The 56901-nt window shown below is 63.4% G+C and carries 52 protein-coding genes and 5 tRNA genes (2 of these 57 running past the window's edge); 49 read left to right on the top strand and 8 right to left on the bottom strand.

Annotated elements, in window-relative coordinates; translation table 11 throughout:
* The 8 genes from B9A31_RS08705 to murB form a co-directional block, all read left to right on the top strand.
* A protein-coding gene (locus tag B9A31_RS08705) for a DNA internalization-related competence protein ComEC/Rec2 (protein ID WP_084296882.1) crosses the window boundary here: on the top strand, positions 1-1987 show its 3' portion. 227 nt of this gene lie to the left of the window's left edge; the window shows 1987 of its 2214 coding nt (coding positions 228-2214); its start codon lies beyond the left edge, outside the window; the stop codon is at positions 1985-1987.
* Positions 1988-2116: 129 nt separating this feature from the next.
* Entirely contained in the window at positions 2117-2752 is a 636-nt protein-coding gene (locus B9A31_RS08700) for a MotA/TolQ/ExbB proton channel family protein (protein WP_016391244.1), read from the top strand.
* Positions 2749-3183, top strand: coding sequence for an ExbD/TolR family protein (locus B9A31_RS08695; RefSeq protein WP_012271149.1), 435 nt, complete (start codon positions 2749-2751; stop codon positions 3181-3183). Before B9A31_RS08700 ends, B9A31_RS08695 begins: the two co-directional genes overlap by 4 nt.
* Positions 3183-4184 (top strand): tetraacyldisaccharide 4'-kinase, encoded by a 1002-nt coding sequence (lpxK, locus tag B9A31_RS08690; RefSeq protein WP_084296881.1) that lies wholly within the window; start codon positions 3183-3185, stop codon positions 4182-4184. Before B9A31_RS08695 ends, lpxK begins: the two co-directional genes overlap by 1 nt.
* A gap of 44 nt (positions 4185-4228) precedes the next feature.
* Entirely contained in the window at positions 4229-4414 is a 186-nt protein-coding gene (locus B9A31_RS08685; protein ID WP_003247142.1) for a Trm112 family protein, read from the top strand.
* Positions 4411-5175, top strand: coding sequence for a 3-deoxy-manno-octulosonate cytidylyltransferase (kdsB, locus tag B9A31_RS08680; RefSeq protein ID WP_019098599.1), 765 nt, complete (start codon positions 4411-4413; stop codon positions 5173-5175). The genes B9A31_RS08685 and kdsB overlap by 4 nt, the downstream gene beginning before the upstream one ends.
* Complete coding sequence (locus tag B9A31_RS08675; RefSeq protein ID WP_016715130.1) at positions 5175-5639, top strand: low molecular weight protein-tyrosine-phosphatase; 465 nt, start codon at positions 5175-5177, stop codon at positions 5637-5639. The genes kdsB and B9A31_RS08675 overlap by 1 nt, the downstream gene beginning before the upstream one ends.
* A complete protein-coding gene (gene murB, locus B9A31_RS08670; protein WP_025754830.1) occupies positions 5636-6655 on the top strand; it encodes a UDP-N-acetylmuramate dehydrogenase in 1020 nt (339 codons plus the stop codon). The genes B9A31_RS08675 and murB overlap by 4 nt, the downstream gene beginning before the upstream one ends.
* A gap of 186 nt (positions 6656-6841) precedes the next feature.
* Here the strand turns inward: murB and rne are convergent, their stop codons facing one another.
* Positions 6842-10096: a ribonuclease E gene (gene rne, locus B9A31_RS08665; protein ID WP_084296880.1), complete on the bottom strand. Its 3255-nt coding sequence runs from the start codon at positions 10094-10096 to the stop codon at positions 6842-6844.
* A gap of 796 nt (positions 10097-10892) precedes the next feature.
* Here rne and rluC point away from each other — a divergent pair.
* Genes rluC through B9A31_RS08645 form a run of 3 tightly spaced genes read left to right on the top strand, consistent with a single transcriptional unit; the run spans position 10893 to position 13523 of the window.
* The gene (gene rluC, locus B9A31_RS08655) at positions 10893-11849 is read left to right on the top strand and encodes a 23S rRNA pseudouridine(955/2504/2580) synthase RluC (RefSeq protein ID WP_025754829.1); all 957 of its coding nucleotides are present in this window, start codon (positions 10893-10895) and stop codon (positions 11847-11849) included.
* 3 nt (positions 11850-11852) lie between these two features.
* Complete coding sequence (locus tag B9A31_RS08650) at positions 11853-12527, top strand: HAD family hydrolase (RefSeq protein ID WP_016715134.1); 675 nt, start codon at positions 11853-11855, stop codon at positions 12525-12527.
* 6 nt (positions 12528-12533) lie between these two features.
* Complete coding sequence (locus B9A31_RS08645) at positions 12534-13523, top strand: S49 family peptidase (protein WP_016715135.1); 990 nt, start codon at positions 12534-12536, stop codon at positions 13521-13523.
* Positions 13524-13612: 89 nt separating this feature from the next.
* On the opposite strand, the gene B9A31_RS08640 is transcribed toward B9A31_RS08645, so the two are convergent.
* Positions 13613-14191 (bottom strand): Maf family protein, encoded by a 579-nt coding sequence (locus B9A31_RS08640; RefSeq protein ID WP_025754827.1) that lies wholly within the window; start codon positions 14189-14191, stop codon positions 13613-13615.
* A 96-nt stretch (positions 14192-14287) separates the two neighbouring features.
* Here B9A31_RS08640 and B9A31_RS08635 point away from each other — a divergent pair, with 96 nt between their 5' ends.
* The 16 genes from B9A31_RS08635 (at position 14288) to B9A31_RS08560 (ending at position 27483) form a co-directional block, all read left to right on the top strand.
* Positions 14288-14815, top strand: coding sequence for a YceD family protein (locus tag B9A31_RS08635; RefSeq protein WP_012313431.1), 528 nt, complete (start codon positions 14288-14290; stop codon positions 14813-14815).
* A 13-nt stretch (positions 14816-14828) separates the two neighbouring features.
* Entirely contained in the window at positions 14829-15011 is a 183-nt protein-coding gene (gene rpmF, locus B9A31_RS08630; protein WP_003247154.1) for a 50S ribosomal protein L32, read from the top strand.
* Between the two features lie 3 nt (positions 15012-15014).
* Entirely contained in the window at positions 15015-16025 is a 1011-nt protein-coding gene (gene plsX / locus B9A31_RS08625; RefSeq protein WP_016715138.1) for a phosphate acyltransferase PlsX, read from the top strand.
* A gap of 127 nt (positions 16026-16152) precedes the next feature.
* Positions 16153-17091, top strand: coding sequence for an ACP S-malonyltransferase (gene fabD / locus B9A31_RS08620; protein ID WP_027609509.1), 939 nt, complete (start codon positions 16153-16155; stop codon positions 17089-17091).
* A gap of 15 nt (positions 17092-17106) precedes the next feature.
* Positions 17107-17847, top strand: coding sequence for a 3-oxoacyl-ACP reductase FabG (fabG, locus tag B9A31_RS08615; protein WP_016715140.1), 741 nt, complete (start codon positions 17107-17109; stop codon positions 17845-17847).
* Between the two features lie 202 nt (positions 17848-18049).
* Positions 18050-18286: an acyl carrier protein gene (gene acpP, locus B9A31_RS08610; RefSeq protein ID WP_025754824.1), complete on the top strand. Its 237-nt coding sequence runs from the start codon at positions 18050-18052 to the stop codon at positions 18284-18286.
* Between the two features lie 189 nt (positions 18287-18475).
* Positions 18476-19720 (top strand): beta-ketoacyl-ACP synthase II, encoded by a 1245-nt coding sequence (fabF, locus tag B9A31_RS08605; protein ID WP_016715142.1) that lies wholly within the window; start codon positions 18476-18478, stop codon positions 19718-19720.
* Entirely contained in the window at positions 19720-20535 is an 816-nt protein-coding gene (gene pabC / locus B9A31_RS08600; RefSeq protein WP_019098592.1) for an aminodeoxychorismate lyase, read from the top strand. The genes fabF and pabC overlap by 1 nt, the downstream gene beginning before the upstream one ends.
* A gap of 4 nt (positions 20536-20539) precedes the next feature.
* Complete coding sequence (gene mltG, locus B9A31_RS08595) at positions 20540-21730, top strand: endolytic transglycosylase MltG (protein ID WP_019098591.1); 1191 nt, start codon at positions 20540-20542, stop codon at positions 21728-21730.
* Between the two features lie 9 nt (positions 21731-21739).
* Entirely contained in the window at positions 21740-22372 is a 633-nt protein-coding gene (gene tmk / locus B9A31_RS08590; protein WP_016715145.1) for a dTMP kinase, read from the top strand.
* Entirely contained in the window at positions 22365-23351 is a 987-nt protein-coding gene (locus B9A31_RS08585) for a DNA polymerase III subunit delta' (protein WP_084296879.1), read from the top strand. The genes tmk and B9A31_RS08585 overlap by 8 nt, the downstream gene beginning before the upstream one ends.
* A 30-nt stretch (positions 23352-23381) precedes the next feature.
* On the top strand, positions 23382-24164 hold the full coding sequence (locus tag B9A31_RS08580) for a TatD family hydrolase (RefSeq protein ID WP_016715147.1): 783 nt from the start codon (positions 23382-23384) through the stop codon (positions 24162-24164).
* A 364-nt stretch (positions 24165-24528) separates the two neighbouring features.
* Complete coding sequence (locus B9A31_RS08575) at positions 24529-25164, top strand: TetR/AcrR family transcriptional regulator (RefSeq protein ID WP_003260720.1); 636 nt, start codon at positions 24529-24531, stop codon at positions 25162-25164.
* A 107-nt stretch (positions 25165-25271) separates the two neighbouring features.
* Positions 25272-26240 (top strand): GTP 3',8-cyclase MoaA, encoded by a 969-nt coding sequence (locus B9A31_RS08570; RefSeq protein WP_027609510.1) that lies wholly within the window; start codon positions 25272-25274, stop codon positions 26238-26240.
* A gap of 66 nt (positions 26241-26306) precedes the next feature.
* Positions 26307-26912, top strand: coding sequence for a DUF4823 domain-containing protein (locus tag B9A31_RS08565; protein WP_019098587.1), 606 nt, complete (start codon positions 26307-26309; stop codon positions 26910-26912).
* A 10-nt stretch (positions 26913-26922) separates the two neighbouring features.
* The gene (locus tag B9A31_RS08560) at positions 26923-27483 is read left to right on the top strand and encodes a DUF1285 domain-containing protein (protein ID WP_016715150.1); all 561 of its coding nucleotides are present in this window, start codon (positions 26923-26925) and stop codon (positions 27481-27483) included.
* A gap of 89 nt (positions 27484-27572) precedes the next feature.
* Here the strand turns inward: B9A31_RS08560 and B9A31_RS08555 are convergent.
* Both B9A31_RS08555 and B9A31_RS08550 read right to left on the bottom strand, forming a co-directional pair.
* Positions 27573-27648 (bottom strand) — tRNA-Asn (locus B9A31_RS08555).
* Positions 27649-27710: 62 nt separating this feature from the next.
* Positions 27711-28907, bottom strand: coding sequence for an amino acid aminotransferase (locus tag B9A31_RS08550; protein ID WP_019098586.1), 1197 nt, complete (start codon positions 28905-28907; stop codon positions 27711-27713).
* A gap of 287 nt (positions 28908-29194) precedes the next feature.
* Between B9A31_RS08550 and uvrB the strand changes: the two genes are divergently transcribed.
* Entirely contained in the window at positions 29195-31210 is a 2016-nt protein-coding gene (uvrB, locus tag B9A31_RS08545; protein ID WP_019098585.1) for an excinuclease ABC subunit UvrB, read from the top strand.
* 70 nt (positions 31211-31280) lie between these two features.
* Here uvrB and B9A31_RS08540 read toward each other — a convergent pair whose 3' ends face one another.
* Together B9A31_RS08540 and B9A31_RS08535 are read right to left on the bottom strand one after the other, a co-directional pair.
* Positions 31281-32771, bottom strand: coding sequence for an MDR family MFS transporter (locus B9A31_RS08540; RefSeq protein ID WP_174244696.1), 1491 nt, complete (start codon positions 32769-32771; stop codon positions 31281-31283).
* Positions 32772-32820: 49 nt separating this feature from the next.
* A complete protein-coding gene (locus tag B9A31_RS08535; RefSeq protein ID WP_084296878.1) occupies positions 32821-33876 on the bottom strand; it encodes an HlyD family secretion protein in 1056 nt (351 codons plus the stop codon).
* A 143-nt stretch (positions 33877-34019) separates the two neighbouring features.
* Here B9A31_RS08535 and gltX point away from each other — a divergent pair, with 143 nt between their 5' ends.
* The 10 genes from gltX to B9A31_RS08485 all read left to right on the top strand — a co-directional run bounded on the left by gltX (position 34020) and on the right by B9A31_RS08485 (position 40019).
* Positions 34020-35501, top strand: coding sequence for a glutamate--tRNA ligase (gene gltX / locus B9A31_RS08530; RefSeq protein ID WP_084296877.1), 1482 nt, complete (start codon positions 34020-34022; stop codon positions 35499-35501).
* 289 nt (positions 35502-35790) lie between these two features.
* Positions 35791-35866: transfer RNA gene (locus B9A31_RS08525), tRNA-Ala, on the top strand.
* A 72-nt stretch (positions 35867-35938) separates the two neighbouring features.
* Positions 35939-36014 (top strand) — tRNA-Glu (locus tag B9A31_RS08520).
* A gap of 53 nt (positions 36015-36067) precedes the next feature.
* A tRNA-Ala gene (locus B9A31_RS08515) sits at positions 36068-36143 on the top strand.
* Between the two features lie 42 nt (positions 36144-36185).
* Positions 36186-36261, top strand: a tRNA-Glu gene (locus B9A31_RS08510).
* 172 nt (positions 36262-36433) lie between these two features.
* Entirely contained in the window at positions 36434-36973 is a 540-nt protein-coding gene (locus B9A31_RS08505; protein WP_016715158.1) for a TetR/AcrR family transcriptional regulator, read from the top strand.
* A 15-nt stretch (positions 36974-36988) separates the two neighbouring features.
* Positions 36989-37822: an alpha/beta hydrolase gene (locus B9A31_RS08500; protein ID WP_019098750.1), complete on the top strand. Its 834-nt coding sequence runs from the start codon at positions 36989-36991 to the stop codon at positions 37820-37822.
* 69 nt (positions 37823-37891) lie between these two features.
* Positions 37892-38326, top strand: coding sequence for an acyl-CoA thioesterase (locus B9A31_RS08495; protein WP_015269427.1), 435 nt, complete (start codon positions 37892-37894; stop codon positions 38324-38326).
* A 51-nt stretch (positions 38327-38377) separates the two neighbouring features.
* Positions 38378-39352, top strand: coding sequence for a tRNA dihydrouridine synthase (locus B9A31_RS08490; protein WP_019098751.1), 975 nt, complete (start codon positions 38378-38380; stop codon positions 39350-39352).
* 223 nt (positions 39353-39575) lie between these two features.
* Positions 39576-40019: an Hsp20 family protein gene (locus tag B9A31_RS08485; protein ID WP_016715161.1), complete on the top strand. Its 444-nt coding sequence runs from the start codon at positions 39576-39578 to the stop codon at positions 40017-40019.
* A 57-nt stretch (positions 40020-40076) separates the two neighbouring features.
* Here B9A31_RS08485 and B9A31_RS08480 read toward each other — a convergent pair whose 3' ends face one another.
* Together B9A31_RS08480 and B9A31_RS08475 are read right to left on the bottom strand one after the other, a co-directional pair.
* Complete coding sequence (locus B9A31_RS08480; RefSeq protein WP_019098752.1) at positions 40077-43373, bottom strand: PAS domain S-box protein; 3297 nt, start codon at positions 43371-43373, stop codon at positions 40077-40079.
* A 62-nt stretch (positions 43374-43435) separates the two neighbouring features.
* A complete protein-coding gene (locus B9A31_RS08475) occupies positions 43436-44311 on the bottom strand; it encodes a LysR family transcriptional regulator (protein ID WP_019098753.1) in 876 nt (291 codons plus the stop codon).
* Positions 44312-44441: 130 nt separating this feature from the next.
* Between B9A31_RS08475 and leuC the strand changes: the two genes are divergently transcribed.
* The 11 genes from leuC to folC all read left to right on the top strand — a co-directional run.
* Complete coding sequence (leuC, locus tag B9A31_RS08470) at positions 44442-45875, top strand: 3-isopropylmalate dehydratase large subunit (RefSeq protein ID WP_084296876.1); 1434 nt, start codon at positions 44442-44444, stop codon at positions 45873-45875.
* Complete coding sequence (leuD, locus tag B9A31_RS08465) at positions 45872-46516, top strand: 3-isopropylmalate dehydratase small subunit (RefSeq protein WP_016715165.1); 645 nt, start codon at positions 45872-45874, stop codon at positions 46514-46516. Before leuC ends, leuD begins: the two co-directional genes overlap by 4 nt.
* A 44-nt stretch (positions 46517-46560) precedes the next feature.
* The gene (locus B9A31_RS08460; protein ID WP_027609513.1) at positions 46561-47325 is read left to right on the top strand and encodes a class I SAM-dependent methyltransferase; all 765 of its coding nucleotides are present in this window, start codon (positions 46561-46563) and stop codon (positions 47323-47325) included.
* A gap of 54 nt (positions 47326-47379) precedes the next feature.
* Entirely contained in the window at positions 47380-48462 is a 1083-nt protein-coding gene (leuB, locus tag B9A31_RS08455; protein ID WP_084296875.1) for a 3-isopropylmalate dehydrogenase, read from the top strand.
* A 63-nt stretch (positions 48463-48525) separates the two neighbouring features.
* Positions 48526-49638 (top strand): aspartate-semialdehyde dehydrogenase, encoded by a 1113-nt coding sequence (asd, locus tag B9A31_RS08450; RefSeq protein ID WP_016715168.1) that lies wholly within the window; start codon positions 48526-48528, stop codon positions 49636-49638.
* 196 nt (positions 49639-49834) lie between these two features.
* A complete protein-coding gene (locus B9A31_RS08445; RefSeq protein ID WP_027609514.1) occupies positions 49835-50839 on the top strand; it encodes an aspartate-semialdehyde dehydrogenase in 1005 nt (334 codons plus the stop codon).
* 71 nt (positions 50840-50910) lie between these two features.
* Positions 50911-53700, top strand: coding sequence for a FimV/HubP family polar landmark protein (locus B9A31_RS08440; RefSeq protein ID WP_027609515.1), 2790 nt, complete (start codon positions 50911-50913; stop codon positions 53698-53700).
* A 99-nt stretch (positions 53701-53799) separates the two neighbouring features.
* On the top strand, positions 53800-54654 hold the full coding sequence (gene truA / locus B9A31_RS08435) for a tRNA pseudouridine(38-40) synthase TruA (RefSeq protein ID WP_025754981.1): 855 nt from the start codon (positions 53800-53802) through the stop codon (positions 54652-54654).
* 61 nt (positions 54655-54715) lie between these two features.
* Positions 54716-55336 (top strand): phosphoribosylanthranilate isomerase, encoded by a 621-nt coding sequence (locus B9A31_RS08430; protein WP_016715173.1) that lies wholly within the window; start codon positions 54716-54718, stop codon positions 55334-55336.
* A gap of 219 nt (positions 55337-55555) precedes the next feature.
* Positions 55556-56449 carry an acetyl-CoA carboxylase, carboxyltransferase subunit beta gene (accD, locus tag B9A31_RS08425; protein WP_016715174.1) on the top strand — a complete coding sequence of 298 codons (894 nt, stop codon included), beginning with the start codon at positions 55556-55558 and terminating at the stop codon, positions 56447-56449.
* Positions 56449-56901, top strand: partial view of a bifunctional tetrahydrofolate synthase/dihydrofolate synthase gene (gene folC, locus B9A31_RS08420; RefSeq protein WP_025754982.1) — the 5' end (the start) only. The gene runs 855 nt beyond the window's last position; only the first 453 of its 1308 coding nucleotides appear in the window; the start codon lies at positions 56449-56451; its stop codon lies off the right edge, out of view. The genes accD and folC overlap by 1 nt, the downstream gene beginning before the upstream one ends.

Raw genomic sequence — 56901 nt, 5'->3', positions numbered from 1 at the left:
GTGGCTGGAAGGGCGGGTGGTCGGCTTGCCGGCCCGAACGGCACAAGGCGTGCGCTTCGAGCTGGACGCTGCACGCTCGCGGCGGGCCGAGCTGCCGCAGCGCCTGCAACTGAGCTGGTTCGGTGGGCCGCCTCTGCGGGCGGGCGAGCAGTGGCGGCTGGCCGTGACCTTGCAGCGCCCGGCCGGGCTGTTGAACCCGCATGGGCCGGACCGCGAGGCGCAACTGCTGGCGCGGCGGGTGGGTGCCACGGGCACGGTCAAGGCAGGGCAGCTGCTGGCGCCAGTAACCGGTGGTTGGCGCGATGCGCTGCGTCAGCGCTTGCTCGCAGTCGAGGCCAATGGCCGAACGGCGGCGTTGGTGGCGCTGGTGCTGGGCGATGGGGCGGGCCTGGCCCGGGAGGACTGGCAGACGTTGCAGGCCACTGGCACGGTGCACCTGCTGGTGATTTCTGGCCAGCACATCGGCCTGGTGGCCGGTTTGCTGTATGGCCTGGTCGCCGGGCTGGCGCGTTGGGGGCTGTGGCCTGTACGGCTGCCGTGGCTGCCTTGGGCGTGTGGCCTGGCCATGGCCGCTGCGCTGGCGTACGGTTGGCTGGCCGGTGCGGGCGTGCCAGTGCAGCGCGCCTGCCTGATGCTGGCCGTGGTGTTGCTCTGGCGTCTGCGTTTTCGCCACCTCGGTGCACTGTTGCCGCTGTTGCTGGCGCTGGTCGTGGTGTTGCTGGTCGAACCGCTGGCGGCATTGTTGCCGGGGTTCTGGCTGTCGTTTTCCGCAGTCGCCACGCTTCTCTATTGCTTCAGTGCCCGGCTAGGGGGCTGGCGGCCCTGGCGAGCCTGGACGCGGGCGCAATGGGTAATCGCCATCGGTTTGCTGCCAGTGTTGTTGGCCACTGGCCTGCCGGTGAGCTTGAGTGCGCCGTTGGCCAATCTGGTAGCGGTGCCGTGGATCAGCCTGGCGGTGTTGCCGTTGGCGCTGCTGGGCACGGTACTGCTGCCATTGCCCGGGGTAGGGGAGGCGTTGTTATGGCTGGCGGGCGGGCTGCTGGACCTGTTGTTCCGGGGGTTGGCGTTGGTGGCGCAACAGCGCCCGGCCTGGATGCCGCCAGCATTGCCAGTGTGGGCCTGGTTGCTGGTTTGCCTGGGGGCGCTGTTGCTGCTGCTGCCTCGGGGCGTGCCGTTGCGTGGGTTGGGGGGCGTGATGCTGTTGGCCCTGTGGGTGCCGAGGGAGCCGGTGCCGCTTGGGCAGGTCGAAGTCTGGCAACTGGACGTCGGCCAAGGGCTGGCAGTGCTGTTGCGCACCCGCCATCACAACCTGCTTTACGATGCCGGGCCGGCCAAGGGTGACAGTGACCTGGGCGAACGGGTGGTGCTGCCGACCCTGCGCAAGCTGGGCGTGGCGGCCCTTGACGTGATGCTGGTCAGCCACGCCCATGCTGATCATGCGGGCGGTGCTGCCGCTATCCAGCGAGGTCTGCCGGTGCGGCGGATTATCGGTGGGGAAGCGCTGGGCGATGTTCCGTTGCAACCTTGTGTCAGCGGCGAGCGATGGGACTGGGATGGCGTGCGGTTTTCGCTATGGCGTTGGGCCGACGCACAGAGCAGCAATGACCGCTCTTGTGTGCTGATGATCGAGGCACAGGGCGAGCGATTGCTGCTGGCGGGGGATATGGAGGCTGGGGCCGAACGGGCCTGGCTGGCGGCCACAGAGGCGCCGGGAATCGACTGGTTGCAGTCGCCGCACCATGGCAGCCGCAGCTCGTCCAGCGAGGCTTTCATCCGTGCCACGGCGCCGCGCGGGGTGCTGATTTCGCGTGGGCGCAACAACAGCTTTGGGCACCCGCATGTGCAGGTGCTCGAGCGCTATCGGCGGTATGGGGTGGCGATACATGATACGGCGGTGGAGGGAGCGTTGCGGTTGGTGGTGGGGCGGCAGGGGGAGGTTGAAGGTGTTCGGGGGCAGCGGCGGTTTTGGCGGGCTCAACTGGACTAGGGGGGCCAGGTCTACGCCGATACATGTTCAGCGCCTGTCAGCCCCAACCCCAATTCCCTGACCTCCGGCAGATGAGCCCTCGCCGCGCCTATGGTAGAGTGGCGGCCTTTTTCCGAAGGGGCGTTTACTGTGTGGGAATTGGTCAAGTCCGGTGGTTGGATGATGCTGCCGATCATTCTGAGTTCCATCGCTGCCATGGCTATCGTCGTCGAGCGCCTGTGGACCCTGCGCGCCAGTCGCGTCACCCCGCCGCACCTGCTGGGCCAGGTGTGGATGTGGATCAAGGACAAGCAACTGACCAGTGACAAGCTCAAGGCCCTGCGTGCCGATTCGCCGCTGGGCGAAATCCTTGCCGCAGGCCTGGCCAACTCGCGCCATGGCCGCGAAATCATGAAAGAGTGCATCGAGGAAGCCGCCTCGCGCGTCATCCACGAGCTGGAGCGCTACATCAGCACCCTCGGCACCATTGCCGCCATGGCCCCGCTGCTGGGCCTGCTGGGCACTGTGCTGGGCATGATCGACATCTTCAGTGCCTTCATGGGCTCGCAGATGACCGCGAACGCCGCCGTACTGGCCGGGGGGATCTCCAAGGCCTTGGTGACCACCGCAGCAGGCCTGATGGTCGGTATCCCGGCCGTATTCTTCCACCGTTTCCTGCTGCGCCGCATCGATGAGCTGGTGGTGGGCATGGAGCAGGAAGCGATCAAGCTGGTGGAAGTGATCCAGGGCGACCGCGAAGTGGAAGTGGCCGGAGGCAAGGCGTGAAGTTCCGGCGCAATCGCCAGCGGGAGAACGTCGACATCAACCTGGCGTCGCTGATCGACGTGGTGTTCGTCCTGCTGCTGTTCTTCGTGGTAACTACCACCTTCACCCGCGAGACCCAGCTGCGTGTCGAGCTGCCCGAGGCCGCCAGCGCCGAGCAGGCGCCTGCCGACCAGGGCAAGCTGGTGGAAATCACCATCAGTGCCGAAGGCGTGTATTCGGTGAACAACCACTTGTTGCCCAAGAGCGACCTGGCCACCTTGAGCGAAGCCATCGAGCGTGAGTCGGGCGGTGACAACAAGCTGCCGCTGGCCATCAGTGCAGACGGCAAGACTCCGCATCAGGCTGTGGTCACTGCAATGGATGCCGCCGGCAAGCTCGGTTTCAGCCAGTTGCGCATGACCACCGTCGAGGCGGCCCAGGGCACGCCTTGATGGCTTTCACCGACCGTTTGCTCGCCGCCTGGTACGCCGGGCACCCGGCGCTGGCGCTGCTGCGCCCGCTAGAGGCGCTTTACCGCCGCGTGGTCACACGTAAACGGGCGCGTTTTCTCAGCGGTGAAAGTGCCAGCTACCGGGCGCCGGTGCCGGTCATCGTGGTGGGCAACATCACCGTCGGTGGCACCGGCAAGACGCCGATGATTCTCTGGCTGATCGAACACTGCCGCCAGCAGGGGCTGAAGGTGGGTGTGGTCAGCCGTGGCTACGGCGCCAAGCCGCCGCAGTTGCCTTGGCGCGTGCAGGCCGATCAAGCTGCCGGGCAGGCCGGTGATGAACCGCTGCTGATCGTGCAGCGCACTGGCGTGCCGCTGATGATCGACCCCGACCGCTCCCGTGCCGTGCAGGCGCTGTTGGCCAGTGAACCACTCGACCTGATCCTGTGTGACGATGGTATGCAGCACTACCGCCTGGCCCGCGACCTGGAACTGGTGCTGATCGATGCCGCCCGTGGCCTGGGCAACGGGCGCTGCCTGCCCGCCGGCCCGCTGCGTGAGCCGGCCGAGCGCCTGCAGGCTGCCGACGCGGTGCTGTTCAATGGCGCCAGCACAGACCGCACCGAAGGTTTCGGCTTCTGCCTGCAGCCGTCCGCACTGGTCAACCTGCGCAGCGGCGAGCACCGCGCGCTCGACCATTTCCCCGCAGGCCAGCGCCTGCACGCGGTGGCCGGTATCGGCAACCCGCAACGTTTCTTCAATACCCTGCTGGGGCTAAACTGGCAGCCGGTGCCGCACCCCTTCGCCGATCATGCGCAGTTCAGCGCCCAGAGCCTGGCGTTCAGCCCGCCGCTGCCGTTGGTCATGACCGAGAAGGATGCGGTGAAATGCCGGGCCTTCGCCGCTGACGACTGGTGGTACCTGACCGTCGAGGCGCAGCCCACCCCGGCGTTCAGCGCCTGGTTCGACAGCCAGCTGCAGCGCCTGCTGCGCAAGCCCTGAGCCCGTTTTCAATTTCCGGCCACCTGGCCTAAAGGAAGCCTTCAATGGACACCAAACTGCTCGATATCCTGGCCTGCCCGATCACCAAAGGCCCGCTCAAGCTCAGCGCTGACAAGACCGAGCTGATCAGCAAGGGCGCCGGCCTGGCCTACCCGATCCGCGACGGCATCCCGGTCATGCTGGAAAGCGAGGCGCGCACCCTGACTGACGACGAGCGTCTGGACAAATGAGCCTGGACTTCACGGTAGTGATTCCCGCCCGGCTGCGCTCCACGCGCCTGCCGGGCAAGCCGCTGCTGGCGATTGCCGGCAAGCCGATGGTGCAGCATGTGTGGGAGCAGGCGCGTAAAAGCGCTGCCAGCCGCGTGGTCATCGCCACCGACGACACCAGCATCCTGGAAGCGTGCCAGGCCTTCGGTGCCGAAGTGCTGATGACCCGCGCCGACCACGAGTCGGGCACCGATCGCCTGGCCGAAGTGGCCGCTCAGTTGGGCCTGCCGGCTAACGCCATCGTGGTCAACGTGCAGGGCGACGAGCCACTGATTCCGCCGGTCATCATTGACCAGGTGGCCGCCAACCTGGCGGCGCATCCTGAGGCTGGCATCGCCACCCTGGCCGAGCCGATCCATGAGCCGGAAACCGTGTTCAACCCCAACGCGGTCAAGGTGGTCAGTGACAAGAACGGCCTGGCCCTGACCTTCAGCCGTGCACCGCTGCCCTGGGCTCGCGATGCCTTTGCCAAGGACCGCAGTGTGCTGGCGCAGGGCGTGCCGTATCGCCGCCATATTGGCATGTACGCCTACCGCGTCGGCTTCCTTCAGGACTTCGTTGGCTGGGGGCCATGCTGGCTCGAACAGACCGAAGCGCTGGAGCAGCTGCGTGCCCTGTGGCATGGCGTGCGCATTCATGTCGAGGACGCCATCGAGGCGCCCGCCGTGGGTGTGGATACCCCTGAAGACCTGGAGCGCGTACGGCGCTTGCTGGAGGCCTGATGCGCGTTTTGTTCGTGTGCCTGGGCAACATTTGCCGTTCGCCCACTGCCGAAGGCGTGCTGCGCCACCAATTGCAGGCCGCCGGACTGGCCGACAAGGTGCAGGTGGCGTCTGCCGGCACGGGTGACTGGCATGTGGGCAAGGCGCCTGACAGCCGTACCAGCAAGGCGGCGCTGGCGCGTGGTTACGACCTTTCGCAGCAGCGTGCCCAGCAGGTCAAGGCGGCGCACTTCGCCGAATATGACCTGGTCCTGGCGATGGACGAGAGCAACCTGCGCGACCTGCGCGCCCTGCGCCCGCACAACGCAGTGGGCGAGCTTGACTTGTTCCTGCGCCGCTATGGTGCTGCGCTGGATGAAGTGCCAGACCCGTATTACGGCGGCGCAGACGGCTTCGAGCAGGTGCTGGACCTGGTCGAGTCGGCGTGCCAGGCGCTGGTGCTGGAAATCAAGGGGCGGCTATGACAGTGCAGTGGCAGGAGCAGGTATCGCTCAAGCCGTACAACACCTTCGGCATCGACGTGAAAGCCCGCTATTTCAGCCAGGCGCAGGATGACCAGCAGGTACGTCACGCGCTGAGCCAGGCGCATCAGCAGGGCCTGCCGGTGCTGGTGATCGGCGGCGGCAGCAACCTGCTGCTGACCCGTGACATCGATGCGCTGGTGCTGCACATGGCCAGCCGTGGTCGCCGTGTGCTCAGCGACGATGGCGAACATATCGTGGTCGAGGCCGAGGCGGGTGAGCCATGGCACCCGTTCGTGCAGTGGACGCTGGCGCAGGGCTATTGCGGGCTGGAAAACCTCAGCCTGATCCCTGGCACCGTGGGCGCCGCGCCGATGCAGAACGTGGGCGCCTATGGGGTAGAGATCAAGGACGTGTTTGCCGGCCTGACGGCGCTGGACCGCGAGACAGGTGAGCTGCGTGAGTTTGGTTTGGCGGACTGTGCTTTCGGTTATCGCGACAGCGTGTTCAAGCGCAACCCTGGCCGCTGGTTGATCTTGCGTGTGCGCTTCGCCTTGAGCCATACCCTGCAGGCCCGCCTCGATTACGGCCCGGTGCGCCAGCGGCTGACGGAGCAGGGCGCGACCGAGCCGACTGCCCAGGCGATCAGTGATGCCATTTGCAGCATTCGCCGCGAGAAGCTGCCAGACCCTGCGCAGCTGGGTAATGCCGGGAGCTTCTTCAAAAACCCGGTGGTGTCGGCCGCACAGGTCGAGCGTATTCGTGCGCATTACCCTGGCGTCGTGGCTTATCCTCAGGCCGAAGGCCAGGTGAAGCTGGCGGCGGGCTGGTTGATCGAGCAGGCGGGCTGGAAGGGGCATCGCGAGGGTGACGCCGGTGTTCACCGCTTGCAGTCGCTGGTGCTGGTCAACTACGGCCAGGCGAGTGGGGCGCAGATGCATGCGCTGGCGCAACGCATTCAGGCCGATATTCTGGAGCGGTTCGGGGTTGAGCTGGAGATGGAGCCTAACCTCTATTGATGCATTGCCAGTGCTGGCCCTTTCGCGGCTAAAGCCGCGCCCACAGGAGTTGCGCATGCCTTGAGGTAAGCACTGAACCTGTGGGAGCGTCTTTAGCCACGAAGAGGCCGCTAGAGGCAAAACACAAGGCCAATAAAAAGCCCCGCCAGTTCGCACTGGCGGGGCTTTTTCATTCAGCTTTGGCTATCAACCGTGATGAGGCTTGTGCTCATCGGCGGCTTCCAGGGCTGGCTCCTCGGAGGCAGCAGCAGCTTCCTGTGCAGCTTTGGCGGCAGCCTCGGCCTCACGCTTGCGGCGGCGCACTTCACGCGGGTCGTTCGGCGCACGGCCGTTGGCCAGCATGACAGTAGCAGGCTCTACCGCTACCGGGGCTTCGACCGGTGCCGGCTCGACCGCCACAGGTGCAGGCTCGGCCACAACTTCTGGCTGGGCTTCAACAACCGCTGCAGGCTGCTCGACAACCGGAGCGGCTTCGACCACGGTCGGGGCCTGTTCGATTTCACCGGCTTCGACCACCTGGGCCTCCACTGGCGCCTCGGCAACCACAACCGGCTCGGCGGCAGGTGCTTCCTCAACGGCTGGCTGCGGGGCGACTTCGACCACTGGCGCGGCAGTGACTTCGGCCACGACCACCGGCTCGCTGACAGGCTGCTCGACCACTGGGGCCATGGCGGCTTCCTCGGCCTTGGCGACCGCTTCGGCCTGCTCCACTTTTTCAGCCTGTTCAACCGGCTGGGTGGCTTTGCTGTTGTCGGTCTCTGCAACGACGGCAACTTCAGCGGTAGCACGCTCGGCCTGCTGGTTGGCCTGGGCCTCGGCGTCGGCACTGATGTTGCTGCTGGCGACAGCGGCAGTTACTGCCAGGCCAGCGGCCAGTTCGGCACCCAGCTCGGTGGCCTGGTGCTGTTGTGGCTGCTCTTCGCTGCTTTCTTCTTCGCCGTCGATCAGCTCGCCATTGGCGTTGCGCTGACGCTCGCGACGGTTGCTGCGACGACGCTGGCCACGGGAGCGGCGGCGCGGGCGCTCGCCATCGGTGCCTTCCTGCTCGTCTTGCAGCAGCTCTTCGTTCGGCAGTTGCTCTTCGGCCAGTTCGGCAGCCTGTTCAGCTGCTTCTTCGGCTACCCGTGGTTGACGCTCTTCGCGTGGTGGGCGTGGAGCACGCTCTTCGCGTGGGGCGCGTTCTTCACGAGGAGCGCGTTCTTCGCGTGGGGCACGCTCTTCACGCGGAGCACGTTCTTCGCGTGGGGCGCGCTCTTCACGCGGAGCACGTTCTTCACGTGGTGCGCGTTCTTCACGAGGAGCGCGTTCTTCACGGGCTACACGTTCTTCGCGTGGCTGACGCTCTTCACGTTCGGCTGGCGGGGTGGCATCCAGCGGCTCGCGCAGTTCGCGCACGCGCTCTTCGCCACGGTTGTTACGGCGGTCTTCGCGCGGCTGGCGTGGTGCACGTTCTTCACGCGGTGCACGCTCTTCGCGTGGGGCGCGTTCTTCACGTGGCGCACGCTCTTCGCGCGGAGCGCGTTCCTCGCGCGGTTGGCGTTCTTCGCGTGGCGCGCGCTCGGCACGCTCTTCACGCGGCTTGCGCTCTTCGTCACGGCGGCCGTTGCGGTTGCGGCTTTGCTGGCGGCCGTTGCGGCGCTCTTCGTTGCGCGGGCTGCGTTCGGCAGCCGGTTTTTCGGCGGCGGTAGTCACGACCGGTGCGGCAGCAGGCTCGTCCTTGCCGGCGAACAGGCTGACCAGCGACTTCACCAGGCCCTTGAACAGGCTTGGCTCCGGAGCGCTCGGGGCAGGGGCGACCTGTGCGGCAGGCTGCTGCTCTTCAGCGGCGGCGGGTACTGGCGCATTGGCGCGGGCCGGAGCGGTCTTCACCGCGGCCTCCTGGCGTACCAGGGTGCGGGTGGCGGTCGGCTGCGGCGCTTCTTCGGCCTCGGAGGCGGCGATTTCGTAGCTGGACTGGTTGTTCAGCACTTCCGGGTTGTCGTCGCGCAGGCGCTGGACTTCGAAGTGCGGGGTTTCCAGGTGGTCGTTCGGCAGGATGATGATGCGCGCACGGGTGCGCAGTTCGATCTTGGTGATCGAGTTGCGCTTCTCGTTGAGCAGGAACGCGGCTACCGGAATCGGGACCTGAGCACGGACTTCGGCGGTACGGTCCTTCAGGGCTTCTTCTTCGATCAGGCGCAGGATGGCCAGCGACAGCGACTCGACGTCACGGATGATGCCGGTGCCTGAGCAGCGCGGGCAGACGATGCCGCTGCTCTCGCCCAGCGACGGGCGCAGGCGCTGACGGGACATTTCCAGCAGGCCGAAGCGCGAAATGCGGCCAACCTGTACGCGGGCGCGGTCGGCTTCCAGGCATTCGCGAACGCGCTCTTCCACTGCGCGCTGGTTCTTCGCCGGGGTCATGTCGATGAAGTCGATGACGATCAGGCCGCCGATGTCACGCAGGCGCAGCTGGCGGGCGATTTCTTCGGCCGCTTCCAGGTTGGTCTGCAGGGCGGTTTCTTCGATGTCGCTGCCTTTGGTGGCGCGCGCCGAGTTGATGTCGATGGACACCAGGGCTTCGGTCGGGTCGATCACGATCGAGCCACCGGACGGCAGGTCGACTACGCGCTGGAAGGCGGTTTCGATCTGGCTTTCGATCTGGAAGCGGTTGAACAGCGGCACGCTGTCTTCGTACAGCTTCACTTTGCTGGCGTACTGCGGCATCACCTGGCGGATGAAGGTCAGGGCTTCTTCCTGGGCGTCGATGCTGTCGATCAGCACTTCACCGATGTCCTGGCGCAGGTAGTCGCGGATGGCGCGGATGATGACGTTGCTTTCCTGGTAGATCAGGAACGGCGCGGCGCGGTCCAGGGACGCTTCCTTGATGGCGGTCCACAGTTGCAGCAGGTAGTCGAGGTCCCACTGCATCTCTTCGCTGCTGCGGCCGAGGCCGGCAGTGCGCACGATCAGGCCCATGTCGCCCGGCACGGTCAGGCCGTTCAGGGCTTCGCGCAGTTCGTTACGCTCTTCGCCTTCGATGCGGCGGGAGATGCCACCGGCACGCGGGTTGTTGGGCATCAGTACCAGGTAGCGGCCGGCCAGGCTGATGAAGGTGGTGAGGGCGGCGCCTTTGTTGCCGCGCTCTTCCTTCTCGACCTGGACGATGACTTCCTGGCCTTCGCTGAGCACTTCCTTGATGTTGACGCGGCCTTCGGGGGCCTTCTTGAAGTATTCGCGGGAGATTTCTTTCAGCGGCAGGAAGCCGTGACGTTCGGAACCGAAGTCGACGAAGGCGGCTTCGAGGCTGGGTTCGATGCGGGTGATCTTGCCTTTGTAGATGTTGGCCTTTTTCTGCTCGCGCGCACCGGACTCGATGTCCAGGTCGTAGAGACGTTGGCCGTCCACCAGGGCTACACGCAACTCTTCGGGTTGAGTCGCGTTAATCAGCATTCTTTTCATGTTGTACCGTCGGTTTCCGGGCTGCCGGAAACGGCGTTCGGCACACACGACGTCTCATGGTCGGTGCCAAGGTGCGCAAAGGGTGGCCGGGCCACCCCCGTGTCGAGCGACGTTCGGCACCAGCCGGTTGCCCAGCCTGCCGTTGTCGCGACGACGCGTCCTGTTTGCTGCGGTGCCAACAAGGCCCCGGTGGCTTCGAATAGGAATCCGAATCAACCAAGCGGGCCTTGTGCACTCAGTCAGGAGGAGGAATCAACCGTCAGCCGTGGACGCCCGGGGGCATCTGTTCAGGACCTTATCCGCTCGCCAGCCGTCAGTGGGCTGGTGGCCGGACGCGGTGCTACACGGTCCGAGGGCTGTGCATCTCCACCCTGCACGTATCCCTGATAATTCGGGTGCTGCCGCGCGCTGAATCCGCAACGGGTTGCATTTTTCGCCACTGCAGGTACTGCACTGGCGCCATTCATGTCCAAGGCAGGTATTTCCGAAGCATTCGCCGTGCGTTGCGTGGAAGCGACGGGGCGGGCAGAGGTGCAGCGAAAAGAATCGGGTAAGCAGGTGAAACACCGCACTTGTCGTTTTTTTTCGGTCTTCTCTACACAGCGCTGGTGGCGATTCCAGGCAATTCGGTAAACTGGCGAAAACCCCGTAGGACGGCCTCGCGTCCTGGAGAATTGCGTTGGTCAGGGCCGGCAAAGAGCCTGGTGCCGCTGGCCTGCCGCTTTTGGCGGCGTTCGCGACTATAGCAGCAATGATTAAGTGCTTCAATTCCATAAAAAATTGTTATGATCCCGCCATGACGACCAATACCCCTCCGACTTCCGGCGTTCAGCTGATCGAAGTCGCGCCGGAGCTTGCCGGCCAACGCATCGACAATTTCCTCATCACGGCCCTCAAGGGCGTGCCCAAAACCTTGGTGTACCGCATCCTGCGCAAGGGTGAAGTGCGGGTGAACAAGGGGCGGGTCAAGCCGGAGTACAAGATCCAGGCTGGCGACATCGTGCGGGTGCCGCCCGTCCGCCTGCCGGAGCGCGACGAGCCCGCGCCGGTGGCCCAGGGCCTGCTGCAGCGCCTGGAGGCCGCCATTGTCTACGAAGACAAGGCGCTGATCGTGATGAACAAGCCGGCTGGTATTGCCGTGCACGGCGGCAGCGGCCTGAGCTTTGGCGTGATCGAGGCGCTGCGCCAACTGCGGCCGGACGCCAAGGAACTGGAGCTGGTGCATCGCCTGGACCGCGACACCTCCGGCCTGCTGATGATCGCCAAGAAGCGCAGCATGCTGCGCCACCTGCATGCCGCGCTGCGCGGCGACGGTGTCGACAAGCGTTACATGGCGCTGGTGCGCGGCCACTGGCCCACCTCGAAGAAGCAGGTCAATGCGCCCTTGCTCAAGAGCAACCTGCGCTCCGGCGAGCGCATGGTCGAAGTGAACGAGGAGGGCAAGGAAGCGCTGACCCTGTTCCGCGTGCTGCGCCGCTTTGGCGAGTTCGCCACCATTGTCGAGGCGCGTCCGATCACTGGGCGTACCCACCAGATCCGCGTGCACACCTTGCATGCCGGGCACATGATTGCCGGCGACAGCAAGTACGGTGACGAAGACTTCAGTCGCGAAATCCGCGAGCTGGGTGGCAAGCGCCTGTTCCTGCACGCCTACGCGCTGACCGTGCCGCTGCCGGACGGTGGTGAGCTCAAGCTTGAAGCGCCCGTGGATGAAGTGTGGGCGAAAACCGTTGAGCGTCTGAGTGCGTCCTGATCTATGAAAAAAGGCTATGAGCTACTGATCTTCGACTGGGACGGCACACTGGCCGATTCCATCGGGCGCATCGTCGAGGCCATGAACGCCGCTGCCGATCGTGCCGGTGAGGCGCAAAGCAGTGACGAGGCGGTCAAGGGCATCATCGGCCTGGCCCTGGGCGAGGCCATTCATACCCTGTACCCGCACCTGGCACCTGCGCAGGTCGAAACCTTCCGTCAGCACTATGCCGATATCTACATGGCGCTGGACCAGCAGCCTTCGCCGTTGTTCGACGGCGTTGTCGAGTCGCTGGACGCCTTCCGTGCCGAGGGTTACCGCCTGGCGGTGGCTACCGGCAAGGCGCGTCGCGGCCTGGATCGGGTGCTCAAGGCCAATGGTTGGGAGGCGTTCTTCGATATCACCCGCGCCGCCGACGAAACCCGTGGCAAGCCGCATCCTTTGATGCTTGAGGAAATCCTCGGCCATTGCGGCGTCGAACCCGGGCGTGCGCTGATGGTCGGAGATTCGGCGTTCGACCTGCAGATGGCCAGCAATGCCGGTATGCATTCGGTGGCGGTGGGCTATGGTGCCATGTCGCTGCAGGCGCTGGCCGAATTCGGCCCGCAGGTGTGCATCAACCACTTTTCCCAGCTGCGCGAGTGGCTGGCTGGTTCCGCAATTCCACTTCCAAGGTAGGTAAGCATGGCAGATGAATGGAAAGCCCCCGAGGCCGAGCCCGAGGAGCGTGAAGAGCGCAAAAGCTGGAAGCTGCTGGAGAAGACCCTGCTGGCCAGCGTGCAGGAGCAGCGTCGGTCGCGGCGCTGGGGCATCTTCTTCAAGCTGCTGACCTTCGTCTACCTGTTCGGCATCCTGGCGTTGTTCACGCCGCTGATGGACATGGACAAGGCCGCGTCGCGCAGTGCCAGCCATACCGCGCTGGTCGAGGTGCGCGGGGTGATTGCCGATCAGGAGGCCGCCAGCGCCGACAATATCGTCAAGAGCCTGCGCGAGGCGTTCAAGGACAGCAAGACCAAGGCTGTGGTGATGCGCATCAACAGCCCGGGTGGCAGCCCGGTGCAGGCGGGTTATGTGTATGACGAAATCCGCCGTTTGCGGGCCGAATACCCGGCCATCAAGCTGTATGCGGTCATTGCGGACCTTGGTGCTTCCGGTGCCTATTACATCGCCAGTGCGGCGGACGAAATCTATGCCGATAAAGCCAGCCTGGTCGGCTCCATTGGTGTGACGGCGGCCGGCTATGGTTTTGTCGGCACCATGGAGAAGCTCGGCGTGGAGCGGCGTTCTTACACGTCGGGTGAGCACAAGGCGTTTCTCGACCCGTTCTCACCGGAAAAGCCTGATGAAACCCGGTTCTGGCAGGGTGTGCTGGACACCACGCACAACCAGTTCATTGCCATGGTCAAGCAGGGCCGTGGCGAGCGCCTGAAGGACAAAGAGCATCCAGAGTTGTTCAGTGGCCTGATCTGGTCGGGTGAACAGGCCAAGGCGCTGGGGTTGGTGGACGGGCTGGGCAGTGCCAGTTATGTGGCACGTGAGGTCGTTGGTGAGAAAGAGTTGGTGGACTTCACCGTTCAGGAGTCGCCGTTCGACCGCTTCTCCAAGCGTGTAGGGGCTAGCGTGGCCGAGCACCTGGCGATGTGGATGGGGTTCCAGGGGCCACAGTTGCGCTGAAGGTTCGTCGCGCGGTCTGCGGCGCCTGATTAATCGAGCGCCGCCCGCGCGGCGCTCGATCTGTCGGGCGCAACAAATCTCCAGGCGGGCTAAGGGATATCCACGCCTTCCTTTGTCAGCATGTCCACCAGCCTAATCAACGGCAGCCCGATCAGGCTGGTTGCATCGCACCCATGCGTGCTCTGGAACAGGCTCACCCCCAATCCCTCAGCCTTGAAGCTTCCTGCGCAATCCAGTGGCTGTTCCGCCGTCACATAGCGCTCCACCCGCTCCCTGCTCAATTCGCGCAGCGTCACCGTAAATGGCACGCAGTCCACCTGGCAGTGCCCGGTCGCAGTATTGAGCAGTGCCAGCCCGGTCAGAAAACTCACCTGCTGCCCGCTGCACTCCAGCAGTTGCTCGCAGGCCCGCTCGAACGTGTGGGGTTTGCCCAGCACCTGTTCGCCCAATACTGCAACCTGGTCCGAGCCGATGATCAGGTGTCCGGGGTGGCTTCCCGCCAAGGCTTCGGCCTTTTGCCTGGCCAGCCGGCGCACCAGGTCCACGGCGGGTTCATCAGCCAGGCGCTGCTCGTCTATATCGGGGCTTGCCCAGGTGAAGGGCAGGCGCAGGCGTGCGAGCAGTTCGCGGCGATAGGCAGAGCTGGAAGCCAGTAGCAAAGGAAGCATGGTAGACTCCTGAATCAGTTGAACAAATTCTATCACGCACGATGCCGCCTAATTTCCTTTGACAGGGGCGGGGGGCATCCCTATTATGCTGCGCCTATGTTGAATGACCCGATTCCACCTCACGTTGACCCGCGCAAATTAGCCGATCGTGGCGTAACCCTTAACGGTTCGCTGCAACTCGCTGATTTGGAAAGACTCTGCGACCCGCTTTCCGACAATGTCGGTACGGTGCAGGCGAAGTTCGATTTTGAACGAGATGAACAGCACGTCGTGGTTATCCACAGCGAGCTGGACGTCGAAGTCAAGATGGTTTGCCAGCGTTGTCTTGAGCTGGTCACCCTGCCGATTCACAGCGAATGTACTTACGCCGTGGTGAAGGAGGGTGCGAATACCCAGTCGTTGCCGAAAGGCTATGACGTGCTGGAACTGGGCGAAGATCCTTTGGATCTGCAGGCATTGATCGAGGAGGAGCTTCTGCTCGCCTTGCCAATCGTGCCTGCTCATCATCCGGAAGAATGCCAGCAGCCGGCGGGCGCAGACGAGCCCGAATCGAGCAAGGACGAGGTATCGCGGTCCAACCCGTTCAGTGTTTTGGCGCAGTTAAAGCGTGACCCAAACGTTTAGGAGTTAATCAATTATGGCTGTTCAGCAGAACAAAAAATCCCGCTCTGCCCGTGACATGCGCCGTTCGCACGACGCCCTGTCGGAAAACGCGCTGTCGGTAGAGAAAACCACCGGTGAAGTTCACCTGCGCCACCACGTTTCGCCAGAAGGCGTATACCGTGGTCGCAAAGTGGTCGACAAGGGCGCTGACGAGTAATCCTTGTCCGCTCAGATCATCGCGATCGACGCAATGGGCGGGGACTTCGGTCCCCGCAGCATTGTCCAGGCTAGCATTGCCTGCCTTTCTGCTACTCCCTCGCTGCACCTGACCCTCGTCGGTCAACCCTCACTCCTGGAAGATCTTGTCAGCGGCCTTGCGGCTGCGGATCGCGCGCGTCTGCAGATTGTCGCCGCCAGTGAGGTGGTCGGCATGGATGAGCGGCCCTCCCAGGCATTGCGGGGCAAGCCGGATTCGTCGATGCGCATCGCCCTGGAACTGGTGCGTGACGGCAAGGCCCAGGCCTGCGTCAGTGCCGGCAATACCGGCGCGCTGATGGCGCTGTCCCGTTTCGTGCTCAAGACCTTGCCGGGTATCGACCGGCCCGCCATGGTGGCCGCAATTCCGACTCAGGCGGGTTACTGCCAGTTGCTCGACCTGGGTGCCAATGTCGATTGCAGTGCCGAAAACCTCTACCAGTTTGCCGTGATGGGCTCGGTGGCTGCTCAGGCCCTGGGTGTGCATCGTCCACGGGTGGCGCTGCTGAACATCGGCACCGAGGACATCAAGGGCAATCAGCAGGTCAAGCTGGCTGCCAGCCTGTTGCAGAATGCCCGTGGGCTTAACTACGTGGGTTTTGTCGAAGGTGACGGGCTGTATCGTGGTGAGGCCGATGTGGTGGTGTGCGATGGGTTCGTCGGCAATATCCTGCTCAAGTCCAGCGAGGGGCTGGCGACGATGATCGCTGCGCGCATCGAGCAGTTGTTCAAGGGCGGCGTGTTGTCGCGGGCGGCCGGGGCGGTGGCCATGCCGCTGCTCAAGCGTCTGCAGGCCGACCTGGCGCCGGCGCGGCACAATGGTGCCAGTTTTCTGGGGTTGCAGGGCATTGTCATCAAGAGCCATGGCTCGGCGGGCGTGCAGGGCTTCCAGAGTGCTATCCAGCGGGCGCTGATCGAGATACAGGAGAACCTGCCGCAGCGCTTGCATGGGCGCCTCGAAGACCTGTTGCCTTAGGCATTTTGCCCATGAAGTGCTTAAATGTGACCGCTTGGTCTGTGTATCCATCCAAGTTTTCAGATTCCGCGCCTGGCCCAGGGCCTGGCGCACCCTATCCGACGACAAGATCATAAGGGCTTGTTCAATGTCTGCATCTCTCGCATTCGTCTTTCCCGGTCAAGGTTCCCAGTCGCTGGGCATGCTCGCCGAGCTCGGCGCCGAGAAGCCAGTGATCATCGAAACCTTCAAGGAAGCGTCCGAAGCCCTCGGTTACGACCTGTGGAAGCTGGTCCAGGAAGGTCCTGAAGAGCAACTCAACCAGACCGACAAGACCCAGCCGGCCATCCTCACCGCGTCCATCGCGCTGTGGCGCCTGTGGCTGGAAGAGGGCGGCGCGCAGCCAGCCTTCGTTTCCGGCCACAGCCTGGGCGAATACAGTGCCCTGGTCGCTGCGGGCAGCATCACCCTGAAAGACGCTGTTCGCCTGGTCGAGCGCCGCGGTCAGCTGATGCAGGAGGCCGTACCGGCGGGTCATGGTGCCATGGCTGCCATCCTCGGCCTGGACGACGCTGTGGTCGTTGAAATCTGCGCCGAAGCCGCTGAAGACCAAGTGGTCAGCGCCGTCAACTTCAACTCGCCAGGCCAGGTGGTCATCGCTGGCAATAAAGCTGCCGTGGATCGCGCCATGGAGCTGTGCAAGGCCAAGGGCGCCAAACGCGCCCTGCCGTTGGCGGTCAGCGTGCCGTCGCACTGTGCCCTGATGAAGCCGGCGGCCGAGCGCTTTGCCGAGTCGGTCAACGCCATCGAGTGGAAGGCCCCGCAAATTCCAGTGGTGCAGAACGTCACGGCTGCTGTTGCCGCCGACCTCGATGCACTCAAGCACGACCTGCTGGCGCAGCTGTACCAGCCTGTGCGTTGGGTGGAGTGTGTGCAGACCCTGGCTGCCAGCGGTGCGGTCAACCTGGTCGAGTGTGGCCCGGGCAAGGTCCTGGCTGGCCTGAACAAGCGTTGCGCCGATGGCGTGACCACTTACAACCTCAACACCCCTGATGCCGTTGCCGCCACCCGCGCGGCACTGGCCTGATTTGGAGAAGCTTGCATGAGCCTGCAAGGTAAAGTTGCACTGGTCACCGGCGCCAGCCGTGGCATTGGCCAGGCCATCGCCCTCGAGCTGGGCCGCCAGGGCGCGACCGTGATCGGCACCGCCACTTCGGCGTCCGGCGCCGAGCGCATCGCTGCCACCCTGAAAGAGCACGGCATCACCGGTACCGGCATGGAGCTGAACGTGACCAGCGCCGAGTCCGTTGAAGCGGTACTGGCCGCCATCGGCGAGCAGTTCGGCGCACCGGCCATTTTGGTCAACAACGCCGGCATCACCCGCGACAACTTGATGCTGCGGATGAAAGACGACGAGTGGTTCGACGTGATCGACACCAACCTGAACAGCCTCTACCGTCTGTCCAAGGGCGTGCTGCGTGGCATGACCAAGGCACGTTGGGGCCGTATCATCAGCATCGGCTCGGTCGTGGGTGCCATGGGTAACGCCGGTCAGGCCAACTATGCGGCCGCCAAGGCTGGCCTGGAAGGCTTCAGCCGCGCCCTGGCGCGTGAAGTGGGCTCGCGTGGCATCACCGTCAACTCGGTGACCCCGGGCTTCATCGACACCGACATGACCCGCGAGCTGCCAGAAGCGCAGCGCGAAGCCCTGCAGACCCAGATTCCGCTGGGCCGCCTGGGCCAGGCCGACGAAATCGCCAAGGTGGTTTCGTTCCTGGCATCCGACGGCGCTGGCTACGTGACCGGCGCTACCGTGCCGGTCAACGGCGGGATGTACATGTAACACTGCAACTCAATGTGACGGATTTCGTAAAAAAAGAGTCATACTGCGAGCCTAAAATCCGTTATAAAGCTGCAACCAGATTCCAGGCAGCGGGTGGGGTGACTGGCGTGAAAGCGCGTTTCGCTTGAAAAGCGAACGTCTTTCTATAAAATTAGCCACCGGCCAGCTGCCTGACATATATCCATTAGGAGTAAACCTAGGTATGAGCAACATCGAAGAACGCGTCAAGAAAATCGTCGCCGAGCAACTGGGCGTCAAGGAAGAAGAAGTGACTCTCGAGAAGTCCTTCGTTGATGACCTGGGTGCCGATTCGCTTGACACCGTTGAGCTGGTGATGGCTCTGGAAGAGGAATTCGAGACCGAAATCCCTGACGAAGAAGCCGAGAAGATCACTACCGTTAAAGCTGCCGTAGACTACGTCATTGCCCACCAAGGCTAAGACGCATTAGTCGACGCTTCTTGTCGGGGAAAACCGCACTGCCTTCGCCGGCGTGCGGTTTTTTCTTTGCGAGCACGCCGCGTTCTGGCGGGGCTGCTTTGTTCACCGCGCACCGAGAGCCTGTTGTCATTTCATTCCATCGTATGAATGCAATGCCAAGAGACTCTGTTATTAGAAAAGGAGAGTACTGTGTCGCGTAGACGCGTCGTGGTCACCGGTATGGGTATGCTGTCGCCACTGGGTACCGATGTACCGAGCACCTGGCAGGGCATTCTGGCTGGCCGCAGTGGCATTGGTCCGATCGAACACACGGACCTGTCTGCCTACTCCACCCGTTTTGGCGGCTCGGTGAAAGGCTTCGAAGTCGAGCAATACCTGTCGGCCAAAGAGGCCCGCAAGCTCGACCTGTTCATCCAGTACGGCCTGGCGGCCGGTTTCCAGGCGGTGCGTAATGCCGGCCTGGAGGTCACCGACGCCAATCGCGAGCGTATTGGCGTGGCCATGGGCTCGGGTATCGGTGGCCTGACCAACATCGAAGAAACCAGCCGCACCCTGCACGACTCGGGGCCGCGCCGCATTTCGCCGTTCTTCGTGCCGGGCTCGATCATCAACATGATCTCCGGGTTCCTGTCGATCCACCTGGGTCTGCAAGGGCCGAACTACGCCATTGCCACCGCCTGCACCACCGGCACCCATTGCATCGGCATGGCCGCACGCAATATCGCCTACGGTGAGGCCGACGTGATGATCGCCGGTGGCGCCGAAATGGCCGCCTGCGGCCTGGGCATGGGCGGTTTCGGTGCTTCGCGCGCGCTGTCCACCCGCAACGACGAGCCAAGCCGGGCCAGCCGCCCGTGGGACAAGGGCCGTGACGGCTTCGTGTTGTCTGACGGTGCCGGTGCCTTGGTGCTCGAAGAACTGGAGCACGCCCAGGCGCGTGGTGCGACCATCTATGCCGAGCTGGTTGGCTTTGGCATGAGCGGCGACGCCTACCACATGACTTCGCCGCCCGACACTGGCGAAGGCGCTGCCCGTTGCATGGCCAACGCCCTGCGCGATGCCGGTATCAAGCCGGAAGAGGTCAGCTACATCAACGCCCACGGCACTTCGACCCCTGCGGGCGACGTGGCCGAAGTGGCTGCGATCAAGCGCGTGTTCGGTGAGCATGCCTACAAGCTGGCGGTCAGCTCGACCAAGTCGATGACCGGTCACCTGCTGGGTGCTGCCGGCGCGGTGGAGGCGATCTTCAGCGTACTGGCCATCAACAGCCAGATGGCACCGCCCACCATCAACCTGGACGAGCCGGACGAAGGTTGTGACCTTGACTTCGTGCCGCACCAGGCGCGCAGCATGCCGATCGACGTGGTGTTGTCCAACTCGTTCGGCTTTGGCGGCACCAACGGCTCGCTGGTGTTCCGCCGGTTCGCCGGTTGATGCACGGCTGGATCGATGGCCAGCCGGCGGCTGCACTCAACCTGCAGAACCGTGGCCTGGCCTACGGCGATGGCCTGTTCGAGACCATTGCCGTGCGCGGCGGTCGCCCCAGCTTGCTGGACGGCCACCTCGCACGCCTGGCGCTGGGCTGCCAGCGCCTGGCGATCAACGCCGACCTGGCGCTGGTGCGCGACGAACTGCTTCGCTATGCCAACCAGCTCGGGGAAGGCGTAGCCAAACTTATCCTCACCCGTGGCGACAGCCAGCGTGGCTATGCCCCGGTAGCCGATGCCGCGCCACGGCGCATCCTGCAGGGCAGTCCGTTGCCCGGTTATCCTCTTGAGCATGCCGAGCAAGGCGTGCGGTTGTTCCCTTGCCAGACCCGGCTTGGGGAACAACCGCTGCTGGCCGGGCTCAAACACCTCAACCGCCTGGAGCAGGTGCTGGCACGTGCCGAATGGCAGGACAGCGAACACGCCGAAGGCCTGATGCGTGACGGGCAGGGCAGGGTAATCGAAGGGGTATACAGCAATCTGTTCCTGGTGCGCGACGGCGTGCTGCTTACCGCCGACCTCAGCCGCTGTGGTGTAGCCGGGGTGATGCGTGCGGCGTTGCTGGAGCAGGCCGTACTGCTGGGCATCCCGGCGCAGGTCTGTGACCTGCCGTTCAAGGCGCTGGAGCACGCAGATGAAGTATTTGTTTGCAATAGCGTTTACGGCATTTGGCCCGTGCGTGGCGTAGCCGCGCTAAACTGGTCGCCTGGCCCGCTCACCCGTAAACTGCAGGCCGTTGCCCGTACGTTACTGGAAACCTGAATTCGTGAGACGTAAATTCCTGCTGTTGCTGGAAATGGCCTTGATCCTTGCCGGCCTGGCGCTTGGCTGGTCGGCCTGGAAGGTCAACGCCGTCCTGGAGCAGCCCTTGCACATCACGCAGGAGCGCCTGCTCGATGTACCCAATGGCACCACCCCCAACCGCATGTTCTATCGCATGCAGAGCGAAGGGTTGCTCGAAGACGCCGTGTGGCTGCGCTTGTACTGGCGCTTCAACATGGCCGGCACCCCCCTGCACACCGGCGAGTACCGCCTCACCCCGGGCATGACCGTCGGGCAGCTGTTCGATGCCTGGCGACGTGCTGATGTGGTGCAGTACAACCTCACGCTGGTCGAAGGCTGGACCTTCCGCCAGGTACGCTCGGCCGTGGCCAAGCATGAAAAGATCAAGCACACCCTGGACGGCCTGTCGGACTCCGAAGTGATGGACAAGCTCGGCCATACCGGCGTGTTCCCGGAAGGGCGCTTCTTCCCGGACACGTACCGCTTCGTGCGTGGCATGAGCGATGTCGAGTTGCTGCAACAGGCCTACATGCGTCTGGACGAAGTGCTGGCCAAGGAATGGGCCGAGCGCACCACCGACCTGCCATACCGCGACCCGTACCAGGCGCTGATCATGGCTTCGCTGGTGGAAAAGGAAACCGGTATCCCTCAGGAACGTGGGCAGATAGCCGGCGTGTTCGTGCGGCGCCTGCGCCTGGGCATGATGCTGCAGACCGACCCGACGGTGATCTACGGCATGGGTGAGCGTTACAACGGCAAGATTACCCGCGCCGACCTGCGCGAACCGACGCCCTACAACACCTATACCATCACAGGGTTGCCGCCGACCCCGATTGCCATGGTCGGTCGCGAAGCGATTCATGCGGCGCTCAACCCGTCGAACGGTACCAGCCTGTACTTCGTCGCCCGTGGCGACGGTAGCCACGTGTTCTCCGACGACCTCGATGACCACAACTCGGCGGTGCGCGAGTTCCAGCTCAAGCGCCGTGCAGACTACCGCTCCAGCCCCGCCCCGCAGCAAGAGGCACAACCGGCTGCTGAAGACGCCCAGCCCGAGGTGCCTGCGGCGGATGAGCCGGCTACGCAGCCGGCACCCGATGAGCCCCCTGTGCAAGACGCCCCTGCCGGTGGCGCGCAAGCGGCCGAACGGCCGACGCCTGACGAACAACATTAAGGACTGCCTGTGAGCGGCTTGTTTATTACGCTGGAAGGCCCCGAAGGCGCGGGCAAGAGCACCAATCGTGACTACCTGGCCGCGCGCTTGCGCGAGCAGGGCCTGGATGTGGTATTGACCCGGGAGCCTGGTGGTACGCCGCTGGCCGAAAAAGTGCGCGAACTGTTGCTGGCTCCCAGCGATGAAACCATGGCAGCCGACACTGAGCTGCTGCTGGTATTCGCTGCGCGCGCCCAGCACCTGGCACAGGTCATTCGTCCGGCATTGGCTCGCGGGGCCGTCGTGTTGTGTGACCGCTTCACGGACGCCACCTATGCCTATCAAGGGGGTGGCCGTGGTTTGTCTGTCGAGCGTATCGCTGCCCTGGAGCAATTTGTACAGGGCGACTTGCGCCCAGATCTGACCCTGGTGTTCGACCTGCCGGTCGAAGTTGGCCTTGCCCGCGCCGCCGCTCGCGGTCGCCTGGACCGTTTCGAGCAGGAAGGCCAGGCCTTCTTCGAAGCCGTTCGCCAGGCGTATCTGCAGCGCGCCCAGCGCGAGCCACAGCGCTACAGCCTGCTGGACGCCGCGCAATCCCTTGAGGCCGTGCAGCGGGCCATTGACGTGCTGCTGCCCGGCATCGTGGAGCGTTGCCGTGGCTGAGGCCTACCCTTGGCAGCAGGCCCTCTGGCAGCAGCTGGCCGGCCGAAGCCAGCACGCCCATGCCTATCTGTTGCACGGGCCACAGGGTATCGGCAAGCGGGCCTTGGCAGAGCGCCTGATGGCCCTTTTGCTGTGTCAGCAGCCTCAAGGCCTGAACGCCTGCGGTGGGTGCAAGTCTTGCCTGCTGCTCAAGGCGGGTAGCCACCCGGACAACTTCGTCCTCGAACCTGAAGAGGCCGATAAGCCGATCAAGGTCGACCAGGTGCGCGAACTGGTAGCCTTCGTGGTGCAGACGGCCCAGCTGGGCGGGCGCAAGGTCGTCTTGATCGAGCCGGTGGAGGCGATGAACGTAAATGCCTCCAACGCACTGCTCAAAAGCCTTGAAGAGCCCTCTGGCGATACCGTGTTGCTGTTGGTCACACACCAGCCTAGCCGCCTGCTGCCCACCATCAAGAGCCGCTGCCAGCAGGTCGCCTGCCCGCAGCCCAGCTTGGCCCAGAGCCAGGCTTGGCTGGCCGAAGCGTTGCCCGACAGTGACCAGGCCGAACTTGACGAGCTGCTGACGTTGGCGGCCGGTTCGCCATTGATGGCAGTCAGTCTGCAGGCGCAAGGCGTGCGTGAGCAGCGTGCGCTGGTTACCGATGGGGTGAAGAAGCTGCTCAAACAGCAGCAATCGCCGAGTCAGTTGGCCGATGCCTGGAACGGTGTACCGTTGTTGCTGCTGTTCGACTGGTTTTGCGATTGGTCGCACCTGATCCTGCGCTACCAGTTGACCCAGGACGAGGAAGGTTTAGGCTTGGCCGATATGCGCAAGGTGGTGCAATACCTGGCGCAGAAGAGCCGCCAGGCCAAGGTGCTGGAGGTGCAGGCGTGGATCCTGGAGCAGCGCCAGAAGGTGCTGGGCAAGGCCAACCTCAACCGTGCCCTGTTGCTAGAGTCGCTGCTGGCTCACTGGCTGCAATTGCCGGGCGCCCGCTGATTTCCCATTTTTCATGTGTGCTGTTATCCCATGCTCGTAGATTCCCATTGCCACCTCGACCGTCTTGACCTGAGCGCCCATCAGGGCTCCCTCGATGCTGCCTTGCAGGCGGCGCGTGAGCGTGGGGTGGGGCACTTCCTCTGTATCGGTGTCAGTGCCGAGAACGCCGGCGCGGTGAAAGCCCTGAGCGAGCAATACGCCGATGTTGATTGCTCGGTAGGTGTACACCCGCTGGACCTCGCGCCGGGTGAAACCCCAGCGCTGGAGTGGCTGCTGCGCGAGCTGGCCCACCCGCATGTGGTAGCGATTGGCGAAACCGGGCTGGATTATCACTATGAGCCCGAAGCTGCCGAACTGCAGCAGGCTTCGTTCCGCCTGCACCTGGAAGCCTCGCGGCAGACTGGCAAGCCGGTGATCGTGCACACCCGGGCGGCACGCGCCGATACCCTGGCGTTGTTACGCGAGGCCAACCTGCCGCAGGCCGGCGTGCTGCATTGCTTTACCGAAGACTGGGACATGGCCAGGGCGGCGCTGGATCTGGGGTATTACATTTCCCTGTCTGGCATCGTGACGTTCCGCAATGCCGAAGCCCTGCGCGAAGTGGCGCGGCAGGTGCCGGTCGATCGGCTGCTGGTGGAAACCGATTCGCCGTACCTGGCGCCGATTCCGCACCGGGGCAAGCCGAATTTGCCGCAGTACGTGCGCGAGGTGGCGGAGTATGTGGCCTCGTTGCGGGGGGCCAGTTATGAGCAACTGGCGGAGCAAACCACGGCGAACTTCAAGCGGTTGTTCCCCTTGGCGCGAGTGCGCTGATCGCTCGAACTGTATCCCCTGGCCAGTCCACCCTGCGGGGCGCACAAAAAAAACCCGGGTTCTGGGGGGGAATCCGGGTTAAGACCATTAGGAGTAAAACAAAGGTACGCGGTCCCTGAGCACCTTTATCGGCGCGCCACTTGGGGGGGATGCGCCGCGCCAACACTTCAAGTATTGGTCAGGTTTGGCACAGTGCCAGTGCATATTGGTCGTTTTTTAAACAGATTTGGAATACACCGAGGTGCCATTCCTCCCGCAGCGCATGGCCATATGCATCGTGAAACACAGACATGCTTGGATGATCCGTGCAATTTCCCGCAAGTTAGGCATAATAAACCGCTTCGATTGTCATCCAGTCCTTCCCATGCAGAAAGAACCTCGTAAGGTCCGTGAGTTTCGCCGTCGCGAACAGGAAATCCTCGACACCGCGCTCAAGCTGTTTCTCGAACAGGGTGAAGACAGCGTCACCGTCGAGATGATCGCCGACGCCGTGGGCATCGGCAAAGGCACGATCTACAAGCACTTCAAGTCCAAGGCGGAGATCTACCTGCGCCTGATGCTCGACTATGAGCGTGACCTGAACGCACTGTTGCACTCGGCCGACGTCGACCGCGACAAGGAAGCCCTGTCGCGTGCCTACTTCGAGTTCCGCATGCGCGACCCGCAACGTTACCGGCTGTTCGACCGCCTGGAAGAAAAGGTGGTCAAGGGCAATCAGGTGCCGGAAATGGTCGAGCAACTGCACAGCATTCGGGCCTCCAACTTCGACCGCCTGACCCAGCTGATCAAAGGCCGCATCAGCGAAGGCAAGCTTGAAGACGTGCCGCCCTATTTCCACTATTGCGCCGCCTGGGCACTGGTGCATGGCGCCGTGGCGCTGTACCACTCGCCGTTCTGGAGCAATGTGCTGGAGGACCAGGAGGGCTTCTTCCAGTTCCTGATGGACATTGGCGTGCGCATGGGTAACAAGCGCAAGCGCGATCCGGAACCTTCGAACTGAAGCGCAGCTTCCTTCGCTGCTGATACCCGGTATGAAGCGGGGGCTTGCAAAAACCTGATTTATGAGTCAGGTTTTGCCAGCCCTCATCATCCATGCCGGAGTCATTCATGATTGTCGATCGTCAAGGCAGACGTTTTCGCAACCTGCGCGTCAGCCTGACGGCTGCCTGCAATTACGCCTGCACCTACTGCGTACCAGACGGCAAGCGTCTGGTGGCGGCGCAGGACGAATTGTCGTCGGATGCCCTGGCCCGTGGCGTGGCCTACCTGATCGAAGCGGCCGGTATCGAGCGGCTGCGCATCACGGGCGGTGAGCCGCTGGTCAGCCCACGCCTGGATGCCTTTCTGGCCGCTGTGGCCGAACTAAGCCTCGATGATATTTCGTTGACCACCAATGGCCAGTTGTTGGCGCGCAAGTTGCCCCAGTTGCAGGCAGCTGGCATCCGCCGCCTGAATGTTTCGCTCGACACCCTTGACCCTCAAGCTTTCCGCCGCATTGCGCGGGGTGGCGACCTGGCCAATGTGCTGACAGGTATGGAGCAGGCGAGTGCGATGGGGATGCGCATCAAGGTGAACATGGTGCCGATGCGTGGGCAGAACCTCGACCAGGTATTGCCCCTGCTGGATTACTGCCTTGAACGCGGCTTTGAGCTTCGCTTCATAGAGCTCATGCGCATGGGCCACCTGGCGCGTGACCGCAATACGTTCCTGCAACAGTTCGTCGGCCTGGACCCACTGCTCACGCTGATTGGCAGCAGGCACACCTATGCCCAAGTCGATGCGCCAGTGGACGCCACGGCTTTGCGCTATCAAATACCTGGGCGTGGGCACTTCGGCGTCATTGCCAACGAAAGCCTGCCGTTCTGCCGCACCTGCTCGCGTTTGCGTTTGTCCTCGACAGGCTGGTTGCATGGCTGCCTTTCGTCCAGCAATCGCCACTTCGTCGGCGATCTGCTGGATAAGCCACGCCATCAAGCATTGCCGGCCCTGCAGCGCTTGCTGGTCAAGGCCTTGGCTGACAAGCAAGAGCAAGCGTTTGCCGGGGATGTGATGGTGATGAAAGTGATCGGCGGCTGAAGCTGGCGCAAAAGCTGCATCCGCCGGCTATTCGCCGGTTTTTCGTCACCGGCCACTGGAGGAAAGATGCGTAGCCTGGTCTTGCTGCTGGCGCTGATGGCGCTGGGCGGTTGCATGAATGTCAGCGATATGGGCGAGGGCGTTCGTTATCACATGAGCGATGCCGGTCTGCTCGACCACAGCGATACCCGTCGCACCCTGTCGATCCGTCTGCAGCCCGATTCGTTCATCTTCATTGGCCAGGGCGCGTTCGTGCCACCGGGCAAGGGGCCGGTGCCACGGCAGAACGTGGTGGCCGAGCAGGCCTTCAAGAGCTTCGTGGAGTATTTCCCGCTGGTGCGCCGTGCCCAAGGCCCGCTGGGCCTGGAAGAAGCCGTTGCCCAGGCACGTTCGGTTGGTGCGGACTACGTGTTGTACACCCGCTTCGCCCGTACCGACGACCGCATCGGCAATGGCGACGAATGGTATGACGAACAGGCGGTCGACCGCTTGGGTTGGGACAGTGGCGTGGTGCAGATGATGCTGATCGAAACCAATACCCGCTACCTGATCGATACCGCACGCATCAAGAGCCGTGGCGGTTTGTTGACGTTCCACGACAATACCCCCGAGGATTTGCTTGGCGCACCGATGCGCGAGTACGCTCGTAGCCTTCTGGGCATGAGCGAATGAGGCAGGCGTGATGAGCGATTCCGGCAAGGCCAATGATCTTCTGGCGCAGATCCCCAAGGCCAAGGGGTTGCCGCCGGTGCATCTGTGGAACCCGGACTTCTGCGGCGACATCGACATGCGGATCGCTCGCGACGGCACCTGGTACTACCTGGGTACGCCGATCGGGCGCAAACCGATGGTGCGGCTGTTCTCCACCATCATCCGCCGCGATGGCGATGACTACTTCCTGGTTACCCCGGTAGAAAAGGTTGGCATCCGCGTGGATGACGCGCCGTTCGTGGCGGTGGCGCTGGAGGTGCTGGGGGAGGGCGAACAGCAGGTGCTGCGCTTTACCAGCAATGTCGAGGATCAGGTGGATGCCGGCCCGGACAGCCCGCTGCGCGTGGTGATCGACCCGGTGACGCAAGAGCCGTCGCCCTATGTGCTGATGCGTAGCAACCTTGAGGCGCTGATTCATCGCAACGTGTTCTACCAGCTGGTGGAACTGGCGGTGCCGCGTGTGATCGACGGTGACGAGTGGCTTGGGGTGTGGAGCCAAGGGGCGTTTTACCCGATCGGGCGGAGTAGCTGAAGGCGCTCGATCTGCCAGGCGCTGACATCCTTCCGGTGAGCCACGAAAAAGCCCCCGGTTGCTTGCGCAACCGGGGGCTTTTCAGTGTTTGGCTCCGCGACCTGGACTCGAACCAGGGACCCAATGATTAACAGTCATTTGCTCTACCGACTGAGCTATCGCGGAATCTGCGCGTATCTTACTGATTGCCAAGAGGATGTCAAGCTACCCCTTGGCAAAACAATGAGTTACAGCACTTCCACGATGGCTTTGGTGACAACGTGGATGTTGCTCTGGTTCAGCGCGGCCACTGCGATGCGGCCTGTGTCCAAGGCGTAGATGCCAAAGTCGTTCTTCAGGCGGGCAACCTGTTCAACGGTCAGGCCCGAGTAGGAGAACATGCCGACCTGACGGCCAACGAAGCTGAAGTCGCGCTTGGCGCCATATTCGGCCAGCAGCGAAACCATCTGTTTGCGCATGCCGTGGATGCGCTCGCGCATTTCGGCCAGTTCGGTTTCCCACATCTGGCGCAGTTCGGCACTGTTCAGTACGGTGGCCACGATGGTGGCGCCGTGGGTTGGCGGGTTGGAGTAGGTGGTGCGGATCACGCGCTTGACCTGCGACAGCACGCGGGTGCTCTCGTCCTTGGATGCGGTGACGATCGACAGTGCTCCCACGCGCTCGCCGTACAGCGAGAACGATTTGGAGAACGAGCTGGAAACGAAGAACTCCAGGCCCGACTCGGCGAACAGACGCACGGCGAAGGCGTCTTCGGCGATACCGTCACCAAAGCCTTGGTAGGCCATGTCGAGGAACGGTACGTGGCCTTTGGCCTTGACCACTTCCAGGACGTTTTTCCAGTCATCCAGGCTCAGGTCGACGCCGGTCGGGTTGTGGCAGCAGGCGTGCAGCACCACAATCGAGCCGGACGGCAGGTTGTTCAGGTCTTCGAGCATGCCGGCGCGGTTGACGTCATGGGTCGGCGCGTCGTAGTAGCGGTAATTCTGCACCGGGAAGCCGGCCGATTCGAACAGGGCGCGGTGGTTTTCCCAGCTTGGGTCGCTGATGGCAACCACGGCGTTTGGCGAGATACGCTTGAGGAAGTCGGCGCCAATCTTCAGTGCGCCGGTACCGCCGACGGCCTGCACGGTAACCACGCGGCCAGCGGCCAGCAGTGGCGACTCGGCGCCGAAGATCAGTTTTTGCACGGCCTGGTCGTAGGTGGCGATACCGTCGATCGGCAGGTAGCCGCGCGAGGCGTGCTGGGCGGCACGCTGGGTCTCGGCTTCGATCACGGCGCGCAGCAGCGGAATGCGGCCTTCCTCATTGCAGTACACGCCAACGCCCAGGTTGACCTTGTCGGTACGTGGGTCGGCGTTGAATGCTTCGTTGAGGCCCAGAATAGGGTCGCGGGGTGCCAGCTCGACAGCGGAAAACAGGCTCATTGTTACCTTGGCTCTGATTGGAGAGTGATAGGACGTACACGCTCCAGCCGAATGCACTGAAGCGGTGCACAAACGGGGAGTCAGTATAGTGATACCGACCGGTCACTGCGACACTCTGGCACAGCTTTTCCGGCTATTTGCGCAAATATTTTTCGACCATTGGTCGAATTGCCGGGTCCACCGTTACACGCGCTCACAGCTACGCCTTGAAAGCGTCCCCAGGCGGGCGCATTTGGGTATAGACTACTGGCTAAATTTACAGTTGCTGCAGCACCGCGAGGTCCGTCATGTCCGAGTTCCAGCTCGTCACCCGTTTCCAGCCGGCCGGCGACCAGCCCGAGGCCATTCGCCAGATGGTCGAAGGCATCGAGGCGGGGCTGTCGCACCAGACGTTGCTCGGGGTGACCGGGTCGGGCAAGACCTTCAGCATTGCCAATGTCATCCAGCAGGTGCAGCGCCCGACCCTGGTGCTGGCGCCTAACAAGACCCTGGCCGCGCAGCTGTACGGCGAATTCAAGGCGTTTTTCCCCAACAATGCGGTGGAGTATTTCGTTTCCTACTACGACTACTACCAGCCTGAAGCCTACGTGCCGTCTTCGGACACCTTCATCGAGAAGGACGCGTCGATCAACGACCATATCGAGCAGATGCGCCTGTCGGCGACCAAGGCACTGCTGGAGCGGCGCGATGCGATCATCGTGACCACCGTTTCGTGCATCTATGGTTTGGGTAGCCCCGAGTCCTACCTGAAAATGGTCCTGCACGTAGACCGTGGTGACAAGCTTGACCAGCGTGCACTGCTGCGCCGGCTGGCTGATCTGCAATACACCCGCAACGAAATGGACTTTGCCCGTGCCACGTTCCGCGTGCGCGGTGATGTGATCGACATTTTCCCGGCCGAATCGGACCTTGAGGCCATCCGTATCGAGCTGTTCGATGACGAGGTGGAAAATATCGCCGCCTTCGACCCGCTCACCGGCGAGGTCTTCCGCAAGTTGCCGCGTTTTACCTTCTACCCCAAAAGCCACTACGTCACGCCGCGGGAAACCCTGCTGGAGGCGGTGGAGGGTATCAAGGAAGAGTTGAAGGAGCGCCTGGAGTACCTGCAAAAGGCCAACAAGCTGGTGGAGGCGCAGCGTCTGGAACAACGTACCCGCTTCGACCTGGAGATGATCCTGGAGCTGGGCTACTGCAACGGCATCGAGAACTACTCGCGCTACCTGTCTGGCCGCCCGGCCGGCGCACCGCCGCCCACCTTGTACGACTACCTGCCGCCGGATGCGCTACTGGTGATCGATGAATCCCACGTGAGTGTTCCGCAGGTCGGGGCCATGTACAAAGGCGACCGCTCGCGCAAGGAAACCCTGGTCGAGTACGGCTTTCGCATGCCCTCGGCGCTGGATAACCGCCCCATGCGTTTCGATGAATGGGAGGCTGTCAGCCCGCAAACCATCTTTGTGTCCGCTACCCCTGGCCCCTACGAGGCTGAGCACGCTGGGCGCGTGGTGGAGCAGGTGGTGCGCCCGACCGGCCTCGTCGACCCCCAGGTCGAGGTGCGCCCGGCACTGACCCAGGTGGACGACCTGTTGTCGGAGATCCGCAAGCGTGTGGCCCTGGGCGAGCGGGTGCTGGCCACCACGCTGACCAAGCGCATGGCCGAAGACCTGACCGACTACCTGGCCGACCATGACGTGCGGGTGCGCTACCTGCACTCGGACATCGACACCGTGGAGCGGGTGGAAATCATCCGCGACCTGCGGCTGGGTACTTTCGATGTGCTGGTCGGTATCAACCTGCTGCGTGAGGGCCTGGATATGCCGGAGGTGTCGCTGGTGGCGATCCTGGATGCCGACAAGGAAGGGTTCCTGCGTTCCGAGCGGTCGCTGATCCAGACCATCGGGCGTGCTGCGCGTAACCTCAATGGCCGGGCGATCCTGTACGCCGACACTGTCACCGGTTCGATGCAGCGGGCGATTGACGAAACCGAGCGCCGCCGCGAGAAGCAGATCGCGTTCAACGAAGCCAACGGCATCGTGCCCAAGGGCGTGGTCAAGGACATCACCGACATCATGGAAGGTGCTACCGTCCCTGGCGCGCGCAGCAAGAAACGCAAGGGCATGGCCAAGGCGGCGGAGGAGAGCGCCCGTTACGAAGCCGAACTGCGCACGCCGGGCGAGATCACCAAGCGTATCAAGCAACTGGAAGAGAAGATGATGCAGTTTGCCCGCGATCTGGAATTCGAGGCGGCGGCGCAGTTGCGCGACGAGATCACTCAACTGCGGGAGCGGTTGATTACCAGCTGAAGCCTGTCGCCGGCCATGCGGGAGCGGGCGTGCCCGCTCCCGCATGGGGCGCATTTAATCTGAAATAGCCTCAGTGGGCTTCCCCGGCTTTCAAGCCTTCCGGCAACTTCCGGGTCAGCAACACCGCCACCATACTCACCGCCAACCCAATCCCAACGAAGTGGAACGCATCGTTGTACGCCATGATCAACGCCTGCTGGTGAGTAATCTCGCTCAACTTCCCCAGCGCCGCATTGTCATTCCCCAGCCTTTCGGCCAGCTGCGCCAGCCGCTCCGCCACCTGCGGGTTGCTCGGCACCACCGCCTCCCGCAGGTAATCGAAGTACACCTTGGTCCGCGCATCCAGCAGGGTGGCCAGCAAGGCAATGCCAATCGCTCCACCCAGATTACGCAGGATATTGAACAGGCTCGAAGCCGACCCGGCATCCTGCGGCTGGATGTAGGCTGTGGCGATCAACGAAATGGTCACCATGATCATCGGTTGGCCCAAGGCGCGGATGATCTGGATCTGGTTGAACTGCGGCCCGGCAAAATCCGGGTTGAGCACCCCCGAGCCGAAACTGGCCGCACCGAACAGGCAGAACCCCAACGCACACAGCACCTTGGGCGAAACCACTTTCATCAGTTGCGGTACCAGCGGAATCAGGAACAGCTGCGGAATCCCCATCCACATGATCACCTCGCCGATCTGCAAGGCGTTGTAACCCTGCACCTGCGCCAGGTACAGCGGCAACAGGTAGATCGACCCGTACAGCCCCACGCCCATGCCCAGGCTGGCAATGCTCGACAGGCCAAAATTACGGTTGCCCAGGATGCGCAGGTTGATCAGCGGGTTTGGCCTGGAAAACTGCAGGATGACGAAGGTGATCAGGCTGACCAGGGCGATGCTGCCCAGGCCCACGATGAGGTGCGATTCCAGCCAGTCCTTGCGGTGGCCTTCCTCCAGGAACACCTGTAGGCAACCCAGCCCCAGGCCCAGGGTGACGATGCCGGCGTAATCGGTGCTTTTCAGCAGTTCCCAGTGCGCTTCCTTCTTTTCCAGACCGTACAGCAGGCCGGCGATCATCACCAGCCCCGGCGGGATGTTGATGTAGAAGATGTACTCCCAGCCCCAGTTTTCGGTCAGCCAGCCGCCCAGAGTGGGGCCGATGGACGGGGCGAAGGTGGCCGTCATGGCAAACATGGCCATGCCTTTGGCGCGGTGGTGCTCAGGCAGTTTGATCAGGGTAAGGGTGAAGGCCAACGGGATCAGTGCGCCACCGGTAAAGCCTTGCAGGGCCCGGAACAGGATCATGCTCTCCAGGTTCCAGGCCATCGAGCACAGCAGCGACGACAGCAGGAAGCCTGCAGATACCCACACCGCCAGGCGCCGCGCCGACAGCAGCTGCACCAGCCAGGCGGTTAGCGGGATCATGATGATTTCCGCTACCAGGTACGAAGTGGAAATCCATGAACCTTCTTCCAGCGTGGCCGACAGTGCGCCCTGGATGTCTTTGAGCGACGAGTTGGTGATCTGGATGTCCAGCACCGCCATAAAGGCGCCGAGCATCACGCTCATCACTGCGATCCAGTCGCGTCGGGTTGGCTCGGCTGTAGGCCTGAGCAGTTGATCACCGGCCATCGTGGCCTTCGTTTTCGCTGCGCAGGTCGACGGTGGCGGTTACCGACATGCCGGGGCGGATGCGCCCGTGCAGCGGGTTGTCGGCGCGGAAGGTGAGTTTTACCGGGATGCGCTGCACCACCTTGGTGAAGTTGCCGGTGGCGTTGTCGGGCGGCAGCAGGCTGAATTGCGCGCCCGACGCGGCGAACAGGCTGTCGACCCGGCCTTCGATGGGCGTGTCGGGGTAGCTGTCGAACAGCAGTTCAGCGCGCTGGCCGGGCTGCATGTGGCCAATCTGCGTTTCCTTGAAGTTGGCCTGCACCCAGATGTCTTCGTCTGGCACGATCGACAGCAGGTAGGCGCCGGCCTGCACCACCTGGCCATTGCGCGCATTGCGCTGGCCAATGGTGCCGCTGATCGGGGCGCGGATCTCGCAGCGGCTCAGGTTCAGCTCAGCCTGGGCCAGGTCGGCGCGGGCATTGGCGATTTGCGCATCGAGGCGCTTGAGGTCTGCGTTCAGCGCGTTGACTTGCTGGCGCTGGCTTTGCAGGTCGGCGCGAGCCTTGTCGACCTGGGAGCCGGCGACGTGGCTGTCTGCCGACAGGGTGGTGACCCGTTCTTCGGATACAAAACCAGGCTTGCGCAGCTTCTCGGCGCGGCTCAGGTCTAGCCGTGAACGGTCGAAAGTGGCTTGGTTGGCCGCCACCTGGGCCTGGCCGGCAGCAATCAGGCTGCCTTGCTGGGTCAGGCGGCTTTGCGCCTGTGCGTATTCGGCTTCGCGGGTGGCGAGGGCGGCGTGGGCGCGCTCAACCGCCAGCTCGAAGTCGGCGGCTTCCAGGCGCACCAGCAGGTCGCCTTTGTTGACGTGCTGGTTGTCCTCGACCGGCACCGTGTCGATGCGGGCGCCCAGCTGGCTGGAAATGCGCGTGATTTCGCCCTGCACATAGGCGTTGTCGGTGCTCTCGTAGAAGCGGCCTTTGAAGTACCAGTGGGCCAGGAAGGCGAGGGCGATGAGGGCCACGAGGGTGAAAAAGACCAGCAGGCGGCGTTTGAGTTGGGCGGGCATGGGGACTATCGTTCCAGAAATGTAAATAAATTTAACAGCGGCACAGGGCCTGTCGACAAGTGACGTTCGCGCCATTGCTGGAGCCCGGTGCCTGCCTCCTGCTAACATCCCGCCTTTGTTTCATCTTTCGTTCGAGACCTTCCATGACCACCGTACGCACGCGTATCGCGCCATCGCCTACCGGCGACCCCCATGTCGGCACTGCCTACATCGCCCTGTTCAACTACTGCTTTGCCAAGCAGCACGGCGGTGAGTTCATCCTGCGCATCGAAGACACCGACCAGCTGCGTTCCACGCGCGAGTCGGAACAGCAGATCTTCGACGCCCTGCGCTGGCTCGGCATCGAATGGAACGAAGGCCCGGACGTCGGCGGTCCGCACGGTCCGTATCGGCAGAGCGAGCGTGGCGAGATCTACGCCAAGTACGCCAAGGAACTGGTCGACGCCGGCCACGCCTTCTACTGCTTCTGCACCGCTGAAGAGCTGGATCAGATGCGTGCCGAGCAGCAAGCCCGCGGCGAAACCCCGCGCTACGACGGTCGCGCATTGCTGCTGAGCGCCGAGGAAGTGCAGCGCCGCCTGGCCGCTGGCGAGCCACACGTGATCCGCATGAAGGTGCCGAGCGAAGGCATGTGCGTGGTCCCGGACATGCTGCGCGGCGATGTCGAAATCCCGTGGGACCGCATGGACATGCAGGTGCTGATGAAGAACGACGGCCTGCCGACGTACTTCCTGGCCAACGTGGTCGACGACCACCTGATGGGCATTACCCACGTACTGCGTGGCGAAGAGTGGCTGCCGTCGGCGCCCAAGCTGATCAAGCTGTATGAGTACTTCGGCTGGGAACAGCCAAAGCTGTGCTACATGCCGCTGCTGCGTAACCCGGACAAATCCAAGCTATCCAAGCGCAAGAACCCGACCTCGGTCACCTTCTACGAGCGCATGGGCTTCATGCCCGAGGCGATGCTCAACTACCTGGGCCGCATGGGCTGGTCGATGCCGGACGAGCGCGAGAAGTTCTCGCTGGCCGAAATGGTCGAGCACTTCGACCTGTCGCGCATTTCGCTGGGCGGGCCGATTTTCGACATCGAGAAGCTGTCGTGGCTCAACGGCCAGTGGCTGCGCGAGCTGCCGGTCGAGGAATTCGCGGCACGCCTGCGGAAGTGGGCATTCAACAGCGACTACATGATGAAGATCGCCCCGCATGTGCAGGGCCGTGTGGAAACCTTCAGCCAGGTTGCCCCGCTGGGCGGGTTCTTCTTCGAAGGCGCGCTGAAGCTGGATGCCAAGCTGTTCGAAAGCAAGAAACTGTCGGCCGACCAGGTGCGTCAGGTGATCCAGCTGATCCTGTGGAAGCTCGAAAGCCTGCGCCAGTGGGAAAAAGAGCGCATCACCGGCTGCATCCAGGCCGTGGTCGAGGCGCTGGAACTGAAGCTGCGTGACGCGATGCCGCTGATGTTCGCCGCCATCACTGGCCAGGCCAGTTCGGTTTCGGTACTGGACGCCATGGAAATCCTTGGCCCGGACCTTACCCGCTACCGCCTGCGTCAGGCTCTGGACCTGCTGGGTGGCGTGTCGAAGAAAGAAAACAAGGAGTGGGAAAAGCTGTTGGCCTCGATCGCGTGACAGCGTTTCCCAGCCTGTAGCTGAAACCTGTGGGAGCGGGTTCGCCCGCGAATACGATGGCGCTTGCACTGCCGCATTCGCGGGTAAACCTGCTCCCACAGGGTTCGATGCTGGGGTTTTGGTAGGGCAGGGCGGTAAGTGATTGTTATCTGTGAAAATTTTTTTGATTATTTTAAAAAATTAGTTTGACAGCCCTGCAATCCGAACTTAATATGCGCCCCGTCCACAGCGATGAACGAAAACGAAACGCCAGCCACCCAGCCAGCGATTCTGTTCAGAGCGACATTGTGGGGCTATAGCTCAGCTGGGAGAGCGCCTGCATGGCATGCAGGAGGTCAGCGGTTCGATCCCGCTTAGCTCCACCAAATTCCGCTTACCAGCCAAGGCTGATAAGCAAGACCGGGTCCAGCAACCGGGTCTTGAAGGTAAGAAGGTTCGTCCCCTTCGTCTAGTGGCCTAGGACACCGCCCTTTCACGGCGGTAACAGGGGTTCGAGTCCCCTAGGGGACGCCAGTTTTGCACAAGCGATGTTTAAATATGTCGCTGGGCCGAGAGGCTAGAAATCCGGGGCTATAGCTCAGCTGGGAGAGCGCCTGCATGGCATGCAGGAGGTCAGCGGTTCGATCCCGCTTAGCTCCACCAATTTTGCCGCGATTCGCGTATGCGGGTCGGCACGAAGGTTACGTCCCCTTCGTCTAGTGGCCTAGGACACCGCCCTTTCACGGCGGTAACAGGGGTTCGAGTCCCCTAGGGGACGCCATTTTTACCCGCGTTTTGCGGGACCTTTAAGGCTCATTCGATTATTGAATGGGCCTTTTGTTTTTCTCCCTCCCGAAAAATTCGCAACCGACAGGCGGCGAGAAATTCTGCTTGCCAAAAAATATGATGAGAATAATATTTCGATCATCATATTTTGTCCGGCGAATGTTCAGATGAGCGACAAGAAGAGCAAAACCCGCGAACGCATCCTGGAAGCCGCACGCAGTGCGCTGATCCAGCATGGCCCCGCCGAGCCCAGCGTGAGCCAGGTGATGGGGGCTGCCGGGCTGACGGTGGGTGGGTTCTATGCCCATTTCGACAGCAAGGATGAGCTGATGCTCGAAGCGTTCCGCCAGCTGTTGGGGGAGCGTCGCGCCTTGCTCGCCCAGATCGACCCCAGCCTCGATGGGGCAGGGCGGCGGGCGCTGGCCAGTGCCTTCTATCTGTCGCGCAAGCACCGCGATGCCGAGGTGCATGCCTGCCCGTTGCCCAACTCGCTGGGCGAGATGCAGCGCCTGCCGGAAGTCTTCCGTGAGGTATTGGCCGAACACATCGAGCTGATGACCGCTGCCATGGTCGATCGCCCCGAGGATGCCGACAAAGCCTTGGCCGATCTGGCGTTGATGGTCGGTGGCCTGGCCCTGGCCCGCGCTCTGGGTACCAGCGAGTTGTCAGACCGCATTCTGCGCGCCGCCAAATCGGCGGTGCTTTAACCCTGGAGCATGGCAATGACTACCCTGAGCTGGATTCGTGGTGTCAATGGCACCCTGGGCCGTCTGGCCCCCGAGCATGTCGCGGGCAAGATGCGCCGTGCCTTCATGACGCCACGCAACTTGCCGCCGCGGGATTGGGAGCTGCCCGTGCTGGCCAGTGCCGAGCGCATTACCCTGCGCTTCGGCTTGTCGGCCCTGCGCTGGGGTAATGGGCCGACCGTGCTGCTGATGCACGGCTGGGAAGGGCGCCCGACCCAGTTTGCCGCTTTGATCGAAACCTTGGTCCGGGCCGGGCACACGGTGGTGTCACTGGAGGGGCCGGGGCATGGGCGTTCGCCTGGCGAGCAGGCCAATGTGGTGCTGTTTGCCCGGGCCCTGCTGGAGGCCGCCGCCGAGCTGCCGCCGCTGCGTGCGGTCATTGGCCATTCCATGGGCGGTGCCAGTGTGCTGCTGGCCTTGCAGATGGGGCTGCGTACAGAGGCTGCTGTCAGCATTGCAGCCCCGGCACGGCTGTTGGGTGTGTTGCGTGGTTTTGCTCATCGCCTGGGGCTGCCAGCACGGGCGCGGGCGGCGTTCATTCGGCAGATTGAGCGGGATGTGGGGATGCAGATAGCCCGGCTGGATGTGACGGGTTATCAGCTGGAGTTGCCGGGGCTGGTGGTGCATGCCGCTGATGACGCCTTGGTGGCCGCCGATGAGGCTCAGGTTATCCATAAAGCGTGGTTCGACAGCCGGCTGATGCTGCTGGAGGCGGGTGGGCATCAGCGTGTACTGTCCGACCCGCGGCTGGGTGAGGCAGTGCTCGAATTGCTCGCCCGCGCTGCTGCACCGGCGCGTCAAAGCGCCTGACTGGCAGCAGGGCTGGACATTCCCTCACCTGTCACGGCTAAATTCACTTTTTCCGCCAAGGAAGCGAACATGAGCTGGGACCTGGCAACACCCTTCGTCATCGACCTGCGCGTTGGCAGCGAGGATATTGATGGCCTCGGCCACGCCAACAACGCGGTGTACGTCACCTGGCTGGAGCGCTGCGCCTGGCGCCACTCCCAGCGCCTGGGCCTGGACCTGGCCGAATACCGTCGGCTAGACCGCGCCATGGCGGTAGTGCGTCACGAAATCGACTACCTGGCCGCCGCCTACGAGGACGATGAACTGCAACTGGCCACCTGGATCATCGATTGGGACCAGCGCCTGCGCATGACCCGCCGTTTCCAGCTCAAGCGCCCGCGTGACGGCGTGACCCTGCTACGTGCGCAAACCACCTTCGCTTGCATCGAGCTGTCCAGCGGTAAGCCCAAACGCATGCCGGCAGAATTCCTCGACGGTTACGGCCCGGCGCTGATCGGCGCCTGAAACCCCGGCAATTTTTGTTAGACTGCCGGCTTTTTCTGCCGAGACCCCGACATGCAAATTGCCCTGGCCCCCATGGAGGGGCTGGTCGACAACATCCTGCGCGACGTACTGACCCGCGTGGGCGGCATCGACTGGTGCGTCACCGAGTTCATTCGTGTGTGCGACCGCCTGCTGCCGCCTTCTTCGTTCGACAAGCTGGCGCCCGAGCTGCGCCAGGGGGCGCGCACGGCTGCCGGGGTGCCCATGCGTGTGCAGTTGCTGGGTTCGGACCCGGTATGTCTGGCGGAAAACGCCGCGCTGGCCTGCGAACTGGGCGCGCCGGTGATCGATCTGAACTTTGGCTGCCCGGCCAAGACCGTGAACAAGTCGCGGGGTGGTGCCGTGCTGCTCAAGGAGCCGGAACTGCTGCACGCCATCGTGCGCGAAGTGCGCCGTGCCGTGCCGGCAGATATCCCGGTGACGTCGAAGATGCGCCTGGGCTTCGACAGCCCTGATGGTGCGCTGGAGTGTGCCACGGCGCTGGCCGAAGGCGGCTCGGCGCATCTGGTGGTGCATGCGCGGACCAAAGTCGAAGGCTACAAACCGCCGGCACACTGGGAGTGGGTGGCGCGGGTGCAGGATGTGGTGAAGGTGCCGGTGTTCGCCAATGGCGAGATCTGGACTGTCGACGACTGGCGACGTTGCCGCGAGGTCAGTGGGGCTGAAGACATCATGCTGGGTCGTGGGCTGGTGTCGCGCCCCGACCTGGGTCTGCAGATTGCGGCGGCGCGTGACGGCCGCGATTATCAGCCGATGAGCTGGGATGACCTGCTGCCGCTGCTACGCGAGTTCTGGCGCCAGGCTCAGCACAAGCTGTCGCCGCGCTATGCGCCGGGGCGGATGAAGCAGTGGTTGGCGATGCTGACTCGCAGTTATCCCGAAGCGGTGGTGCTGTTTGCCGAGCTGCGCCGGGAAGATGACTGTGCGCGGATCAGCCGGTTGCTGGGGATTGTTGAGGCTCAAGCTCTGGAAACCTGTGTAGCCTGATCCGGCCCTATCGTCGGCAAGCCAGTTCCCACAGGTATTGCGCCGGTCTTGAGGCCTGTGGTGATCTGTGGGAGAGGGCGTACCCGCGAAGAGGGCTGCACTGATTTCAGATTTTTTCTACGTGCCCCTTGAAAGCATTTCCACCGGCCATATCTCTTGAGTACGCGATGCCGAAGTCGGGTCGCGTAATGACTTACTTGCTGATTCTCAGGAGTTTATGACCATGACTACCGCTTTCTCTCTCGCACCCCTGTTCCGCCATTCCGTAGGTTTCGACCGTTTCAACGACCTGTTCGAGTCTGCGGCACGTAACGAGGCTGGTAGCAGCTACCCGCCCTACAACGTGGAAAAGCATGGCGATGACCACTATCGCATCGTAGTTGCCGCAGCCGGTTTCCAGGAGCAGGACCTCGACCTGCAAGTCGAAAAAGGCGTCCTGACCGTGACCGGTGGCAAGCGCGACGATGGCGCCGCTGAAGTGACCTACCTGCACCAAGGTATCGCGCAACGCGCCTTCAAGCTGTCGTTCCGCCTGGCCGACCATATCGAAGTGAAGGCCGCCGGCCTGGCCAATGGCCTGCTCAGCATCGACCTGCTGCGCATCGTGCCTGAAGAAGCCAAGGCCAAGCGCATCCCGATCAATGGTGACAAGCCAGCGCTGAACTGATCGCGCTGCAGTGAAGAAGGGCACCCTCGGGTGCCCTTCTTGCGTTTGCAGGCCGGTTCAGTAACCCGCCGGCGCCTCCAGCAACATCTGCCGAAACTCCGGCAACGGCAATGGCCGGCTGTGCAGGTATCCCTGGTACAAGTGGCAGCCCAACCGCTCGAGGAACTCCAATTGTTCGGTCAGTTCTACCCCCTCGGCAATCACGGCCAGGTCCAGGCTGCGGGCCATGGCAACGATGGCGCGCACGATTTCCGCGTCGTTGGGGTCGACCGGCGCGTCGCGTACGAAGGTCTGGTCGATCTTCAGCGCATCCACCGGCAGGCGCTTGAGGTAGGTGAGTGAGGAATAACCGGTGCCAAAGTCATCCATGGCAAAGCTCACCCCGAAGCGCTTGAGTTCGCGCATCTTGCTGATGGTGTCTTCCAGGTTCTGGATCACGATGCCTTCGGTGATTTCCAGCTTGAGCATGTGCCGAGGCAGGCGATAGTCGTCCAGGCTGCGCAGTACCCGCCCGACAAAGTCGTTCTGACGGAACTGCCGCGGGCTGATGTTCACGCACAGGCTGAAATCATCCGCGTTGATCAGCCCGTCGGTCAGCATGCGCGCGCAAGCATCGCAGGCTTCATCGAGGATCCAGCTGCCAACTTCCAGAATCAGGCCGCTTTCCTCCAGCACCTGGATGAACTGCCCGGGTGGTTGCTGACCCAGTTGCGGGTGGTGCCAGCGCAGCAGCACTTCAGCCCCGACGATGCGGTTGTCGCGGGCATCCACCTGGGGCTGGAAGTGCAGCGCCAGTTCGCCACGGGCCAAGGCCAGGCGCAGGTCGTTTTCCATGCGCAAGCGCTCGCTGGCGGCTTTCTGCATGGTGGTGTGGAACAGCTGGGTGGTGTTGCGCCCGGAGTCCTTGGCCCGGTACAGGGCAATGTCGGCACGCTTGAGCAAATCGGCCGGGGTAGCGCCGTGGTCAGGGATCAGCGCCACGCCGATACTGGGCGTTACCTGCAGCCGCTGGCCATCCAGCGACATCGGTTCGGCCAGCAGTTCGCGCAGGGTGTCGGCCAGTTCGCGCACTTTTTCCTCTACCTGTTCGCGGCTGCCTTCCAGGCCGCTGAGCAGTACCACGAACTCGTCGCCACCCAGCCGCGCCACGGTGTCTTCCAGACGCACGCTGGCCTCCAGGCGGGCGGTGATGATCTTCAGCACCGTGTCGCCCACCGGATGGCCCAGCGAGTCGTTGATGTGCTTGAAGTGGTCAAGGTCGAGGAACAGCAGGGCGCCGCGCAGGTTGTGGCGCTTGAGCAGGGCGATCTGCTGGCTCAGGCGGTCCATCAGCAGGGCGCGGTTGGGCAGGTTGGTCAGCGGGTCGTGGTAGGCCAGGTGGCGAATCTGCGCCTGGGCATTTTTCAGCTGGCTGACGTCACGGGCGGTCAGCAGCAGGCAGTCCACCTCGTTGAGGGTGATCGGCTCGACCGAGACTTCCACGGTGAGGATATCGCCACGCTTGTTGCGCCCGAGCATCTCCCGGTGATGCACGCGGCCGCGTTCGCGTAGCTCGGCCAGCAGCGCGCTGCGCTGCTTGTCGTCCGCCCAGATGCCGATCTCGTACACCGTGTGGCCGACCACCTCGGCCGCGCTGTAGCCCGTCAGGCGGCAGAAGCCATCGTTGATTTCCAGGTAGCGGCCGCTATGGCGTTCGGTGATGGTGATGGCGTCGGGGCTGGAGTGGAAGGCCTTGGCGAACTTCTCCTCGCTGGACTTCAGTGCCGCTTCGGCGCGTTGCTGCTGGGTAATGTCGCGCAGGGTGGTCACGCTGCACGGCTGGTCATCGACGGTGATCAGGCGGCTGGAAATCACGCACGTCAGGGGGGCGCCATTGCGGTGGTTGACCACCACGGCGACGTTGCTCAAGGCCTGTTCGCGGATCACCCGCTCGATACGTTGCGCACGCTCGATGGACTCGGCCCAGAGGCCGATTTCCTCTGCGGTGCGACCAAGCACCTGCTCGCTGCCCCAGCCGAAGGTCTGGGTGAACGCCGGGTTGATCTCGATGAACTGACCGGTGTCCTGGCGAGTGACGCAGATCGGGTCGGGGCTGACCTGGAACAGGCTGGCGAACTTCTCTTCCGAGGCGCTCAGGCGCTGTTCGCGCTCCACCTGGTCGGTGATGTCGAGCAGGGTGCCGGCCATGCGCAGCGGGTTGCCTTGTTCGTCGCGGTACAGGCGTGCGCGGCTTTCTATATAGCGCGAAATGCCGTTCTCCAGTTGCACCCGGTAGGTGATCTGATAGTTGCCGGCGGGCCCTTCGCGCAGGCTGCGGTAGGCCTGACGCATCGAGTTGCGCTCCTGCTCCGGTACCCCTTCGAAAAAGGCATCGAACGACTCATGAAAGGGGATGGGCGGTAGGCCGTGCAACTGCGCGGCCCGGGCAGAGCCGTAGAGCATGCCGCTGGGGATATGCCAGTCCCAGGTGCCCAGCTGCGCCGAATCCAGGGCCAGGTCCAGGCGCTCCTGGCTGTCCTTCAGGGCCTGCTCGGCGCGCTTGCGCTCGGTGGTGTCGACGAAGGTACTGATCAGAAAGGTCACGCCTTCCAGTTCGATGCCCTGGGTGCAGAGGATGCCGTCATGCACCTTGCCGCTGGTGGCGCGGAACTGCACCTCCATGATCAACGGGCCGCCGTTGGCACGGGTCGACTCCATCACCTGGTGGCGTTGTTCGGGGTTGACCCACAGGCCCAGCTCCAGGCTGGTCTTGCCGATCACCTGGCTGCCAGGCCAGCCGAACATGTCTTCGAAGTGCTGATTGACCTCGAAAATCATGCCGTCGTGGCGGCGGGTGAGCAAAATGGCGTTGGGGCTGAGGTGGAACAGGGTGGCAAAGCGCTTTTCCGAATTGATCAGGGCGGTTTCCCGCTCGCGCTGGCGGGTGATTTCGCGGATTACCCCGATCATCTGCGGCCGGCCATGCGGGTCGTGGGTCAGGCTGCCGTTGATCTCTAGCCAGTGCAGGCTGCCGTCCGGCCAACGGATGCGATGACGCATGGCCTGTTCCACCGGCTCGCCGTTGAACACCGCCTGGAACACCTGTCGCGTGCGGGCGCGGTCTTCTTCGGGCAGCAGGTCGAGGTAGTCGACATCAGCAGGCAGCGGGCGCTGCGGGTCGAAGCCGAACAGGGCCTGGGTGCCCCGTGACCAGCTGACACGGCCGCTTTCAATATCCCACAGCCATGCCCCTAACCGGGCCCCGTTCAGCGCGGCCAGCAGTTGTGGGGCGTTCTGCCAGGCCTGTTCGGACTCCTGGGGGTCGGCCGCAGGAATACGCGGTAGGCGCAAAAAGCGGTTTGCTGATTTGGGCATCGGTACCAGACCTTTGGCGTATGACGCGTCCTTGGATATGGAAATACCTGGCTGACGGCCGGTCAGGCGGGCCCCGCGTGGCTGTCGAGCAGGGCCATGAATGCCCTGGCCGCGTTCGATAGCGTACGCTCCGTGTGCAAAATGTAGCCTAGCTGGCGCGACAGCTGTATGCCGGGCAAAGCGATGGGTGCAACCTGTTCGTCGAGCATGGTGCGCGGCAGCACGCTCCAGGCCAGGCCGATCGACACCATCATCTTGATGGTCTCCAGGTAGTTGGTGCTCATGGCGATGTTCGGCGTGAGGCCCTGGCTTTCGAACAGGCGCTGAACGATGTGGTGGGTAAAGGTGTTGCCGCCGGGGAACACCGCCGGGTGACGTGCCACATCGGCCAGGCCGACCGCATTGTTGGCCAGCGGGTGCTCAGGGGCGGCGACAAAATCCAGGGCGTCGTCCCACACGGGCACCGCCTGGACCAGGTGATGCGGCTCGGGCGCCAGGGTGATCACGGCTATTTCGGCGCGGCCATGCAGAATCTCGTCGTAGGCCTGTTCTGAATCGAGAAACTGAATATCCAGCGCCACGGCCGGGAACTGGCGGGTGAACGCCCGTAATAGCGGGGGCAGGCGGTGCAGGCCGATGTGGTGGCTGGTGGCCAGGGTGAGGCGACCGCTCACTTCCCCCGACAAATTGGTCAGCGCACGTCGGGTATCATCGAGGACGTTGAGGATCTGGTAGGCCCGGGGCAGCAGGGCGCGTCCGGCCTCGGTCAGGGTCACCTCGCGGCCCAGGCGGTCGAACAGGCGCACATCCAGCTGCTGCTCCAGCCCGGCGATGCGCTTGCTGATGGCGGGTTGGGTCAGGAACAGGCGTTCAGCCGCCCCGGAGAAGCTGCCGGTTTCGGCAATGGCGATGAAGGCGCTGAGGTTGGCCAGGTCCAAGGGTCGCATTCCTCTTGGTTATCCAAAGGATAAAAATTATGAATTTGAGTTATTCAATCTAACCCCATAGCATCGTCCGTACAAGCCAAGGGGTCTTTGGCATAGAAAGACGCTGATGAGGAACAGTCTGATGGCTGGCAAAACGCTCTACGACAAACTCTGGGAAGCCCATGAGGTCAAGCGCCGTGATGACGGCTCGTCCTTGATCTACATCGACCGCCACATCATTCACGAAGTGACGTCGCCCCAGGCCTTCGAAGGCCTGCGCCTGGCCAACCGCAAACCGTGGCGCATCGACGCCAACATCGCCACGCCCGACCACAACGTGCCGACCACGCCAGAGCGCAAGGGCGGTATCGAGGCCATCGTCGACCAGGTGTCGCGCCTGCAGGTGCAGACCCTCGACGAAAACTGTGACGAATACGGCATCCTCGAATTCAAGATGAACGACGAGCGCCAGGGCATCGTTCACGTCATCAGCCCGGAGCAGGGTGCCACCTTGCCCGGCATGACCGTGGTCTGCGGTGACTCGCACACCTCCACCCACGGCGCCTTCGGTGCCTTGGCCCATGGCATCGGCACCTCCGAGGTCGAGCACGTGCTCGCCACACAGTGCCTGGTCGCCAAGAAGATGAAGAACATGCTGGTGCGCGTGGAAGGCCAGTTGCCGGCCGGCGTAACCGCCAAGGACATCGTGCTGGCCGTGATCGGCAAGATCGGCACCGCCGGTGGCAACGGCCACGCCATGGAGTTCGCGGGCAGCGCCATTCGCGCGTTGTCGATGGAAGGCCGCATGACCATCTGCAACATGTCCATCGAAGCCGGTGCCCGTGTGGGCCTGGTAGCGACCGACGCCACCACCGTTGCCTATGTCGAAGGCCGCCCTTACGCGCCGAAGGGCGAGCAATGGAAGCAGGCAGTCGAATCGTGGAAAGACCTGGTGTCGGATGACGACGCCGTGTTCGACACCGTGGTCGAGCTGGATGCCAGCCAGATCAAGCCGCAAGTCAGCTGGGGCACCTCGCCCGAGATGGTGTTGGCCGTAGACCAGCGCGTACCGGACCCGGCCGCCGAAGCCGACCTGGTCAAGCGTGGTTCGATCGAGCGCGCCTTGAAGTACATGGGGCTGACCGCCAACCAGGCGATCACCGACATCCAGCTGGACCGCGTGTTCATCGGCTCGTGCACCAACTCGCGTATCGAAGACCTGCGTGCCGCGGCGGAGATCGCCAAGGGCCGCAAGGTGGCCGCGACCGTCAAGCAAGCCATCGTCGTGCCGGGCTCGGGCCTGGTCAAGGCACAGGCCGAGCGTGAAGGCCTGGACAAGATCTTCCTCGAAGCCGGTTTCGAATGGCGTGAACCAGGCTGCTCGATGTGCCTGGCGATGAACCCGGACCGCCTGGAGAGCGGCGAGCATTGCGCGTCCACCTCCAACCGCAACTTCGAAGGCCGTCAGGGCGCCGGTGGCCGTACCCACCTGGTCAGCCCGGCCATGGCCGCCGCTGCTGCGGTAGCCGGCCACTTCATCGATGTCCGCGAGTTGATCCAAGGGAGCGCAGCATGAAAGCCTTTACCCAGCACACTGGCCTCGTCGCGCCGTTGGACCGTGCCAACGTCGACACCGACCAGATCATCCCCAAGCAGTTTTTGAAGTCGATCAAGCGCACCGGCTTTGGCCCTAACCTGTTCGACGAATGGCGTTACCTGGACGTGGGTCAGCCCTACCAGGACAACAGCAAGCGCCCGGTGAACCAGGAGTTCGTGCTCAACCACGAACGCTACCAGGGTGCCAGCGTGCTGCTGGCGCGGGAGAACTTCGGTTGCGGTTCCAGCCGTGAGCACGCCCCTTGGGCGCTGGACGAGTACGGTTTCCGCAGCATCATCGCGCCGAGCTTTGCCGACATCTTCTTCAACAACAGCTTCAAGAACGGCCTGCTGCCGATCATCCTCAGCGATGAAGAAGTGGACGAGTTGTTCAAGCAGGTCGAAGCCAACCCGGGCTACCAGCTGACCATCGACCTGCAGGCGCAGGCGGTAACCCGCCCGGACGGCAAGGTGCTGCACTTCGAGATCGATGCGTTCCGCAAGCACTGCCTGCTCAACGGCCTGGACGACATCGGCCTGACCCTGCAGGACAGCGATGCGATCAAGGCCTTCGAAAGCAAGCACCGCGCCGGGCAGCCTTGGTTGTTCCGGGATGCCTGATTGATATAGCCGGCACAGGCAACAAAAATCTAAAGGATCGAGACATGACCAGCACCCAACACACCGACGTGGTCCAGCGCCAGTTCGGCGAACAGGCCAGCGCCTACCTCAGCAGCGCCGTGCACGCCCAGGGCAGTGAATTCGCCCTGCTGCAGGCCGAGCTGGCGGGGCAGGGCAATGCCCGCGTGCTGGACCTGGGCTGTGGTGCCGGTCATGTCAGTTTCCACGTTGCCCCGCTGGTGAGCGAAGTGGTCGCCTACGACCTGTCGCAATCCATGCTCGACGTGGTCGCCAGTGCCGCCGCCGAGCGCGGCCTGGCCAATATCACCACCGAGCGCGGTGCCGCCGAACGTCTGCCGTTCGCCGATGCCTCGTTCGAATTCGTCTTCAGCCGCTACTCGGCCCACCACTGGAGCGACCTGGGCCTGGCCCTGCGCGAAGTGCGCCGGGTGCTCAAGCCGGGTGGCGTGGCGGCGTTCATCGACGTGATGTCGCCGGGCAGCCCGCTGCTCGACACCTACCTGCAAACGGTCGAGGTGCTGCGTGACACCAGCCATGTGCGCGACTACTCCGCCGCCGAATGGCAGCGTCAGGTCAGCGAGGCTGGCCTGCATGTGCGCAGTCACACCCGCCAGCCCTTGCGCCTGGCGTTCGGCAGCTGGGTGGAGCGCATGCGCACCCCCGAGCCAATGCGCGTGGCCATCCGCCAATTGCAGCAAGCCATGGGCGAAGAAGTACGGCAGTATTACCAGATCGAGGCCGATGGCTCGTTCAGCACCGATGTGCTGGTGCTGTGGGCCGAGCGTTAAGCACTTTTCGGTGCGGCCCGTTTGGCCGCACCGCGTGAATGGATAGAGGAAAGCATGAGCAAGCAGATTCTGATTCTCCCAGGTGACGGTATCGGCCCGGAAATCATGGCCGAAGCGGTCAAGGTGCTGGAGCTGGCCAACGACAAGTTCCAGCTCGGCTTCAGCCTGGAGCACGACGTGATCGGTGGCGCCGCCATCGACAAGCACGGCGTGCCGCTGGCCGACGAAACCCTGGAGCGTGCGCGCAAGGCTGATGCCGTGCTGCTGGGCGCCGTGGGCGGGCCGAAGTGGGACAAGATCGAGCGCGACATCCGCCCCGAGCGCGGCTTGCTGAAAATCCGTTCGCAGCTGGGCCTGTTCGCCAACCTGCGCCCGGCCATCCTCTACCCGCAACTGGCCGATGCCTCGTCGTTGAAGCCGGAAATCGTCTCGGGCCTGGACATCCTCATCGTCCGTGAGCTGACCGGCGGCATCTACTTCGGTGCCCCGCGTGGCCAGCGCGAGCTGGAAGGTGGCGAGCGCCAGGCCTACGACACCCTGCCGTACAGCGAAAGCGAAGTGCGCCGCATTGCCCGTGTCGGCTTCGACATGGCCCGCGTGCGTGGCAAGAAGCTGTGCTCGGTAGACAAAGCCAACGTACTGGCTTCCAGCCAGCTGTGGCGTGAAGTGATCGAAGACGTGGCCAAGGACTACCCGGATGTGGAACTGAGCCACATGTACGTCGACAACGCCGCCATGCAACTGGTGCGTGCACCCAAGCAGTTCGATGTGATGGTGACCGACAACATGTTCGGTGACATTCTGTCGGATGAAGCTTCCATGCTCACCGGTTCCATCGGCATGCTGCCTTCGGCGTCGCTGGATGCCGACAACAAGGGCATGTACGAGCCGTGCCACGGCTCGGCACCGGACATCGCAGGCCAGGGCATTGCCAACCCGCTGGCGACCATCCTGTCGGTGTCGATGATGCTGCGTTACAGCTTCAATCAGTCGGCTGCCGCCGAAGCGATCGAGAAGGCCGTGAGCCTGGTGCTGGACCAAGGCCTGCGCACCGGCGACATCCATTCGCAAGGCTGCCGCAAAGTTGGTACGCAGGAAATGGGCGACGCAGTAGTCGCAGCGCTGCGGAATCTGTAATCTCTCTGGCCCGCCACCCAAAATTCCCGGTGGCGGCCCACTTTTAGCAAAGGTGTAGTTGCGATGAAACGTGTAGGTCTGATCGGTTGGCGCGGTATGGTCGGTTCCGTGCTCATGCAGCGGATGCTGGAGGAGCAGGACTTCGACCTTATCGAGCCGGTGTTCTTCACTACCTCCAATGTTGGCGGCCAGGGCCCGAACGTGGGCAAGGATACAGCGCCGCTCAAGGACGCTTATTCGATTGAAGAACTCAAGACCCTCGACGTGATCCTGACCTGTCAGGGCGGCGACTACACCAACGAGGTCTTCCCCAAGCTGCGTGAAGCCGGCTGGCAGGGTTACTGGATCGACGCCGCTTCGTCCCTGCGCATGCAGGATGACGCGGTCATCATCCTCGACCCGGTCAACCGCAAGGTCATCGACCAGCAGCTGGACGCCGGTACCAAGAACTACATCGGCGGCAACTGCACCGTCAGCCTGATGCTGATGGGCCTGGGCGGCCTGTTCGAAGCCGGCCTGGTGGAATGGATGAGCGCCATGACCTACCAGGCAGCCTCGGGTGCCGGCGCGCAGAACATGCGCGAGCTGATCAAGCAGATGGGTGCCACCCACGCCGCCGTGGCCGATGACCTGGCTAACCCGGCCAGCGCCATCCTCGATATCGACCGCAAGGTTGCCGAGACCATGCGCGGTGATGCATTCCCGACCGAGAACTTCGGTGTGCCACTGGCTGGCAGCCTGATCCCGTGGATCGACAAGGAACTGCCGAACGGCCAGAGCCGCGAAGAGTGGAAGGCCCAGGCCGAAACCAACAAGATCCTCGGTCGCTTCAAGAGTCCGATCCCGGTCGACGGCATCTGCGTGCGCATCGGCGCCATGCGCTGCCACAGCCAGGCACTGACCATCAAGCTGAACAAGGACGTGCCGCTGGCCGATATCGAAGGCATGATCAGCCAGCACAACCCTTGGGTGAAGCTGGTGCCGAACCAGCGTGAAATCAGCATGCAGGAACTGACCCCGACCAAAGTCACCGGCACCCTCAACATCCCGGTTGGCCGCCTGCGCAAGCTGAACATGGGTTCGCAGTACCTGGGTGCGTTCACCGTGGGCGACCAGTTGCTGTGGGGCGCGGCAGAACCGCTGCGCCGCATGCTGCGGATTCTGCTGGAGCGTTGATCGTTCTGCTGTAATTAAAAACCCGCGCTGGCGACAGCGCGGGTTTTTTTATGCCTGGGGTGAGGTTTGCAGCGCCAGGCAGCCCTTACGCAACCCATTGCGACCCTTATCCGGCGAAAATACGGCCATCACAGACAAACCTCTACAATCCGAGTAAAGTGCCGCCCCCGCCGTTCTCAGCAAAAAGGATCCTTTCATGACACACCCTTTGGATATCGCCGTCGTCGGCGCCACCGGCAGCGTCGGTGAAGCCTTGGTGCAGATCCTCGAAGAGCTGGACTTCCCGGTCGCCACCTTGCACCTGCTGGCCAGCATGGAATCGGCGGGCAGCAGCGTGATGTTCGCCGGCAAGAAGCTCAAGGTGCGCGAGGTGGACAGCTTCGACTTCGCCCAGGTCAAGCTGGCTTTCTTCGCCACAGGTGCCGCAGTCAGCCGCAGCTTTGCCGGCAAGGCACTGCAAGCAGGTTGCACCGTCATTGACCTGTCCGGTGGCCTGGACGACGCCCTGGCCCTGGTCCCTGAAGCCAACGCCGAACGCCTGGCTGGCCTGGCGCTGCCGGCACGCATTGTCAGTCCGTGCTCGGCCGCCGTTGCCGTGGCCGTCGCGCTGGCACCGCTCAAGGGCCTGCTGGACATCGAGCGGGTGCAGGTAATGGCATCGCTGGCGGTGTCTGCACAAGGCCGTGAGGCCGTCAGCGAGCTGGCCCGTCAAACGGCAGAGCTGCTCAATGCCCGGCCGCTGGAACCGCGCTTCTTCGATCGCCAGGTGGCTTTCAACCTGCTGGCCCAGGTTGGCGCGGCCGACGAGCATGGCCACACGGCGCTGGAACGCCGGCTGGTCAACGAGTTGCGTGTGCTGCTGGGCATGCCTGAGCTGAAGATTTCCGTGAGCTGCGTTCAAGTCCCGGTGTTTTTCGGCGATAGCTTCAGTGTGGCCGTGCAGAGCCGTCGCCCGGTCGACCTTGAAGCGGTCAACCAGGCCCTGGAAGCAGCCGACAGCGTAGAGCGGGTGGAGCGTGATGATTATCCGACCCCGGTTGGTGACGCAGTAGGCCAAGACGTGGTCTATGTTGGTCGTGTACGTCACGGTGTTGATGAAGACCAGCAGCTCAATCTCTGGCTGACCACCGACAATGTGCGCAAAGGCGCCGCGCTCAATGCCGTGCAAGTGGCGCAATTGTTGATTAAACACATGCCGTAAAAGATACTGGCGAGCACTTTTGTCCTGCTCCGCATGCAGGTTTCGGGACGATTCATACAAGGGAAGAGGTCATGCTTCGAATTCGCAAACTGGTTCTGGCCATGGCTGCAGCATCGGCGCTGTCGTCTGGCATGGCGAATGCGCTGGGCCTGGGGGAGCTGACCCTGAAGTCGGCACAGAATCAGCCGCTGGACGCCGAGATCGAATTGCTCGATGTGCGCGACCTCAAAGCCGCCGAAGTGGCGCCTAGCCTGGCGCCACCGGAAGAGTTCAGCAAGGCCGGGGTGGCGTTTCCGACCTACCTCGAAGACCTGACCTTCACACCGGTGATCAACCCCAACGGTAAAAGCGTGCTGCGGGTTACCTCCAGCCAGCCGCTGCCAGGGCCGGTGGTCAAGTTCCTGGTTCAGGTGATGTGGCCGCAAGGCCGCCTGCTGCGCGACTACAGCGTGCTGCTTGACCAGGCCAAGGCCCAGGGCGACAAGCCGGCTGCTGGCAATGTGATGCCGGCCACAACCGGTGCCAGCAGCTACACCACCCAGCGCCGCGACACCTTGTGGCAGATTGCCGCGCGCAACACGCAAGGTGGCTCGATCCAGCAGACCATGATCGCAATCCAGGCGCTGAACCCGGATGCCTTCATCGGTAACAACATCAACCAGCTGAAGGTGGGCCAGGTACTGCGCCTGCCCGACCAGCAGCAGATCCAGAACATTCCGCAGGGCGAGGCCAACAGCGAAGTGGCCGAGCAGTATGCCGCCTGGCGTGAAGGCCGGCGCCTGGGCCCGCGTGCCCGCCAGCTCGACGCTACCCGCCGCGGTGCCGCCGAGGCTGCGCCGGCGCGCATCGCCCAGGGCGACAACTTGCGCCTGGTCAGTCCGGGCAATCAGGCCGGCCAGACCAAGGCGTTGAATGACAAGCTGGCGGTGGCCCAGGAAAGCCTGGATACCAGCCGCCGCGACAACGAAGAACTGAAAAGCCGCATGTCCGACCTGCAGAGCCAGCTGGACAAGCTGCAGCGTCTGATCGAGCTGAAGAATGACCAGTTGGCCCGCCTTCAAGCCCAGGGTGCGGCAGCGCCGGCGACGGCTGCCGCCGCCGCCAAACCGGTTGAGCGGGCGGCAACTGCCCAGCCGGCGGCCAAGCCCGCACCGGCTGCCGTCGATACAGCGCCCAAGCCGGTGCCGGCAGCCAAGCCTGCGCCTGTCGGGCAGCCGAATAGCGCGCTCGACCAGATTCTGGGCAACCCATGGCTGATCGGGATAATTGCCGGTTCCAGCCTGCTGGTGCTGGCACTGCTGCTGTGGCTGCTGGCGCGTAAGCGTAAAGCCCAGCAAGAAGCTGAAAAGCACCTGCGCATGGCACGGGCGCTGGAGGAAGAGCAGGGCACAGGCTTTGACACCGATACCGAGAGCCTCGATGGCGTCGAAGTTTCGGAGCCGAGCGTTACCCTGTCGCCAGCCGTGGTCGCCGCTTCAGCCGCCGCTGCCGTTGCTGCGGAAAAAGTGGCTGAGCCTTCTGCCGAGTCGGCGCCGGAAGCTGAACCGCAAGCCGACCCGCATGCCGCGCTGCTGGCGGAAGTTGACCAATGCCTGGCCGAAGGCCGCCTGAACCGTGCCACTGACCTGCTGGAGCCCGCCGTGGCTGCCGCGCCAGAACGTGACGACATGCGCCTGAAGCTGATGGGCGTGTACGCCCGCCAGGGTGACCAGAGCGCGTTCGCCGAGCAGGAGCGCAAGCTGCCGGCCAGCGAGCAGAACATTGCCGAAGTCACCGGGTTGAAAGAACGTTACCCTGCCATGCTCGGCCTGGCCGCTGCCGGCCTGGGCGCGGCGGCACTGGCTGCCGAGATGGATGAGCAGTACGTGCAGGAGCTGCTGCACGATGAGGCCGAGGCGCCAGTGGTTGCCGACGTGGTGCCTGAGGAAGTGCCTGAATTCGAGCCGCAAGTGGAGGCTGAGCCAGAGGTCGTCGCGCAAGCGGAGCCTGAAGCCGTGTTCGAGCCAGAAACCGAGCTGGATGCCTCCGATGATGTGCCGACCCTTGATGTATCGGGCCTGGAAGCGCAGGGCTTCGATGAGCAGGATCTGGACAGTGCCTTCGACTTGAGCCTGGGTGAAGACCTGCCCGAAGAAGACCCGCTGGCCGCGCCGCTGCTGGACGAGGCTATGCAGCAGGAGCCTGTACCTGACGAGTTGGTCATTGCCGAGCCTGTGCTGGATGAGCCTGCATTTGAAGAGGCTCAGCCGGAAGAACCGCCGTTTGCCGTGGATGCCGAACTGCAAGCCGACGCTGATGCCGATTTCGAGGCCATGCTGGACCAGGCCGAGCCGCAGCCAGCCGTGGACCTGTCTGACTTCGACCTTGATGTCAGTGAGCCGGTTGCCCCGGCCGCTCCAGATGCCGTTGAAGAGGCCCCGGTGGATGTTGCCGCCGAACTGGCAGCCTTCGATAGCGAGCCGGCATTCGAACCGGTCTCCGACTTTGACCTGCCATCGGACTTTGACCTGTCATTGTCGCTGGAAGATGATTCGCCGGCGGCCAAGAGCTTTGCCTCGGAGCTGGACGACGTCAATGCCGAGTTGGACAAGCTGTCGCAGAGCCTGGAATCGCCCTCTCTGGAGCCGCATTTCACTGCAGAAGACGCGGTTGCGCAGCCGGATCCCGAGCCGCCACTGGACGACCTGGACTTCGACTTCTTCTCCGGCAGTGACGAAGTGGCCACCAAGCTCGACCTGGCTCGTGCCTACATCGACATGGGCGACAGTCAGGGGGCGCGTGACATCCTTGATGAAGTGGTCAAGGACGGCGACGACGGTCAGCGCCAGGAAGCCGAGGACATGCTCTCTCGCCTGGTTTGATATCGTCCTCAAATGAAGTGCACGTCAACGGCAGCCCTACACGGCTGCCGTTGTCGTTATAATCCCCGCCATTCCGTACACCCCACAGGTTTCAAGCGCTTGGACATCATCGACACCGCCGCCACCGAATCCGCGGCCGAAGGCTACTCCCGCATCGCCCTGGGCGTGGAATACAAGGGCGCCCGCTACCGCGGCTGGCAGCGCCAGGCCAGTGGCGTGCCAAGTGTCCAGCAGGCCTTGGAGCAAGCGCTGTCCAAAGTCGCGAACGAGCCGATTTCGGTGATTTGCGCCGGGCGTACCGACGCCGGTGTCCACGGCTGCGGGCAGATCGTGCACTTCGACACCCGCGCTGTGCGCGACGAGCGCGCCTGGACCATGGGCACCAACTTCAACCTGCCGCACGACATCAGTGTGGTCTGGTCGCGGTCGATGCCGGCCGATTTCCATGCACGCTTCAAGGCCTGTGCCCGGCGTTATCGCTACGTTATCTACAACGACCCGATCCGCCCGGCGCACCTGGCCGAGGAAGTCACCTGGAACCACCGCCCGCTGGATGTCGAGCGCATGGCCGAGGCTGCGCAGTTCCTGCTCGGCACCCACGACTTCAGCGCCTTCCGCGCCAGCCAGTGCCAGGCCAAGTCGCCGGTCAAGCACATCTACCACCTGCGCGTTACCCGCCATGGCCAGATGATCGTGCTGGACGTGCGCGCCACCGCGTTCCTGCACCACATGGTGCGCAATATTGCCGGTGTGTTGATGGCCATCGGTGCTGGCGAGCGCCCCGTCACCTGGGCGCGTGAAGTGCTGGAAGGGCGCGACCGCCGTGAAGCCGGGGTCACGGCCCATCCATACGGGCTGTACCTGGTGCAGGTGGAGTACCCCGAGGAATATGCACTGCCCCAGCGTTACATCGGCCCACACTTTTTGACCGGTTATGAGGCGTTGGCAGACTGACGGGCGAAAAGTCATTTGCTAACATCCGGCCTTTCACCGCAATAACCAAGGTTCGCTGTTCATGAGCAATGTTCGCAGCAAGATCTGTGGGATCACCCGTATCGAAGACGCACTGGCCGCTGCCGAAGCGGGTGCCGATGCCATCGGTTTCGTCTTCTATGCCAAGAGCCCTCGCGCCGTGGACGTGCGCCAGGCGCGTGCGATCATTGCCGAACTGCCGCCGTTCGTGACCACGGTCGGGCTGTTCGTCAACGCCTCGCGTTGCGAGCTGAACGAGATCCTCGAAGTGGTTCCGCTGGACCTGCTACAGTTCCACGGCGACGAAACGCCACAGGACTGCGAAGGCTACCACCGCCCCTGGATCAAGGCCCTGCGTGTACGCCCGGGTGACGACCTGGAGGCGGCCTGCAAGCTGTACGCGGGCGCGCGCGGTATTTTGCTGGATACCTACGTGGCGGGTGTGCCGGGGGGAACCGGAGAGGCGTTCGACTGGTCTCTGGTGCCGGAGCGCCTGAGCAAACCGATCATCCTGGCGGGCGGGCTGTCGGCCGATAACGTCGGCCAGGCCATTGCCCAGGTGCGGCCTTACGCGGTGGATGTCAGCGGTGGCGTCGAGCAGGCCAAGGGCATCAAGGATGCCGCGAAGATCGAGGCGTTCATGCGGGCCGTGAAACAGGCGTGATGGCAGATGTGACGGCTGGCTGCGCGCCATCGTCCATAGCTTTCGCAGCCCTGCTGGGCAGCTGCCTGCACAGGCGGCAGAACAACACATTAGCGGTGGAGCGGTGCGCTGGAAGCCCCGGCGGCCGGTCCACCATCGTTTGATAAAAGATTTTGAGCTCAAGGGCAGGGCAGGGCCGGCGACACCGGCCCCCGCCTGCCAATACTGGAGAAAGAAAGCATGAGCAACTGGTTAGTCGACAAACTGATCCCTTCGATCATGCGTTCCGAGGTGAAGAAGAGCTCGGTGCCTGAAGGCCTGTGGCACAAGTGCCCGGCTTGCGAGGCCGTGCTGTATCGTCCGGAGCTGGAAAAGACCCTGGATGTCTGCCCCAAGTGCAACCACCACATGCGCATCGGCGCACGTGCGCGCATCGACATCTTCCTCGACGCCGAAGGCCGTGCCGAATTGGGTGCCGACCTGGAGCCGGTCGACCGCCTGAAGTTCCGCGACGGCAAGAAGTACAAAGACCGCCTGGCCGGCGCCCAGAAGCAGACCGGCGAAAAAGACGCCCTGATCTCCATGAGCGGCACCCTGATGGGCATGCCGATCGTGGTCAGCGCTTTCGAGTTCTCGTTCATGGGCGGTTCCATGGGTGCCATCGTCGGCGAACGCTTCGTGCGCGCGGCCAACTACGCCCTGGAAAACCGCTGCCCGATGGTCTGCTTCTCCGCTTCGGGCGGTGCGCGTATGCAGGAAGCGCTGATTTCGCTGATGCAGATGGCCAAGACCTCGGCCGTGCTGGCGCGCCTGCGCGAAGAAGGCATCCCGTTCATCTCGGTACTGACCGACCCGGTGTACGGGGGTGTTTCCGCCAGCCTGGCGATGCTCGGCGACGTGATCGTCGGTGAGCCAAAAGCCCTGATCGGCTTCGCCGGCCCACGCGTGATCGAGCAGACCGTACGCGAGAAGCTGCCAGAAGGCTTCCAGCGCAGCGAGTTCCTGCTGGAGCACGGTGCCATCGACCTGATCATCTCCCGTGGCGAACTGCGCCCGCGTCTGGCCCGCCTGCTGGCGCAGATGACAGGCCAGGAAACCCCGGAGCAAGCGCGTGAGGCGGCAGCCGTCGCGTGATGAAACAACGATCCCTGGGCGAGTGGCTCGCCTACCTCGAGCAGTTGCACCCCTCGGCCATCGACATGGGCCTGGAGCGGTCGCAGAAGGTGCTTGCCCGGCTGGCGCTGGGCAAGCTGGCGCCACGCGTGGTGACGGTAACCGGCACCAACGGCAAGGGCTCCACCTGCGCCTTCGTGGCCTCGCTGCTGCGCGCCCAGGGGCTCAAGGTCGGCGTGTACAGCTCGCCGCACCTGTTGCGTTACAACGAGCGGGTGCTGATCGATGGCCAAGAGGCCAGCGATGAGCGCCTGTGCGACGCCTTCGCCGCCGTCGAGGCGGCGCGGGGCGACATTTCCCTGACCTACTTCGAGATGGGCACGCTGGCTGCGTTCTGGTTGTTCTACCAGTCGCAACTGGATGCCGTGGTACTGGAAGTGGGCCTTGGTGGTCGTCTGGACACCGTGAACGTG

The sequence above is a fragment of the Pseudomonas sp. URIL14HWK12:I5 genome, assembly GCF_900176445.1.
Classification (GTDB): Bacteria; Pseudomonadota; Gammaproteobacteria; order Pseudomonadales; family Pseudomonadaceae; genus Aquipseudomonas; species Aquipseudomonas monteilii.
The sequence above is the reverse complement of the archived record's forward strand: the minus strand, read 5'-3'. Positions and strand labels throughout refer to the sequence as shown.

Coding starts and splice junctions, on each gene's coding strand:
- lpxK (WP_084296881.1), top strand. CDS start 3,183: ATGGCTTTCACCGACCGTTTGCTCGCCGCCTGGTACGCCGGGCACCCG.
- B9A31_RS08685 (WP_003247142.1), top strand. CDS start 4,229: ATGGACACCAAACTGCTCGATATCCTGGCCTGCCCGATCACCAAAGGC.
- kdsB (WP_019098599.1), top strand. CDS start 4,411: ATGAGCCTGGACTTCACGGTAGTGATTCCCGCCCGGCTGCGCTCCACG.
- B9A31_RS08675 (WP_016715130.1), top strand. CDS start 5,175: ATGCGCGTTTTGTTCGTGTGCCTGGGCAACATTTGCCGTTCGCCCACT.
- murB (WP_025754830.1), top strand. CDS start 5,636: ATGACAGTGCAGTGGCAGGAGCAGGTATCGCTCAAGCCGTACAACACC.
- rne (WP_084296880.1), bottom strand. CDS start 10,096: ATGAAAAGAATGCTGATTAACGCGACTCAACCCGAAGAGTTGCGTGTA.
- rluC (WP_025754829.1), top strand. CDS start 10,893: ATGACGACCAATACCCCTCCGACTTCCGGCGTTCAGCTGATCGAAGTC.
- B9A31_RS08650 (WP_016715134.1), top strand. CDS start 11,853: ATGAAAAAAGGCTATGAGCTACTGATCTTCGACTGGGACGGCACACTG.
- B9A31_RS08645 (WP_016715135.1), top strand. CDS start 12,534: ATGGCAGATGAATGGAAAGCCCCCGAGGCCGAGCCCGAGGAGCGTGAA.
- B9A31_RS08640 (WP_025754827.1), bottom strand. CDS start 14,191: ATGCTTCCTTTGCTACTGGCTTCCAGCTCTGCCTATCGCCGCGAACTG.
- B9A31_RS08635 (WP_012313431.1), top strand. CDS start 14,288: ATGTTGAATGACCCGATTCCACCTCACGTTGACCCGCGCAAATTAGCC.
- rpmF (WP_003247154.1), top strand. CDS start 14,829: ATGGCTGTTCAGCAGAACAAAAAATCCCGCTCTGCCCGTGACATGCGC.
- fabD (WP_027609509.1), top strand. CDS start 16,153: ATGTCTGCATCTCTCGCATTCGTCTTTCCCGGTCAAGGTTCCCAGTCG.
- fabG (WP_016715140.1), top strand. CDS start 17,107: ATGAGCCTGCAAGGTAAAGTTGCACTGGTCACCGGCGCCAGCCGTGGC.
- acpP (WP_025754824.1), top strand. CDS start 18,050: ATGAGCAACATCGAAGAACGCGTCAAGAAAATCGTCGCCGAGCAACTG.
- pabC (WP_019098592.1), top strand. CDS start 19,720: ATGCACGGCTGGATCGATGGCCAGCCGGCGGCTGCACTCAACCTGCAG.
- B9A31_RS08580 (WP_016715147.1), top strand. CDS start 23,382: ATGCTCGTAGATTCCCATTGCCACCTCGACCGTCTTGACCTGAGCGCC.
- B9A31_RS08575 (WP_003260720.1), top strand. CDS start 24,529: ATGCAGAAAGAACCTCGTAAGGTCCGTGAGTTTCGCCGTCGCGAACAG.
- B9A31_RS08570 (WP_027609510.1), top strand. CDS start 25,272: ATGATTGTCGATCGTCAAGGCAGACGTTTTCGCAACCTGCGCGTCAGC.
- B9A31_RS08565 (WP_019098587.1), top strand. CDS start 26,307: ATGCGTAGCCTGGTCTTGCTGCTGGCGCTGATGGCGCTGGGCGGTTGC.
- B9A31_RS08560 (WP_016715150.1), top strand. CDS start 26,923: ATGAGCGATTCCGGCAAGGCCAATGATCTTCTGGCGCAGATCCCCAAG.
- B9A31_RS08550 (WP_019098586.1), bottom strand. CDS start 28,907: ATGAGCCTGTTTTCCGCTGTCGAGCTGGCACCCCGCGACCCTATTCTG.
- uvrB (WP_019098585.1), top strand. CDS start 29,195: ATGTCCGAGTTCCAGCTCGTCACCCGTTTCCAGCCGGCCGGCGACCAG.
- B9A31_RS08535 (WP_084296878.1), bottom strand. CDS start 33,876: ATGCCCGCCCAACTCAAACGCCGCCTGCTGGTCTTTTTCACCCTCGTG.
- gltX (WP_084296877.1), top strand. CDS start 34,020: ATGACCACCGTACGCACGCGTATCGCGCCATCGCCTACCGGCGACCCC.
- B9A31_RS08505 (WP_016715158.1), top strand. CDS start 36,434: ATGAGCGACAAGAAGAGCAAAACCCGCGAACGCATCCTGGAAGCCGCA.
- B9A31_RS08500 (WP_019098750.1), top strand. CDS start 36,989: ATGACTACCCTGAGCTGGATTCGTGGTGTCAATGGCACCCTGGGCCGT.
- B9A31_RS08495 (WP_015269427.1), top strand. CDS start 37,892: ATGAGCTGGGACCTGGCAACACCCTTCGTCATCGACCTGCGCGTTGGC.
- B9A31_RS08490 (WP_019098751.1), top strand. CDS start 38,378: ATGCAAATTGCCCTGGCCCCCATGGAGGGGCTGGTCGACAACATCCTG.
- B9A31_RS08485 (WP_016715161.1), top strand. CDS start 39,576: ATGACTACCGCTTTCTCTCTCGCACCCCTGTTCCGCCATTCCGTAGGT.
- B9A31_RS08480 (WP_019098752.1), bottom strand. CDS start 43,373: ATGCCCAAATCAGCAAACCGCTTTTTGCGCCTACCGCGTATTCCTGCG.
- leuC (WP_084296876.1), top strand. CDS start 44,442: ATGGCTGGCAAAACGCTCTACGACAAACTCTGGGAAGCCCATGAGGTC.
- leuD (WP_016715165.1), top strand. CDS start 45,872: ATGAAAGCCTTTACCCAGCACACTGGCCTCGTCGCGCCGTTGGACCGT.
- B9A31_RS08460 (WP_027609513.1), top strand. CDS start 46,561: ATGACCAGCACCCAACACACCGACGTGGTCCAGCGCCAGTTCGGCGAA.
- leuB (WP_084296875.1), top strand. CDS start 47,380: ATGAGCAAGCAGATTCTGATTCTCCCAGGTGACGGTATCGGCCCGGAA.
- asd (WP_016715168.1), top strand. CDS start 48,526: ATGAAACGTGTAGGTCTGATCGGTTGGCGCGGTATGGTCGGTTCCGTG.
- B9A31_RS08445 (WP_027609514.1), top strand. CDS start 49,835: ATGACACACCCTTTGGATATCGCCGTCGTCGGCGCCACCGGCAGCGTC.
- B9A31_RS08440 (WP_027609515.1), top strand. CDS start 50,911: ATGCTTCGAATTCGCAAACTGGTTCTGGCCATGGCTGCAGCATCGGCG.
- B9A31_RS08430 (WP_016715173.1), top strand. CDS start 54,716: ATGAGCAATGTTCGCAGCAAGATCTGTGGGATCACCCGTATCGAAGAC.
- accD (WP_016715174.1), top strand. CDS start 55,556: ATGAGCAACTGGTTAGTCGACAAACTGATCCCTTCGATCATGCGTTCC.